The sequence below is a fragment of the Embleya sp. NPDC008237 genome (assembly GCF_042956465.1).
Classification (GTDB): Bacteria; Actinomycetota; Actinomycetes; order Streptomycetales; family Streptomycetaceae; genus Embleya.
This window is the reverse complement of the sequence record NZ_JBIBGL010000012.1, coordinates 56,393-96,878: the sequence shown is the minus strand read 5'-3', so window position 1 is coordinate 96,878 and position 40,486 is coordinate 56,393. Positions and strand designations below refer to the sequence as shown.

Here is a 40,486-nt window from a genome sequence, read left to right as displayed (position 1 = left end):
CAGGGGATCGTATGGAACTTCACGAGGCGCTGTACACCACGCGCGCAATGCGCCGGGTCGGGCCGGATCCGATCCCGCCCGACGTGCAGGCCCGGATCCTGGACGCGGCGGTACGCGCGCCCAGCGGCGGCAATTCCCAGGGCTGGCGCTTCCTGCTGGTGGACGACCCGGGCGTCAAGGGCCGGCTCGGCCCGCTGTACCGCGAAGCGATGGACAGCCTGTGGAAGACCGTGTACGCGTCGCGCGTGGCCGCCGCCGAGGCGGATCCGGACAGTGCGGAGAGCCGGTCCTTCGTCCGGGTGCGGCGCTCGTCGCAGTGGCTCGCGGACAACTTCGAGCAGGTGCCGCTGTTCATGTTCGGCTTCACCCGACACGATCCGACCGGCGGCTCGATCTTCCCGGCGGTGTGGAGCGCGATGCTGGCCGCGCGCGCCGAGGGAGTGGGCACCGCGTTGACCGCGGTGCTGGGCATCTCGCATCGGGACGCGGTGCTGGAGGTGCTCGGGGTGCCGGCCGGCGAAGGTTGGCACATGGCGTGCTGCGTGTCGTTCGGCTACCCGACAGGCACGTGGGGCGTGGCGCCCAGGACGCCGGTGCACGAGGTGGCGTATCGCAACACCTGGGGCGCGCCGATCGGGTTCGAGGTGCCGGCGCCGTTGTGGCCTGCCGAGGGTGCGGCGTACGTGCCCACCACGTTCGAAGGAGATGCCCGGTGACACGTGCCGACCTGCCGCTGCGGGACACGGTGGCCCTGGTGACCGGAGGAGGCAGCGGAATCGGGCTGGGTTGCGCCCGGCGGTTCGCCGCGGACGGTGCGCACGTGCTGATCGCGGGCCGCAGTGCGGACCGACTGCGCGGCGCGGTGGCCGAGTTGGAGAAGGACGCGGCGAACGGCGCGCGCATCGCGTACGCGGTGACCGACGTGACCGACGAGGACCAGGTCCGGGCGGCGGTGGCGCGTGCGGCCGAACTCGGGCCGCTGCGTGCGGTGGTCGCCTCGGCGGGTGGCAACTCCACTATGGGGCCGCTGACTTCGATCGACACCGCCAAGTGGCGCGAGACGGTCGAGCTGAACCTGACCGGCACGATGCTCGTGCTCAAGCACACGGCCCGGCTGATGGCGGCGGCCGGCGGCGGCTCGTTCGTGGCGATCTCCTCGATCGCCTCCTCGACGACGCATCGCTGGTTCGGCGCGTACGGCGTGAGCAAGGCCGGCATCGACCACCTGGTCCGGCTCGCCGCCGACGAACTCGGCGCGAGCGGTGTCCGGGTGAACAGCATCCTGCCCGGCCTGGTGGCCACCGAGATGGTCGACGCGGTCACCCGGGGCGGCCCGGTCCTGGACGACTACCTGGAGTGCACGCCACTCGGGCGGGTCGGCCGAGCCGACGACATCGCCGCCCTCGCGGCCTTCCTGGTCGGCCCGGAATCGACCTGGATCACCGGCCAGAACATCAACGTGGACGGCGGACACCACCTGCGCCGGGGTCCGGACTTCCGGGCCTTCCTGGAGCCGGTCTTCGGCGCCGACGGCCTGCGCGGCATCGTCGCGGAAGGGAACTGACAATGACCCAGCGGGTATTCAACCTGGCGGACCTGTTCGAGGTCGTGGTGGACGCCTGTCCGGATCGGCTCGCGCTGGTCGCGGGCGAGGTGCGACTGACCTACCGCGAACTGGACGAGCGGGCCAACCGGGTCGCGCACGCGTTCGTCTCGGCGGGGCTGGCGACCGGCGACCACGTGGGCATCTACTCGCGCAACCGGGCCGAGTGGCTGGAGGCGATGATCGGCGCGTTCAAGGCGCGGATGGTGCCGATCAACATCAACTACCGGTACGTCGAGGACGAGCTGCGCTACATCGTCGACAACGCGGACCTGGCCGGGCTGGTCGTCGAGAGCGGTTACCTGCCCAAGGTCGCGGCGGTGCGTTCCGGCGCGCCGGCACTCGCGCACGTGTTCGTGCTCGCGGACGAGTTCGACGAGAAGCTCGACGGGAGCATCGACTACGAAGCGGCGCTCGCGGCCGAGAGCGGTGCTCGCGACTTCGAGCAGCGCTCTCCCGAGGACCGGTACATGGTCTACACCGGCGGGACCACCGGCTTCCCCAAGGGCGTCGAGTGGCGCTCGCACGACATCTTCTGCTCGGCGATGGGCGGCGGGAACTTCGGCGGCGAACCGATCGCGGATCCCGAACTGCTCGCCGCCAAGGCCGAGGGCGCCCCGCTGGTCCAGATGTTGACCACACCGCTGATGCACGGCAACGGCCAGTGGGTGACCTGGATCACCCTGTTCAGCGCGGGCACCGCGGTGATGTGGACCGGCCTGCGCTACGACCCGGCCGAGATCCTGCGCATCGTCGAACGTGAGGGCTGCGTGACGATGATGCTGGTCGGCGACGCGATGGCGCGCCCGATCGCGGACGCGTTGGAGAGCGGCGAGCACCGCGTGGAAACGCTCAAGGTGATCGGTTCCGGCGGCGCGCTGCTCTCCCCGTCGGTCAAGGCCCAGCTCACCCGGCTGATCCCCGGCCTCTACATCGCCGACAGCTTCGGTGCCTCGGAGTTCGGCGCGGGCAGCTCACAGACCCCCGGCGGCCGTTTCCCGCTCAAGCCCAAGACCGCGGTGCTCGGCGAGGACCTGCGCCCGGTGGGCGCGGGCGAGAGCGGCCGGATCGCCCGGACCGGGTACATCCCGATCGGCTACTACAAGGACCCGGTCAAGACCGCGGAGACCTTCCACATCGACCCGGACGGTGTGCGCTGGGTCATCCCCGGCGACTTCGCCCGGGTCGAGGACGACGGCGACGTGACCCTGCTCGGCCGCGGCTCGGTGTGCATCAACACCGGCGGCGAGAAGGTTTTCCCGGAAGAGGTCGAGGGCGTACTCAAGGCGCACCCGGCGGTATACGACGCGGTCGTGGTCGGCGTCCCGGACCCCCGCTTCGGCGAGCGGGTGGCCGCGGTCGTCTCGCTGCGCCCGGGCCACACGCTCTCCACGGAGGACGTGGCCGAGCATGCCCGGGAGCAATTGGCCGGGTACAAGATCCCGCGTGACCTGGTCACGGTCGCCGAGGTACCCCGAACCCCGGCGGGGAAGCCCGACTACCGGTGGGCGAAGGAGACGGCGGTGGGAGCGTCGGTCGCGGGCGGGAAGTGAGGGGCGGGCGTCGGTTGCGCGCGGGAAGTGAGGGGCGGGCCGGGTCGAGGGCGCCGACGCGGCTGGGGTGACTGCCGGGGTGGCGCCGGGTCGGGGGGCGACGCGCTCGGGGGTGCTCGGGGGCGCCGACGCGCTCGGGGGTGCCGACACGCTCCCGGGCGCTCGGGCGTGCCGACGCGCTCGGGGGCGGGCGGGGCGTGGGGGTGGGGTCGCTTATCGTGGGCGTATGACCGTGCCTCATCAGCGAATCGGGCTGCTTGCCACCGGGATCCGTTGGCGTGAGGGTCGGCCGCATCTGGTGTCGATCGATGCGGCCGATGAGGAGTCGCTCCAGGTGCTCACTCCCGGTACCACCGCGGGGTGGCGGCTGTCCGGGCCGCGTACGTGTGTCGGGATTCGGCGCAAGGGCGGGCGGCGGGTGCCGTGTCCCGTGCTTGCGCCGCTGCCGGCGACGGCTCCGCGGGCGCAGTGCGATGCGTGTGCGCTGGCCGATCCGGGACGCAAACTCGCGCGTGACCAGGCGATGGACGATCCGCGGCCGTTCTCGCTCTACCTCGCGTGGTTCGGGCCCGGACTGGTCAAGGTCGGCCTCACCGCCACCGAGCGCCGCGCGGCCCGACTCGCCGATCAGGGTGCGCCGATGTTCACCTGGCTCGCGCACGGCCCGCTGGTGCCCATCCGCAACACCGAGCGCGCGTGCTCGGCCACCGGCACGGTCCGGGAGCGCATACCGCACAAGGCCAAGGCGGCGGCCTGGTGGCGCACCCGCGTACCCGGGCCGCCGGCCGAACTCGCCGACGCGCACGCGCGGTTGACCCGACTTCTGCCCGACACGCTGACCCCGGCGCCGTGCGACATCCAGGACCTGACCCGGTTCTACGGCCTGACCGACCCGCCGCCACCGACCCGGGATCAGGTTGCCGGGCTCGCCCAGGATGCGCTGCTGCACGGCGAGTTCACGTGCGTCGCGGGGCACGACGCACTGATCACCACGGACACGGGGCCGCTGTTCGTCGACCTGCGGCTGCTCACCGGCTGGCAGTTGACCCCGGCCCGGGGCAGCATCCGAGGCATCACCGTCAAGCCCTTGGAAACGGGCCGGGCGCCGGACGGATCGGTGCAGGAAGGGCTGTTCTGAGGCCGGCCGACGGATGGAAGGTGCATCCCCCGCCGGTTCGAGGTGTCAGATGCGGGATACGACCGGACAGGTGCCCGGCGCCGCTCCCTCGTCGATGGGCCTACTGCGGTTGTACGGGTCCACCGTTGCCGGGGCGGTGGGCGCGCCGGTGGTGGGCGGGCCGGTGGATATGCGGTCCGCCGGGAACTGTGGACGCACGAAGCCGTCCATCCGGGTGCACGAACTGTTCGAGATCTCGTAGTCGAACCTCGCCATGGCGATCCGGCCGCGCGCGGTCGACCGATAGCGAGGCCCTCGGTAGACCTTGGTGTCCACTACCCGGCGAACCACCGAGCGGGTGACGCTCGCACCGGCTCCGCTGCCGGTCTTGGCCACCGGGTAGACGAACGAGTAGTCGGTGTGCACCGTCAGCATGCCCTCGCGGTCGGTGTCGTAGCTCGTGATCCCGTTGACCTTGACCACCGAGCCGACCGGCTCGACGTCCGTGGGGTCGAACCTGGTCATCCACGCCTTCGGGTTGTCCCCGTCCGCATCCCACCGGGTCGCGGTCACCGAATTCTCGATCCGGGCGACGAGCTCGTCGGACGGATCCAGCAGGGCGAGCACGCCGGCCGGGCGGGCACCCGCGAGCACGTCGCGGTCCAGGTTGCCCGCGATCAGCAACCGGCGGGTCAGGTCCAGGGCCTCGGCGACCTCGGCGACGGAATACCCGGGCACGGCCTTGGCCTCGGGCATGGACAGGCCCGCCTCGTTGTCCGCGTAGTTGATCGCCGGCGACCCGGCGAACGGGTTCTTCCGGGTCGGCGTGTCCGGGCCCACGCCCCGCTGTTCCGCCGCCACCGACGGCACGGAGGTGGCGACTCCGGCCACCGGCGGCTGCACCATCGGGTCGTCCGCGGTGGCCGTGTTCGATGCGGTGAACCAGCCGAACACCCGGTTCGGAGCGGCGGCGAAGGCCACCAGAGCCAGCACCGCAACGGTCACCACGACCGTCTTGAGTCGAGGCCGCCGGCGGCGCACCCCGGGCCCATCGGACCGCCAAGGCTGCTGCTGCGGCGGCTCGTTCGCCCACCGACGGGCCAACATCCGTGCCCGCGCGGAACCTTCCGTTCGGGTCGCGCCCTTGACGAACTCCTCGTCGAACACGTACCCGGCAAACGGATCGTTCGCATCGGCCCCACCCGACGGACCACCCGACTGTTCATCCATCCGGTCGCGGCCATCGCCAGCGTCCCGGTCCCCCCGATTCTTGGACACCCGGGAAGGGTATCCACCCCAACCGACAGTCCGGTCGCCGCGGCGGCACATCACGTTCCCGGACGCAACCCGTCGGCCCGACGGCCGGATCGTTTCCGTCCTGGACACCCCCTTTAACGGACACGGGGTCGTTCCCCGACGGGAGGTGGGTGTCACCTGCGGGAAGACGTCGGCGATGGCGGTGGGTTGGCTGGTGGTTGGTTGGTGGTGGGTGGGTGGGTGCTTTCGTCAGGTCCGCCGGTTGACCTTCCTGGATGGGCGGGGTGCTCTCGGCGTGCGGTGCACCTTGGTCGGGTCGGGCGCGGGTGGCTCTGTGCTAACCGGTCGGCGTGGTCGGGCGGAGATCGGCCCGGTCCCAGGGTCACCGGCGGTCAGGAGCCCCGGGTTCTCCGGCGAGACACGGGTGTTGCCTGCGGAGAAAGGCGCTGGCAACGGCGGAGCGGGAGGGCGGCCCGGTGAGGTTCGCCGGGGAGCCTTCCCGAGTGGGCCGGGCGCTCGCGGTATGCGGTGGGTGTTCGGTGGCGAGAGCCGTGGAGAGTGGGGCGGGGAGTGGGCGGTTTCGGTCGCCGGAGTGCGAAACCCCGCCCGCGACAGGCACTTTCGCCGTGCTGCCTCGCAAAACCGCAGGTCAGCGGAAATCGGTGCGCCCGGAGCGGTTCCGCGATTCGGATCGAGACCCTGCCAGCCCCAGGGGAGTGTTCTCCACCCCGCCGACCTCCCGAAAGGTTCGCCGGGGACCCTCCCGGGTGGGTCGGGTCGGCCGGGAGGAGACTCCTTCGGGGGCCTGACGGATCCCGATCCGGATCCCGAGACGCATTCGAGCCCGCGACCTTCCGCCGACCTGCGGTTTTGCATCACCGACCGGTGAAAGCACCTGTCGAGGGCGGGGTTTCGCACTCCGGCGACCGAAACTGCCCACTCCCCAACCCACTCCCCCTCGCCACCGAATGCCCACCGCACGCCGAAAACACCCGACCCACTCGGGAAGGCTCCCCGGCGGACCCCACCGGGCTGCCCTCCCGCTCCGCCGTTGCCAGCGCCTTTCCCGCAGGCGAGGCCTGTGTCTCGCCGGGGATCCCAGGGCTCCTGACCGCCGGTGACCGTGGGACCGGGCCCATCTCCACCAGGCCACGCCGACCGGTTAGCACAGAGCCACCCGCGCCCGACCCGACCAAGTCGCGACCGCATGCCAAGAGCGACCCGACCCACTCGGGAAGGTCCCCCGGCGAACCCCACCGGGCCGCCCTCCCGCTCCGCCGTTGCCAGCGCCTTTCCCGCAGGCAACACCCGCATCTCGCCGGGAAACCCAAGGCTCCTGACCGCCGGTGACCCCGGGACCGGGCCCATCTCCACCAGGCCACGCCGACCGGTTAGCACAAAGCCACCCGCGCCCAAGCCCACCAAACCCCCACCGCCGCCGGAAACACGAACGCGCCCCGAAACGCACCCCGACTCGAGACGCACCGCGCGCCGCGCACCGCGCGCCGCGCACCGCACCGCCCACCGCACCACGCAGCACGCACCGCACCGCACCGCACAGCACCACGCAGCACGCACCGCACCACGCACCACCCACCGCCGCGTCGCCGTGCCGCCGCACCGCGGCACGGCTTGGTGTCCTTGACTTCGAGTTCACTCCAACTCGTAGGGTCCCGGTCATGAACAACGCACTCGACACCGCCACCATCGCCCAGGACGACCGCTACGAGCGCGGCCTTGCCGTACTGCGGCAGGTTGCCGGTACCGATCGGCCCGCCGTGCTCGAAAGCCTCGCCGACATCGCTCCCGATCTGGCCCGGTACACCGTCGAGTTCGGTTACGGCGACATCTACTCGCGCCCCGGACTCACGCTCCGGCAGCGGCAGTTGGCCAACGTCGCGGCCCTGGCCGCGATCGGTCACGCAGCGCCGCAGCTGCGTTTCCATCTGGCCGGCGCGCTCAACGTCGGCTGTACTCGGCGCGAGATCGTGGAGACCCTGATCCACGTCTGCGTGTACGCCGGTTTCCCGGCCGCGCTCAACGGCCTGACCGCGGCGCGCGAGGTCTTCGAGGCCCATCCGGCGGCGGCCGAGGCCACGCCGGACGAGGTTCCCGCGCCGGCACCGGCGGAGACCACCGCCGAGCGTTACCGCCGCGGTCTGGCCGCGCTCACCGAGATCGACGGCCACGCCGGCGAACAGGTCATCGCATCGCTTCGGGACATCGCCCCGGACCTGGGCCGCTACGTGCTCGAATTCGCGTTCGGCGACGTGTACTCGCGCACCGGCCTGGACCTGAAGACCCGCGAACTCGCCACGGTCGCGCTGTGCACCGCGCTCGGGACGGCCGCGCCGCAGCTCGCGGTGCACATCCACGCCCTGCTCAACGTCGGCGGCACCGAGGAGGAGGTGGTCGAGACGATCACCCAGATGGTCGGCTACGCGGGCTTCCCCGCCGCGCTGAACGGCATCACGGTCGCCCGCGCCGTGTTCGCCGAGCGGGCCGCCGCCGAGCGGACCGCCGCCGACTCGGCGGCCTAGTCCGTGTCCGCCGCGCGGTCCTGCGGCAGCATGTACACGTCGCGGCCCTCGCGGTCCACGAACGCGTCGCTTGCCCGGAAACCGACCCGGCGGGCCAGGGTCAGGGACGGCACGTTGGCGGCGTCGATCACCGCGACGATCGGCATCGTCGGGAGCGTCCGGCGGGCCAGGTCGACGGTGGCGTCGACCGCCTCGCGGGCCAGGCCCCGGCCCCACGCGATCGGCGCGAAACGGTAGTAGAGGTTGAACACCGGTATGCCGTCCGGTCGCAGCCGCCGGGTCAACTGCGTCCCGGCGAAGCCGAACACCCCGGCCGGATCCGCACGCGGTGCGACCGCGCAGTAGCCGATCCCGTCCCGTTCCCAGTCCTCGATCATCGAGTCGAGGAACGCGACCCCCTCCTCGGCCGACCGCATCGGTCCGTGCGGGTTGTACCGGTTGGTCTCCGGATCCCCGTGCACCGCGAACACCGCCGCCGCGTCCTCGGGGTGGGGCCGAGTCAGAACCAGTCGTGCGGTCTCGACGACCGTGATACGAGGTGCAGGTGCCACGCGCATGCCGTTCGGATCGGTTCGGATTGCTTGCGATCGATTCGGGTTCGATTCACTTCGCCGATGTCGGTCTCCGAGCCTACTGAACACCCGAACACGCCCGCCCCGGGCCGGCGGTCGGGCGGCGATCGGCCGACGAGCGAGCGATCGGCGAGCGAGCCGACGAGCAAGCGGACCAGCGACCCGGCGCCCCACCCGACGAGCGAGCAAGCGGCCCAGCGAACCCGCGCCCCACCCGACGAATGAGCGAGCGACCGGCGACCCGGCGCCCTTGCCGCCACGCGTACACCTCGACCCACCAGTCACCCGCAGACCGCCCGACACCACGCCGCCGACATGTGCTTCCGGGCCCGGTTCAGACCTGGTAGCGGTTCGGGGCGAAGGAGTCGGGGTTGGCCTCGATCCAGGCGGAGGTGCGGCGCAGGCCCTCGGAGAGGTCGACGCGGGGCTTCCAGCCGGCGAGTTCGCGGGCCTTGGTGTTGTCGGAGAGCAGGCGTTCGACCTCGCTGCCGGTCGGGCGCAGGCGGGTGGGGTCGACCACGATCTCCGCGTCCCGGCCGGAGGCCACGATCAGCGCCCGGGCCAGTTCGCCGATCGAGACCTCGGTGCCGGTACCCAGGTTGATCACCTCGCCCAGCGTGGCGTCGGCGAGCGCGACCGCCAGGAAACCCTCGGCGGTGTCGGTCGCGTAGGTGAAGTCCCGGGTCGGGGTGAGCGAGCCGAGCCGGACCTCGCGAGCGCCCGCGTGCAACTGGGCCAGGATGGTCGGGATCACCGCGCGTGCCGACTGGCGCGGGCCGTAGGTGTTGAACGGCCGTACCACCGACACCGGCAGTTCGAACGCGTGCCGGTAGGAGAGCGCCATCATGTCCGCGCCGATCTTCGAGGCGGAGTAGGGCGATTGCGGCTGGAGCGGGTGGCTCTCGGTGATGGGTGCGGTGATCGCGGTGCCGTACACCTCGCTCGTGGAGGTGTGCACGAGCCGGGCGCCGTGCCGTACACAGGCAGCGGCCACGTTCTGCGTGCCGACCACGTTGGTCTGCACGTACGCCTCCGGCGCCTGATAGCTGTACGGGATCCCGATCAGCGCGGCCAGGTGGAAGACCGTGTCGCAGCCCGCGACCGCGTCCAGCACCCGGTGTGCGTCACGGACGTCGCCGGCGAGCATCTCGACCCGGTCGTCGGCGAGATGCTCGGCGAGATGCCCGCGTTCGGCGTACGGCTTGTAGTGCACCAGCGCGCGCACCCGGGCGCCGCGCTCGAGCAGCAGGTCGACGAGCGTGCTGCCGATGAAGCCCTCCGCGCCGGTGACCAGCACGGTTCGGCCGGTCCAGTCGGCCGGGGAGCTGCCCGAGGTGTTCGGGGCGAGGGTGGTGGTCATGGTGGTCATGCGATCCTCCGGGATTCGTCGGTGGGTTCGGCGACCGCACGCGCGGTGCGGCCGATCGTGCGCAGCACCTTGGCGGCGAGCCGGTCCGCGGCGTGCGCGTGTGCGCCCGGCTCGCTCGCGCGGGCCATCACGGCGAGCCGCAACGGGTCGGCGAGCAGCGGTTCGAGCAGCGTGGCCAGGTGGTCGCCGGTGCAGGCGGCATCCGGTACGAGCAGCCCCGCGCCGGTGTCGGAGAGCACCCGGGCGTTGTGCGTCTGGTGGTCGTGCGGCGCGTGCGGGTAGGGCACCAGTACGGCGGGCACCCCGATCGTGGCCAGTTCGGCGACGGTGGCCGAACCCGCCCGGCAGATCACCAGGTCGGCGGCGGCGTAGGCGAGGTCCATCCGGTCCAGGTAGGCGACCGCCTCGGCCACCGGGCTGCCCGCCAGCTCGGCCCGGACCGCCTCGAACGCGGCCGGACCGGTCTTGATCAGCAGTCGGACGTCGTCGCGCCCGCGCCAGCGGCCGGCCAGCGCGACCGCGGCCTCGGTCAGCCGGGTCGCACCCAGGCTGCCGCCGTTGACCAGGACCAGCCGTGCCCCGCGCGGCACCCCGAGCCGGGCCCGCGCCTGCGGGCGCAGCGCGGCCCGGTCCAGCCCGGCCAACGCGCCGACCAGTGGCATGCCGACGGTCTCGGCCCGCACCCCGGCCGGCAGGTGCTCGCGGGTGCGGTCGAAGGCGAGGGCGACGTGTGGCGTCAGCCGGGCGGCGAACCGGTTGGCCCGCCCCGGCACCGCGTTGGACTCGTGCACCACGCTCGGCAGACCGGCGAGACGGGCGCCGACGATCGCCGGCGCGCTGGGATAGCCGCCCATCCCGACCGCGATCTGCGCGCCCTGTGCCCGCAGGATCTCCCGGCACCGCACCCCGGACCGCAGCAGCGCCGCCGGCAGCAGATAGCGGCGCGCACCCAGCGCGGCGTCGAAGGGGATCATGTCCACGGTGTGCAGCCGGTAGCCCGCCGCCGGGATCAGCCGGGTCTCCAGACCGCGATCGGTGCCCACGAACGAGATCACCGCTCTCGGGTCGGCGCGCCGCAACGCGTCCGCCAAGGCCAGTCCCGGGTAGATGTGACCGCCGGTGCCGCCGGCCCCGATCAGCACCGAGAGCGGCCGGTCGCCGAGCACGTCGTCGAGGTGTTCCGCATGTCCTGAGCGCATGACACCGAAGCCTCGGGGCCCGGGATAAGAGAGTTCTAAGCGTCCCTTTTGAGAACCTTGGCCCCATGAGCAACGGGCCGAAGGTGCTGGTCGTGGACGACGACCCGGAAGTGCGGGCCGCCGTCGAGGACGGCCTCGCCGTCGAGGGCTACCGCGTGCGCGGCGCCGCCGACGGCCCGGCGGCCCTGAGCGAGGTGGCCGGCTGGCAGCCCGACGCGATCGTGCTCGACATCCTGATGCCGGTCCTGGACGGCCTCGCGGTATGCCGCCGGCTGCGCGCGCTCGGCGACCGCACGCCGATCCTGGTGCTCACCGCGCGCGATTCGGTCAGCGACCGGGTGGACGGGCTGGACGCGGGCGCCGACGACTACCTGGTCAAGCCGTTCGCGCTGGACGAGCTGACCGCCCGGCTGCGTGCACTGCTGCGCCGGGCCGCGCCCGAACCCGCCGAGGACCGCACCTACACCTACGGCGACCTGACCGTGGACCCGCTCACCCGCACCGGCCGCCGGGGCGGTCGTTCACTGGAGTTCTCCCGTACCGAGTTCGCGCTCCTGGAACTGCTGCTCCGGCACCGGGGCCAGGTGCTGCCGCGCGAGGTGATCATGGACCGGGTGTGGGGTGCGGACTTCGGTCCCGACTCCAACTCGCTCGCGGTCTACATCGGCTACCTGCGCCGCAAGCTCGACGCGGGCGGCGAACCGCGGCTGGTGCACACCGTGCACGGTGTCGGCTACCGGCTCGACCGCGATCCGGACCGGGCATGAGGGCGCACGCGCGGTGGCGCCGGCGCCGCCCGCTGCGCACCCGCCTCGCGCTCGCCTGCACCGGCGCGGTGGCCCTGGTCGCCCTCGGGGTGTGCGCGGCGGCGTACACGATCATCCGGTACGAACTGGTCCACCAGCTCGAACTGAACCTGACCCAGCAGGCCACCCAGGTGCAGCTCCGGAATCGAAGCGACCCGCCCGGGGTGCTCCAGGGCGAATGCGCCTACCTGTCCGCACCGCCGTGCACCCAGATCGTGCCGGCCGACCCCGGGGCGGACCCCGCGGCGCCGTACCTGCTGCCGGTGAAGCCGGCCACGCGCGAGGTGGCGGCCCGCGAGCGCCGGGCGTTCTATACCGAGATCACCGTCGGCGGCCGACCGGCCCGGATGTTGACCACCCAGGGCCGCCCGGGCAGAGCGGTCCAGGTGGCGCTGCGCTCGGACGTCGTGGACAAGGGCGTGCGACAGGCCGGCGAGCTGATGGCGACGGTCGCGGCGGCGGGCGTGCTGCTCGCAGCCGGGCTGGGCTATGCGGTGGCCCGGACCGGTCTGGCCCCGGTCGCCCGGCTGACCACGACCGCGAAGCAGATCGCGGCGACCCGGGACGCGAGCCTGCGGATCGACGTGCCGCCGGGCCGCCGGGAGGACGAACTGACCAGTCTGGCCGGGAGTTTCAACGCGATGCTCGGCGAGCTGGAGGAGTCGGTGAGCGCCCAGCGCCGACTGGTCGCGGACGCCTCGCACGAGCTGCGCACCCCGCTGACCGCACTCCGCACCAATGCCGAACTGCTCGGCCGCGCCGACCGGTTGACCGCGGAGCAGCGCGACCGCGCGAGCGCCGGACTGCAACGGCAGCTGCGCGAGGTGACCGGCCTGGTGAACGACCTGATCGAACTGGCCCGGGACGAGGAGCCGCAGCCGCTGGTCGAGCAGGTTCGCCCCGGCGCCCTGGTCGGGCACTGCGTCGCGGCGGCGCGGGGTCATTGGCCCGCGGTGGCCTTCGAGTTCGCCGACCTCGCGGGCGAACGGACCGTCCCGGGGGTGCCCGCCCGGCTGGCCCGCCTGGTGTCGAACCTGCTCGACAACGCGGCCAAGTTCAGCCCGCCCGGCGGCCCGGTCGAGGTGCGGCTCGCGGCCGACCTCGAACTCACCGTGCGCGACCACGGCCCCGGCATCGCGGCCGAGGACCTGCCGTACGTCTTCGACCGCTTCTACCGCGCCTCCGCGGCGCGTTCGTTGCCCGGCTCCGGGCTCGGGTTGGCGATGGCCCGGCAGATCGCCAAGGCACACGGCGCCACGCTCACCGCGGAGCCGGCGCCCGGCGGCGGCGCCCTGTTCCGGCTGCGGTTCGCCGACGCCCCCTTGGGCGGGAGTTCGCCGAACACCGGATAGCCGCCGCACCCGCACGCGTGGGACCGGAGCGCGCGCGCCCCGGCTCACCGAGCGCGAGGCGGACGCCCGGCGCGGCCCACCCGAGCGCTCAGACGCGGTCCGCGATCAGGTGCCGCGAGCCGTCGATGCCCACACCTTCGCGCCGCAGCGCCCGGGCCCGGTGTTCGCGCGGGCTCAGCCCCCGGACCCGCTTGAAGGCCGTGCTGAGCGCGAACGCGTCGCCGTAGCCCACCTTCTCCGCGACCCCGCCGACCGTGGCGTTCGGGTCGCACAGCAGGTCCGCGGCCAGTGCGAGGCGCCAGCCGGTGAGGAAGGTCATCGGCGGTTCGCCGATCAACTCGGCGAACCGGCGGGCCAGCGAGGCCCGGGAGACCCCCGCCTCGGCGGCCAGCGACGCGACCGTCCACGGTTGTTCGGGGTTGTTGTAGATCAGGCTCAGCACGTGCCCGACCACGGGATCGCGGTAACCGCGGTACCAGCCCGGCGCATCCGTGCCCGACCGGGCGAACCACGTGCGCAGCATGGCGATCAGCAGCAGGTCCAGCAACCGGTCCAGGACCGCGTCCTGCCCGGGGTCGTCCTTGACGATCTCGTCGGCCAGCAGCGGGATCACCGGGAAGTCGCCCTCGCTGTGGCGCACCACCGCGAGCGTGGGCAGCGCCTCCAGCAGCGAGCGGCTGACCTCGCCGGCCATCTGGTACGTCCCGGTCAACATGATCGTCTCGGCGTCCGCGCTGTTGCCCCAGGTGCGCACGCCCAGCGCCATCTCCTTGGCCAGGTCCCGCCCGTCCGGGGTCGAGCAGCGCTGGCCCGGATGGATGATGATCTGCGGCTGCGAGCCCGGGTCGTCGGAGATCCGGTAGTGGTCGGGACCGCGCACGATCGCCACGTCGCCGGCGGTCAGTCGCAGGGCCTCGCCCCGGTCCGGCGCGATCCACGCATGGCCGCGCACCATCGACACGATCGTCAGCGGCGCCTCGTCGTGGATGCGCATGGACCACGGCGGACTCAGCATCGAACGGAGCAGGAAGGCGCCTTGCGCCCGAGGTCCGTTGAGCAGACTCGCGAGAGCATCCATGCCGGGAACTTTAGACGATCAAACATGTAATTGGGCGTTTGAGCGATGTTCAGTCTCACCGCGTGGGCATTGAATAGAGCCATGACAACGAACGAGCAGAACCCCGCGAACACCACCGGCAACACCGGCACCACCACGCTGGTCCTGGGCGGGACCGGGAAGACCGGCCGGCGGATCGCCGAGAAGCTCACCGGGCTGGGCCGTGCGGTTCGGCTCGGCTCCCGGTCGGCACCCGTCCCGTTCGACTGGGCGGACCGCACCACCTGGGCCCCGGCGCTGCGCGGCATCGACAGCGTGTACGTCTCCTTCCAGCCCGACATCGCCGCGCCCGGCGGTGCGGACACGGTCGGCGCGTTCGCCGACCTCGCCGTCGAGAGCGGCGTGCGGCACCTGGTCCTGCTGTCCGGCCGCGGCGAGCCCGAGGCACAGGACGCCGAGGCCCGGGTGCGCGCCTCCGGCGCCGAGTGGACGATCGTCCGGGCCTCCTTCTTCGCGCAGAACTTCGACGAGGGCGAGTTCCTCGGCCCGATCCTGGGCGGCGAGGTCGCTCTTCCGGTCGGCGACGTGGGCGAACCCTTCGTCGACGTGGACGACATCGCCGACGTCGCGGTCGCCGCGCTCACCGAGGACGGGCACTTCGGCCAGGTATACGAGGTGACCGGTCCGCGGCTGCTCACCTTCGCCGACGCGGTCGCCGAGATCGCCCGTGCGTCGGGCCGGAAAATCACGTTCGTGCAGGTCCCGTTGGAGGCATACTCGGCGGTCCTGGCCGATCACGGGGTGCCCGCCGAGGTCATCGACCTGCTGGCCTTCCTGTTCGGCGAGGTCCTCGACGGGCGCAACGCACACGTCTGCGACGGTGTGCAGCGCGCGCTCGGTCGGGCACCCCGCGACTTCTCCGACTACGCACGCGACGCCGCCGCCCGCGGCGTCTGGAAGGTGTGACCATGAGCGGCCCCCTGTTCATCCTGACGCTTGTCGCGGCCCTGGGCTGCGCATCCATGGGCGGAGTCTTCTTCGGCTTCTCCTCCTTCGTCATGGCAGGCCTCGGTCGGCTGCCGGCGGCTCAGGGGGCCGCGGCCATGCGTTCGATAAACGTCACGGCCGTGACCGCCCCCTTCATGGCCGGCCTGTTCGGCACCGCCCTGCTGTGCGTGGGCCTGGGCATCGCGGCGGTCGTCTCGTGGGGCGAGGCGTACGCGGTGTACCTGCTCGTCGGCGCCGTGCTCTACCTGGTCGGCACGATCGTGCTCACCGGCGGCTACCACGTGCCCCGCAACAACGCGCTCGCCGCGGTCGAGCCGAACTCCGCCGCGGAGGAACGCCTCTGGGCCGGCTACCTCGCCGACTGGACCAGGGCGAACCACGTCCGCGCACTCTCCGGCATCGCGGCGGCGGCCTGCCTCGTCATGGCCCTGACCCGCTGACGACGCGCCACCACCGCCACCCGAGCACCCGAAACTCCGCACCCGCACCCGGCAACCAGCACTCGAAAACGGGGATCCAGGCATGACCGAGCAGTCCATCATTTCGCGCCCCACACCACGTCCCACCCGCACCGCCGCCGTACTGCTCGGCGCCACCCTGCTCACCACGGGCCTGGTCGCCGGTGTCTACTTCTGCTTCGCCGTCGCGATCATGCCGGGTCTGGCGGACGTCGACGACCGCACCTTCATCGACTTCCTCCAGCACGTCAACAAGCGGATCGAGAACCCGGTCTTCTTCGCGTGCTTCTTCGGCGCCCCGATCCTCGGCGTGATCTCGATCGTCCGGACCCGCAAGCTCGGCCTCACCGAGGCGAACCGCTGGATCATCGCCGGCGTGGCCCTCGCCTTCCTCGGCATGCTGATCACCATGGGCGGCAACATCCCGCTGAACAACAGGATCGAGGACGCCGGCAACCCCGCCGAGATCGCCGACCCCGCCAAGCTCCGCGACGACGTCGAAAACGCCTGGATAGCCTGGAACATCGCCCGCACCCTCGCCGCCACCGCCGCCCTGGCCACCCTCACCCGAGCCGTCCACATCCTCGCCCGCACCACCCGCACCCCCTGAAGAACCACTCCGACGAACCCCCGGAAACACCGAAGTCCCGCCCTCCGGCGAGCAGTTGCTCGCGGAGGGCGGGACTTCGACCGATCCGGCGTCGGACCTCAACCCTTGACGCAGATCACCTGGCGCAGTTCGGCGACGACCTCGACCAGGTCCTGCTGCTGACGCATGACCTGCTCGATCTTCTTGTAGGCGCCCGGGATCTCGTCCACGACGCCCGAGTCCTTGCGGCACTCCACACCCTCGGTCTGCTTGGCGAGGTCCTCGACCGTGAACCGCTTCTTGGCGGCGTTCCGGCTCATCCTGCGGCCGGCACCGTGCGAGGCGGAGTTGAACGCGGCCTCGTTGCCCAGGCCCCGGACGATGTACGACCGCGTGCCCATCGAGCCCGGGATGATGCCGAGGTCGCCACGGCCCGCCCGAATCGCGCCCTTGCGGGTCACGAGCAGGTCCACACCGTCGTAGGTCTCCTCCGAGACGTAGTTGTGGTGACAGCTGATCGGCTCCTCGAAGCCCACCCGGGCCTTGCGGAACTCGCGCCGGATCACTTCCTGGAACAGGGCCATCATGATCGCCCGGTTCTTCGCCGCGTACTCCTGCGCCCAGTACAGGTCGGAGCGGTACGCGTCCATCTGCGGAGTGCCGCTGATGAAGACCGCGAGGTCCCGGTCGACGATGCCCCGGTTGTGCGGCAGCGACTGGGCCACCGACATGTGGTGGTCCGCCAGTTCCTTGCCGATGTTGCGCGAGCCCGAGTGCAGCATGAGCCATACCGCATCGGATGTATCTACACAAAGCTCGACGAAATGGTTCCCGGATCCGAGCGACCCCAGCTGCTTCATCGCCCGCTCGCGCCGGAACTTCACCGCGTCCGCGACGTCGTCGAAGCGCGACCAGAACTCCGCCCACCCGGCCGTCGAGAGCCCGTACAGCTTGCTCGGGTCGACCGCCTCGCCGTGCATGCCCATCCCGACCGGGATCGCCTGCTCGATCTTGGACCGCACCCGGGACAGGTCGTCGGGCAGGTCGGCCGCGGTGAGCGTGGTCTTGACCGCGCTCATCCCACAACCGATGTCCACGCCCACCGCCGCCGGGCAGACCGCGTCGCGCATGGCGATGACGGAGCCGACCGTGGCGCCGCGGCCGAAGTGCACGTCGGGCATCACGGCGAGGCCGTGCAGCCACGGGAGGGTGGTGATGTTGCGGAGCTGCTGCATGGCCTGACCCTCGACCGCGGCGGGGTCGGTCCACATGCGAATCGGGACCCGGGCGCCCGGGACCTCGGTGTACGACATAACTGGTCACTCTCCTGAGTGGGTACGACGAAACATGAGCACATCGGCTCGAAGTCCGGGTGGGCCGTCCCGGCGCACTCCGGGTGGTGAATCCGGGTGCGGCACGGGGCGGCCGGTGGCGGGACCGCAGGGTTTGGCGACTGCGGGTCCCGCGGAGCGGAAGCGAAGCAGGGGTTACACGCGGCGGGCCGAGGCACCCTTGACGGGGTATCGGCTGTTGTCACGGAACCGCACCGGCTCGCTCCTCTCCCTACAAGGACAGGTCACACGGAAGGACCCGTCTCGGCTCGGCCTCCATCAAGCCACGGCAACCGCCCACCCGGCAAAGGGTTTTCCGGTCGGCGCGGAACGACCGGCGTGCGCCCCGGCGTGCACCCCGTGCGCCGCGGTGACAGTGCACCGGGTCGGGCGTACATTCCCGAGGCATGTTCGTCGTCGGGGTAGCCGCCTGGATCACCGCCGTGGCCTGCGTCGTGTTCGGCCGCGATCGGCATCGCTCCCGGATGCGACCCGTGGTCCGCGACTTCGACGGGGACGGCCCTCGGGAGCGCACCGAGTTCCCGCGCGCCGCCCGGGCCGGCCGGCTCGCCGGGGCGGCGGCAGCCCTGGTCGGCGTGGCGGCGTTCGTGCTGAGTGTGCGATGAAGTGGCGGATGCGCCGGGCCGGCGCCGGTCGTGCGCTCGACCGAAGAGGACGGAGCGGGCGCCCGCGAGCAGCACGCGCCGGCCGTGCGCTCAGGTGAAGACGACGGTGCGGGTCCCGTTGAGCAGCACGCGCCGCTCGGAGTGCCACTTGACCGCGCGCGAGAGCGCCTGGCACTCGACGTCGCGGCCGACCGCGACCAGGCCCGCGGGGGTGACCGCGTGGTCCACCCGCTCGACCTCCTGCTCGATGATCGGGCCCTCGTCCAGGTCGCCCGTGACGTAGTGGGCGGTCGCGCCGATCAGCTTGACCCCGCGCGCGTGTGCCTGGTGGTAGGGCTTGGCGCCCTTGAAGCTCGGCAGGAACGAGTGGTGGATGTTGATCGCGCGGCCTTCGAGCTGCTTGCACAGGTCGTTCGACAGGACCTGCATGTACCGGGCCAGCACCACCAGTTCCACGTCGTTCTCGCGCACCAGGGCGAGCAGTCGCGCCTCGGCCTCCGGCTTGGTCTCCCGGGTGACCGGGATGTGGTGGAACGGTACGCCGTACGAGCGGGACAACTCCTCGAAGTCGCGGTGGTTGGACACCACACCCACGATCTCGATCGGCAGCGCGCCGATGCTGCTGCGGAAGAGCAGGTCGTTCAGACAGTGGCCGAACTTGCTGACCATCACGAACACGCGCATCCGCGCGTCGCCGTCGTGGATCTGCCAGTCCATGTGGAAGGACGCACCGACCGCGGTGAAGCCGGCCCGCAGCGCGTCCAGCTCGACGCCCTGCTCGGCGGTGAAGTGCACGCGCATGAAGAACAGGCCGGTGTCGCGGTCGCCGAACTGCTGGCTGTCCACGATGTTGCAGCCGGTCATCATCAGGAAGCTGGCGACCGCGTGCACGATGCCGCGCTTGTCCGGGCAGGACAGCGTCAGGACGTACTGGCCGCCGGTCGACCCGGCACCGGTGCCGTCGACAGGCTGGGTCTGCTCGGTCATGGACGCGCCCTTCTTCTCCAACTGCGGCATTCGTACGGCCTTCCGGATGTCCGGTCCGCCGGCTCGGCTGCGGAGCCCGATCCGCCTGCCCGCGGGCCGGCCCCGCCGGTCGTACAGGATCCCACGTCCCGCGCGGGCTCAGCGCCCGCCGGTACGGATGCGCAGCACGTCGAGCGAGTCGGGCGGCGCGTCCGGGTCGTCCTCGTCCGTCTTCGCGAGCGCCACGTGTGCGGCCCGTGAGGTGGCCACGACCTGCGGCCAGCGCGGGTGGGTGAGGTAGGCGGGCGCGGGCGCGTCCTCGCCGATGTCGTGCAGGACGGCGAGGATCTCCAGCACCGCGGCGTCCACCAGTGCGGCCTCGTCCGCGTCCGCGACCAGGCAGCCGACGTAGGTGCTCGCGGACCAGCGGTCCAGCCACGAGTCGCCGACGAGGCGATAGACGGCATCGGTGATCGAGCCGTACTCCGGGCGGCCGGCCAGCCAGGACTCGCGCTGGAACGTCGGGTCGCCGAACATGTGCAGCGCGGAACGGACCTGGGCCCGCCAACGCCACCACGGAACGGTGCTCTGGCGCATACGTGCCATCGTGGCGCCTCCTCCCCTGTCTCCGCTTCCGTTTCGCCGATCCGCTCCCGTTCCGTTCCCGATCGGTTTCGGGCGGGATGCTTTCGATCACCTCGGATTCCCACCGATCATGCCGCAGACCGGACCGATCCCGGCAACCGGGCGGTCCGCAGCGCGGGCGACGGCCGGTCGGCCCGGTCCACGCGGTCGACTCGGGTCGACTCAGTCGACCACCTTTATCGTGATCAGTCCGCGTTCGACGTCGTATACGCGCAGGGCGGCCACCTCGAAACCCGGGTGGTCGCGGATCCAGTTCTGCGCCTCGCGCAGGATCCGGGCCGCGGTGTTGAACGCCTGCGCGGCCTCGGTCGTGTAGTCCCCCGCCAGGTGCGAGGACAGGTCGGTGTCGATCGCCACCTCGTACTTGCCCTTGTGGTCCAGGGTGAGCCGCACCTGCTGCAGCCGGGTCCCCTCCGCGGTGGTGTGCAGCGCGGCCAGCATCGCGGCGCCGTAGTCGTCCGCGGCCGGCTTGCGGTCGTCCCGCTCGGCGCCGAGCCGGAAGTCGATCGCGTCGCGGTCCGAGTCGAGGATCTCGATCCCGCCGACCCATAGCGCCGGGTGGTCCTCGGCCCACTGCGCGGTCTCGGTGAGCAGCTTGCCCGCCCGGTCGCGGACGATCTCCTCGGCCCGCACGTTCGAGCCGTCGCCGCGCACCAGGTCGGTTTCGAGCGTGACCTTGTAGACCTTGTACGAGCTGACCACCCGGACCCTGGTCACGTGTCCCCCGTGCGGGGTGGTCCGCAGGTGGGTCAGCAACTCGCTGCCGTAGACCCCCGATTCGGCGGTGTCACCGGCGGCGGCGGGCGGAACCACCGGCGGCACGCTGCCGCTCGGGCGGTCCGCCGGGGCCGGCTTGGAGCCGGTGGAGGACAGTCGCGCCGAACTCGGCCCGGCGCTGGCCACCGTGTCGGCGATCCGGCCGGTGTCGGAGGATCCGGAGCACGCGGCGGCACCGGCCATGGTCGTGGCGAACAGCACGACCGCCGACAGTCGTGTGCGTTTCCGTATGCGTATCAAGGTTCGTGTTCACCCCCTGTCACCCAGCCATGGTGCGGGTTGGCCCTCGGCTCCTACCAGGCGGGGGGTGGCGGGCGCTGGAAATATACCGCTTTGCTCGCGGCGCCGCGGCCGGCGGCTCACGGGTCCACGGCCAGCCGGTATCCGCGCTTGGTGACCGTGCGGACCAGGCCGGCGTACGGTCCCAGCGCCGTGCGCAGCCGGGCCACCGCCGCCTCCACGGCGTGTTCGTCGGTGCGCGTGTCGGCCCACACCCGACGCAGCAGTTCGGCTCGGCTGAGCACCCAGCCCGGCTTCTCGGCGAGCGCGCGCAACACCGCGCCCGGTACCGGCGGCAGCCAGATGGTCCGGCCGTCGACCAGCAGCGCGTTGCCCTGCAGGACCAGGCGCTCGGTATCGGTGTGCAGCTCGCGGCGGGCCCGGGCGGGCAGCGCCTCGGTGATCGTGCGCACCAGCGAGCCGAGCCGGCCGCGCTCGGGCCACACGGATTCGACGCCCTGCTCGGCCAGCGGCCGGGCGCACACCGGCCCGATGCACACCGGCAGCACGTCGGCGCGCAGCGCGGCCAACACCTCGGCCCTGCGGCCCTGTTCCTCGGCGGCCTCCAGGAACGCGCCGATCGCGGGCGCACTGGTGAAGGTGAGCGCGTGCAGCTCGCGGCGCACGGTCTGCTCCACCAGGCGGCGGACCGCACCCGGATCGTCCGGCGGACCCCAGCGGTAGACCGGGATCCGAACCACGTCGGCGCCGCGTGCCCGCAGCGCGTCGACGAAGCCCTCCGGCGGTGCGCCGTGTTCCTGCACCGCGATCCGCCGCCCCCGCAGGTCGCGGGCGAGCAGCCAGGCCAGCACCTCGTCGCCGGCGTCGGACCCGGCCGAGTACACCTCGCGCAGGCCGCACGCCCGCACCGCGGTGCCGGCCTTGGGCCCGCGGCAGACCAGTACGGCGGCCCGGCACGCCGCGGTCAATCGCGCGGCGCGCCCCCAACTCTCGGCGGCGGCGAACCAGCCGCGCCAGCCCACCCCGGTCGTGGCCACGACGTAGTCGAGTCGGTGCTCCAGGGCGCGGTCGGTGGCTCGGCGCAGGATCGGGTCGTCGGCCGGCGACACGATCCGCACGGTGGGCGCGTCGACCACCTTGGCGCCCAGATCCCGGAGCAGCGCGACGAGTTCCTCGCGGCGCCGGGCCGCGGTGACGCCGATGGTGAACCCGATCAGCGGTTCGGCCCTCGTGCCTGTCTCCATGGGGTGAGACTCGCCGACGTGTGTTACGGCGCTGTTGCCGGACGGTCACGCGGGAGTTAGCGCATGGGTCGAAAAGGCGTCCGCCCGGCGGCGGGCCGGCGGGGCGCGCGGGTCAGAACTCGCCGGCGGTGCGCTTCTTGAGGTTGTAGGTCGTCGCGATCGGGTTCCACAACCCGACGACCTTGTTCTTCGCGGTGGTGGCCCGGCCGCTCGCGCGGTCGGCGGCGCGCTTGTGGTCGGTGTTCTCCGCGTGGTGACCCTTGCAGCCGCCCTGGGCCATCTCGGTCCCCCAGGCCGCGAGTTCGCGGTCCGACTCGGCGGAGGCGGCCCACGCGTCGCGCAGGCCCGCGACCAGTTCGGTGCCGCCGCTGAGCTTGTCGGTGGTCAGCTTGCCCAGGCCGGCGATCTGCTGGTCGCGCTGTCGGGCGGCCTCGGTCAACGATTGCGCGCCGGCCGCGGGGTCCTCGCACTTTTGGATCTGTTGCACGGCCCGGGACACGGTCTGCCGGGATCCGGCGCCGTCCTGGAGCAGTCGGTCGACGGCGGTCGCCTGCCCGGCGGCGCCGTCGTCGGCCTTGGCGGGCGGTGCGGTGGTCCCGGGCGTGGCGCCGGCCGAGGCACCCGGCTGGGCGGGCGCGCCGGTCGTGGCGGCCGCGGCGCCCTTGTCCGCGGTGTCGCTCTTCTCGTCGTCGCCGAACGCACCACTGGCGAACACGCCGATCGCGGCGACCACCACGAGCGCCCCGACACCGGCGGCGATCAGCGGGGTCCGCGAGCGGCCGGCCGGACCCGGGTCGGCGTGGTTACCGGGGCCGGGGCCGTGCGGCGGGCCGGCCGGCGGCGCGTAGTGCGGGGTGTAGGGCTGCGGCGCGGCATACCCGGCGGACGGCGACGCGTGGCCGGGCGGCGCGTAGGGCGCGGGCGTCGGCTGCCCGGGTGCGTCCACCGCTCCCGTTCCGGCCGGCGGTCCGGCGGCCTCGTCCCGGAACAGGTTGGCCGGGAACACCTGGGTGGCGTCGGCCGGTCCGGCTGCGGGCGACGGGCTCGGCCGGAACAGGTCGGGCCCGGCCGGCGGGGCTCCCGTCGGCGCGGACGCGGGCGCCCCCGGCGGTGCGTGCGACGGGCGCGGCGGCACCTGGCCAGGTCCGGCCGGCGGCGCGAACGCGGGCTGCGGGCCGAGCCGGGTCGCGCCGGGCTGATCGGCCGGGGCACCCGGCGGGCTCGGGTGGGCCGGGTTCGGCCGGTACGCACTGTCGGCGTCGTAGGGCGGTTGCGGTGCGCCGTAGGGCTGTTGCCGCGCGGGGTATGGCTGCTGCCCGGGGTATGGCTGCGGCGCGCCGTAGCCCTGCGGGGGTCCCTGGTCCGCGTAGTCCTCGAACCTCGGCAGCACCTCGGTCTCGTCGCGCGGGAGTTCGAGCGGGCCGAAGGGCGAGGGCCCCGGCTGCTCGCCATTGGGGCCCCGTCCGCCCGATCCAGCCGATCCCATGCCATCCACCCGTTCGTCGCCCGAGGCCGTCGTGTCCGGCGGTCGTGCGACCGTCCGGGCCGCCCGGCGGCCGGTAATCCGTCCGCCCGACGGTAACTCAGACGTTCGAGTGACGAACAGCCGCGCACCTCGCGGCGACGCCGTCCGCGCCCTCGGCGGCGGGCCGTGTTGCCCGCCGCGCCGCAGGTCGGCGGCCCGGGCGGGGCTCAGACCGGAACGGCGTGCACGGCTTCGGCGAATTCCCGGACCACGTGCTCGTCCCGGTACGGTTCCAGCCGGCGCTGGAAGTCCTTGAGGTATTCCAGGCCGCGCGCCGAGTGCAGCCGCCCCACCAGGTCCAGTGCCTCGGCGCCGACCGCGCACGCCTCGTCGAGCCGGTTCTGCTGCAGGTGTGCGGTGGCGAGCAGGAGGGTGTCGACCGCACGCCGGCGCACCCGCGTGTCGGCGTGCCCGTCCAGGGCCGCGCGGGCCGCCGCCTCGGCCTGTCGGGGCCGGTCCAGGTCGCGGTAACAGTGCGCGAACTCGTCGGAGAGGTACGCCTGGGAGAAGTGCCCTATCCAGGACGGATCCTCGTCCGGTACGGCGACGTCCATCGCGGACTGGGCCCGCGCCAGCGAGGCCTCGCAGGCGCGCGCGTCGCCGAGCAGCGCGTGCCCGCGCGCCTCGGCGGCGTGGAACATCGCCTGGGTGGTCGGCGTCGCCTCGTTCTTGGCGCCCTCCTGGGCGGCGCGGGCGAGTTGGGTGATCTCGCGCGGGTTGCCCAGGCTGCCCGCGAGGTGGCTCATCCCGGCCGCCAGCACATAGCCGCCGTAGGCACGGTCGCCCGCGGCCTGGGTCAGCCGCAGGGCCTGGATGTAGTAACGCTGGGCGAGACCCGGCTGGCCGGTGTCCACGGCCATGTAACCGGCCAGCTCGGTGAGTCGGGCCACGGCCGCGAACAGCGCTCGGCCCGTCTCGTCGGAATAGGTCCCGTTGAGCAGCTGGGTGACCACGCTGCCCAGGTAGTGCACCACGACCGGACGGATGTGCCCGGCGCCGAACCGGTGGTCCAGCGCGGACAACATGTCCGTGGTCGCACACACCGCCTCGATGTCGGAGGCCCCCACCCGCGGCCCGCCGATCCTGGCCACCTGCGCGTCCGGCTCGGTGATCAGCCAGTCCCGACTGGGTGCGACCAGCGCGGCCACCGCCACCGAGGAGTTGAGCAGGAAGTCGCGCCGGTTCACGTCGCTGCGCCACAGCTCGGTGACCACCTCGACGGTGGCCGCCGGGGTGGCGGCGAACTGGAGGCCGACGTTGGTCGCCAGCGAGCGGCCGTCGGCCATGCCGATCTCCTCGACGGTGACCGGTCGGCCGAGCTTGCGGCCGATCGCCTCGGCGATCAGGTTCGGCACCGCGCCGCGCGGCTGCTGACCGCGCAGCCAACGGGCCACCGAGGTCTTGTCGTAGCGCAGATCCATGCCGTGCTCGGCCCCGCACATGTTGACCCGTCGGGCGAGCCCGGCATTCGAGCAGCCGGCCTCCTGGATCAGTGCCGTCAGCCTCTCGTTGGGCTGCCTCGTCGCCTGCGTTCGCGCGGCCATCGGCGTTCCCTCCCCGACCGTTGGTGCGGGATTGCGACATGCGGGATCGGCGCGACGGGGATCGTGCGGTCCCCTCGTGTCCGTGCCCTGATGCCTGATGAGTCCGTGATGCGTGTCCAGCGGACGTCATCCCCACGCCGAAAGATCCGGATCGGCAGGAATTGCCGATGTTGCCCGCAGTCGTATGAAATGTCATCCGCGTACGGAGCGTAGTGACCCGTATAGCGCAGCGGATAGGGCACCCTTCATTGCGCCCCCGGTTCTGCACCCATGCGCCCCCCTTGCGCCGGATGGCGACCGATGATCTCATCGCCCCTGATCATCCGGTTTCACCTGCCCGGAGTGCGGTCGCGCGGCGCGCGACCCGGCGCCGATCGGGGTGCACCGTACGGGTGGCCGCGAGCGGGGCGCCGCCCGGCCGTAACCATCGCGGGGCCGCGCAGTTGTGCAGCACGTGGAAGACACCCTGGGGGCCCGGCAACTCGCCCGCGACACGCTTGTAGAGACCGCAGTCCGCTACGCCGAGGACCGGCACTGGGACGTGGTTCCCGGCGCCTCGGTGGTCGAGAACAGTGCGGGGCGTCGTTGCAGTTGCGGTCATCCCGCGTGTGCCACCCCCGGCGCGCACCCGATCCTGCGCGACTGGGCGGTCCAGGCGGCCAGCTCGCCGGCGCTGGTCCGGCGCTGGTGGAACGAACATCCGGACGCGGCGATCCTGCTGCCCACCGGTCGCGGCTTCGACGTGATCGACGTCCCGGAGCAGGCCGGCTGCCTCGCGCTGGCCCGGCTCGAACGCATGGGCCTGCCGCTCGGGCCGGTGATCGCGACGCCGACCCGCCGGCTCCAGTTCCTCGTGTTGCCCGGCGCCCGGGACAAGATGGGCGAGATGTTGCGCCGCATCGGCTGGGGCACCAGCGCGATCGACCTGATCCCCAAGGGCGAGGGCGACTGGGTGGTCGCCCCGCCGTCCCGGATGGGCAGCTCCGGCAGCGCCTCGTGGGCCCGCGAACCCACCGAACTCAACCGCTGGCTCCCCGAGGCCCGCGAACTGGTCAGCCCGATCGCCTACGCCTGCGGCCGTTCCATGGTCGAGGCCAGGTAACTCCCCCACACACGGACCGCAGCCGCCCCCACCCGGCCCACCGACGCGCCCCCGCCGCCGGGCGCCACCGGGCGGCCGGTTGCCGGCAAGGCCGCAGCCGGCCCACCCGGCGGCACGCGTGCGCCGGGTGGGGGCACCATTCCGAGCCACCCGGAACGCAACGGGCCCTCGAAGCCGAACCAACCGGCAACGAGGGCCCGAAATCCCGCGGGTATACCCGCGACTACCGTGCGGCCACGAACACGTGCGACGCGACCTCCGGCGACAGCTCCGCGGCTTCGCCGCCGCTGCCCGCCATCACGCCACCCGCGGACTCGTGCACACTCACGACCGCCCCGGGACGAATCCCGGCCCGGCGCAACGTGTACATCAGTTGGGCGTCGGTCTGCAGCGGCTCACCGAGCCGTCGCACCACGACGTTCTTGCCTTCCGGCCCCGCCGACTCGAGCAGCGTGACCAGCCCGCCTTCCTTGAAGGAGTCGGCGTGCAGTTCCTGGTCCAGCTCCTCCAGGCCCGGGATCGGGTTGCCGTACGGCGATTCCTTCGGGTAGCGCAGCAGTTCGAGCAGGCGACGTTCCACCTGCTCACTGATCACGTGCTCCCAACGGCACGCCTCGGCGTGCACCTGTTCCCAGGGCAATCCGATGACGTCCACGAGCAGGCACTCGGCGAGTCGGTGCTTGCGCATGACCCGAGTCGCGATTCCCCGCCCTTCGGTCGTCAGTTCCAGATGACGGTCGCCCTCGACCGTCAACAACCCGTCCCGCTCCATACGTGCCACGGTCTGGCTCACGGTCGGCCCGCTCTGCTCGAGCCGTTCCGCGATCCGCGCCCGCAGCGGGACCACGCCCTCCTCCTCCAGCTCGAAAATCGTCCGGAGGTACATCTCCGTGGTGTCGATGAGTCCACTCACGACCAGCGGCTCCGTTCTTGGGTGGTCCTGCCGTGCAATTCTGACGCACCTGAACCGCCGATGCGGACGTCCGGCCGATCGGGTCCCCGCGGTTTGCCCCGCTCGCGCCGTCCGGCGCGTGCCCCCGCGTCATCCGTACGTGTGCCCCGCCCGTGTGGGCCCACGTCGTCGAGTGCGTACGGTCATAACGTTCCGGTATGCCATTGCCATCCCGGAAGACCTCGGACTCGTCCGGATCCCTCGATCGTGTACACGTGCTCTGGTTCCGGCGGGACCTGCGGCTGGCCGACCATCCGGCGCTGCACGCCGCGGCCGGCACCGGCTTCCCGGGCACCGGGGACGGCGAGCCCGCCCGGGTGCTGCCGCTGTTCGTGTTCGACCCGGTGTTGTGGGACGCCTCGGGGCCCGCACGCCGCGCGCACCTGGTCGACTCGCTGCGCGCCCTGGACGAGGACCTGCGCGAACTCGGCGGCCACCTGGTGCTCCGCGCGGGTGACCCGGCCCGCGAGGTGCCCGCGCTCGTGCGCGAGGTCGGCGCCGCCGAGGTGCACGTATCCGCCGACTTCGGGCCCTACGGGCGCACCCGCGACGCGGCCGTGGCGGCGGCGCTCGACGTGCCGTTCCGGGCCACCGGGTCGCCGTACGCGGTGGCTCCGGGGCGGGTGGTCAAGGCCGACGGGACGCCGTACCGGGTGTTCACGCCGTTCCTGCGCGCGTGGCTCGAACACGCCCGGCCCGACCCGCTGCCGCTGCCCGCCGACCTCGCGTGGGCGGACGCCGACGCGGTCGCGCCACCCGCCGCGCCCGCGCCCGCCGGGGTACGGCTGCCCGAGGCGGGCGAGCGCGTGGCCCGCGCGACCTGGGAGGCGTTCCGCGCGCACGGTCTGGATCGGTACCGCGAGTTGCGCGACCGGGCCGACCTGGCCGGCACCTCGCGGCTGTCGGTGCACCTGAAGTTCGGCGAGATCCACCCGCGCACGCTGCTCGCCGGCCGCGTCGACGAGACCTTCCGCGCCGAACTGGCCTGGCGCGAGTTCTACGCCGACGTGTTGTGGCACCACCCGGAGACCGCGCGGGAGTACCTGAACCGGGACATGGCCGGGATGCGCTACGACACCGGCCCGGACGCCGACGCGCTGTTCGACGCGTGGCGCGAGGGCCGGACCGGCTTCCCGTTCGTGGACGCCGGAATGCGGCAACTGCTCGCCGAGGGCTGGATGCACAATCGGGTACGGATGGTGGTCGCGTCCTTCCTGGTCAAGGACCTGCACCAGGAGTGGACCCGCGGCGCGGCACACTTCATGCGGCACCTGGTGGACGGCGACCCGGCCTCCAACAGCCACGGCTGGCAGTGGACGGCGGGCTGCGGCACCGACGCCTCGCCGTGGTTCCGGATCTTCAATCCGATCACCCAGGGCCGCCGGTTCGACCCCGACGGGGACTACGTTCGGCGCTACGTGCCCGAACTGCGTGCCGTCGCGGGCAAGGCGGTGCACGAGCCGTGGAGGATCGGCGTCCCGGGCTACCCCGATCCGATCGTCGAGCACGCCGAGGAAAGACGCGTCGCACTCGACCGCTACGAGGCGATCCGGCGGTAAGGTGCCGGATCCGCGTACGCACGGCGGATCCGAATACGAAGCTCCGAACGCACCGAAGGAAACGGGAGGACCGGGCATGGTCGAGCTGGGTGCGCGCTACCTCGACGCGGCGATCGGACTGCTGGAACGGCTGCGGGACGAAGAACTGCCCACCATCGACCGGGCCGCGGACCGCATCGCCGAGTCGCTGGCCGCCGGTGGCCGGCTCTTCGTGTTCGGCGGCGGCCACTCCGCGCTCGCCGCGCAGGACGTGGTCTACCGCGCGGGCGGCCTGATCCTGGCCAACCCGCTGATCGCCCCCGGCAACGAACTCTCCGTGCGCCCGATCACCGTCAGCACCGCGGTGGAAAAGCTCGCCGAGCTGGCCGGCCCGGTGCTGGACGGCGCGGGCCTGCGCAAGGGCGACGTGCTCGTGGTGATCTCGCTGTCCGGACGCAACGGGCTGCCCGTGGAGATGGCCCGGCGGGCGCGCGAGCGCGGCGCGCTCGTGGTCGGCGTCACATCGGTCGTGGCCAGCGAGGCCGAATCGCCCAGGCATCCGTCGGGTACCCGGGTCCTCGACAACTGCGACGTCGTGCTGGACACCGCCATCCCGCCGGGCGACGCCGCCCTCGAGGCGGATGGCGTACCGCAGCGGATCGGCCCGACCTCGGGCGTGGTGTGCTCCGCGGTGCTCCAGGCGCTCATGGTCGGCGTGATCGGCCACCTGGTCTCCCGGGGGATCGAACCCCCGGTGTTCATGTCCGCGAACGTCGAGGGCGGAGCCGCGTGGAACGAGCGGTTGCTGACCGAACACGCGGACCGGATCTTCTATCTGAGGTGAACCCGGCAGTGCATCCCAACGCACGGTCCCAATCTTCGGACCGGCAGGCCGCGGATCGGCGGACCCCGGACCGGCAGTCGTCGGCCGATCGGTCGTCCACGCCGACCGGGGCCGAGCAGGCGTCCGATCAGGCAGCCGACCCGGGGTCGGCCGAGTCGGCCGGCGTGCCCGACCCGCGCGCGGCCACGATCGTGGTCCCGGGCCGCTTCAACGGGCCGCCGGGCATCGGCAACGGCGGCTACCTGGCCGGTCTGCTGGCCGGCCGCGCGAGCGGCGGGACGGCCTCCGGGGTGACCGTGACGCTGCGCCGCGCGGTGCCGCTGGACCGACCGCTGGCGCTCGCGCACGACGCCGGCACGGGTGTGCTGACGCTGCACCAAGACGACGGGCCGATCGCCGAGGCGGTACCGGTCGACGCCGCGCTGCCGTTGCCCACGCCGATCGACCCGGTGACCCCCGCCGAGGCGGTCGAGGCGAGCCGGTCCTTCCCCGGGTTCGCGGCCTGGAACCCCTACACCGAGTGCTTCGTGTGCGGCACCGGACGGGCCGAGGGCGACGGCCTGCGGTTGTTCCCGGGCATGCTCACGGACCGGCCGGACACCAACGCATGCGTGTGGACCCCGCACGCCTCGCTGGTCGCGCCCGGAAGCGAGCAGGTCGGCCCCGAGTTCGTCTGGGCCGCGCTCGACTGCCCCGGCGGCTGGACCGGGATGGACCGGGACACCGCGCTGCTGCTCGGCCGGATGACCGCGCACGTGTACGCGCTGCCCTACCCGGACGAGCCGTGCGTCGTCCTCGGTCGCCGACTCGGCCGGGAGGGCCGCAAGGTGCGTACCGCGACGACGCTCTACGACGCCGAGGGCCGGGTGGCCGCACACGCCGAACAGGTGTGGATCGCCCCCCGCACCTGAGCCGCGTACCGCGCGCCGTTCGACCGGACCGCGCCGATCCGACCGGGTCGGCGCGGCCCGGTCGGGCCGACCCGTTCCGCAGCCCGGGCTGCTACGGCTGCGGGTCGCGGGCGTCGTAGCGCCAGAAGCCGCGCCACCGCAGCGACAGCGCGATCACCAGGATCACGCAGGCCAGTCCACCGCTGACCACGGAGATCCGCTCGGTGCTCAGCGCCGCCACCGACCCGGCCTCGAAGTCGCCGAGCCGGGGCCCGCCGGCGACCACCACGATGAACACGCCGGCCAGCCGCCCCCGCATCTCGTCCGGGGTCGCCACCTGCATGATCGTGTTGCGGAAGACCATGCCGATGGTGTCCGCGCAGCCGGCGAGGGCCAGCAGGATCAGGCCCAGCCACAGCGGGCCGCCCAGCCCGAACACCGCGATGCACGTGCCCCACGCGATCACCGCGAGCACGACCGCGCGCCCCTGCCGCTGCACCCGGCCCAGCCAGCCGGAGAACAACCCGCCCGCGAGCGAGCCCACCGCGGGCGCCGCGACCAGCAGGCCGACCGTGGTCGCCCCGCCGCCGTACAGCGTCGCGGCCATCGCCGGGAACAGCGCGCGCGGCATGCCGAACACCATCGCGACGATGTCGGTCAGGAACGTCATCCGGATGTTGGGCCTGCTCCGCAGAAAGCGCAGCCCCTCCAGCACCGAGGCCCGCCTGGGCCCGCCCTCGGTCCGGGTCGGCGGCATCGACGGCAGCCGCCACATCGCGTACAGCGCCGCGGAGAAGGCGATCGCATCGATCAGATAGGCGGCCTGGAAGCTCCACAGACCGATCACCAGGCCGCCGAGCATCGGCCCGATCGTCATCGCGAGCGCCATGGCTATCGAGTTCAGCGCGTTCGCGGCGGGCAGCCGCTCCACGGGCAGCAGCTTGGGGAGCATCGAGGTCCGCGCGGGGTTGTTCACCGCGAAGAACGCCGACTGCACCGCCACCGCCGCGTACAGCAGCCACACCTGGCCGAGATCGAGGAACGCCTGCGCGGCCAGCACGATCGACACCGCGGAGAGCCCGCTCGCGGTCACCAGGCCGACCAGTCGGCGATCCACGCTGTCCGCGATCGCACCGCCGAGCAGCCCGAACACGATCAGCGGCACCACCGAACACAGCCCCACCAGACCGACGGCGAAGTTGGACCCGGTCAGCGCGTACACCTGGATCGCCACGGCGACCGCGGTCATCTGCTGACCCAGCGAGGAGACCGAGTGGCCGAACCACAGACGACGGAAGTGGGGGAACTCGCGGAGCGGGGTCACGTCCGCGAGGACGGTCCGGGCGAGGTGCTTCGAGGCAGGGGGCACCCGCGCTATCCAATCCCAATGTCCCCTGCATCTATTCCTGATTTCGATGTGGGATCGGGCACCCCGAAAATGCGTTGCACCCGCCCTCGGGCCGATCTAACCTCACTGGCACACGGGAGAGGAGGTGGTCTGAAGTTGCATAGCATTCGGACGCGTGAGGTGGCTGCCCGCTAGCCGCCACTCCGGTTTACCGGCTCGGCAGGCCCCGTCGTGAGTGCACCGCGACGGACGCAGGCAGGCGGCCGGCAACACCAGGCAGACACCCGACCCGCAGGTCGCCGGGATCGTCCCCCGGCCTTCGTTCCACCTCACCGAGGTGGACGGAGAAGCGACCTGCGGGTCGCTGCTTTGCCGGGCGCCCACCCGCACGCCGAACCGGCCGCACGTGCTCACGGACTCAGTCGCTCGAACCGCCACCGGGTGCCCTCGCGGCCCTCGCGCAGGTAGCGCAGTCGGTCGTGCATCCGGTTCTCCCGCCCCTGCCAGAACTCCACGGCATCCGGCCGGACCCGATAGCCGCCCCAGAACTCCGGCACCGGGATGTCGTCGATGTCCGCGAACCCTGCCGCGGCCTCCGCGTAGCGCTTCTCCAACTGGTCCCGCCCGGACACCACGCTGGACTGCTCACTGGCCCAGGCCCCGATCCGCGAGCCGCGCGGCCGGGAGCGGAAGTACTCGGCGGTGGTCTCGCGCGACACCCGTTCGGCGGATCCGCTCACGATCACCTGGCGGGCGAGCGCGTGCCACGGGAAGAGCAGGCTCACCGCCGGGTTCGCGGTCAGTTCGGCGCCCTTGCGCGAGCCGTAGTTCGTATAGAAGACGAAGCCCTGCTCGTCGAACTCCTTGAGCAGCACCGTGCGCATGCTCGGCCGGCCGTCCGGCGTCGCGGTCGCGACCACCATCGCGTTCGGCTCGGGCAACTCGGCAGCGGCCACCTCGGCCAGCCACGCGGTGAACAACGGGAAGGGGGTCGGCGGCAGTGCGCAGACGTCGATGCCTTCGCCTCGGTACTGCCGGCGCATGGCGGCAAGCTCGGTGAACTCCACGGACAACGAGTACCACTCGGCGCCCGCCGCCGGCACGGTCACCCCCTACCGGATGATGCCGGGACGACCGAACCCGGCCGGTTTGTGCCGGACCTCACTCGCCCGGGCGTGTTCCGGCGTAGGTCGTCTCGATATCAAGAGATATCCTGACCGACGGACTTCGATCGGCCCATACCTTCAGGCGAGGCACCATCCCGGCCTCGCCCGGACCGAGCGGAACACCTCCCCGAACCACCGGCGGATCCCAGGTGCGGAGCATGATCGGCACCATGCGCCCCGGCCTCGTTCGGGGGAAGACACGGTGTGGTAGTGCGGGGTATGAAGGACCCGGCCACAAGTCAGTCGAGATCGCATGAGGAGCCGCCTGATGTCCGAGTTCGTACCCGGGCTCGAAGGAGTCATAGCGTTCGAGACGGAGATCGCCGAACCCGACAAGGAGGGTGGCGCGCTCCGGTACCGAGGTGTGGACATCGAGGACCTCGTCGGCCACGTCTCGTTCGGCAACGTCTGGGGCCTGCTGGTGGATGGGGCGTTCAACCCCGGCCTGCCACCGGCCGAACCGTTTCCGATCCCGATCCATTCGGGCGATGTCCGCGTGGACGTGCAGAGCGCGCTGGCCATGCTCGCTCCGGTGTGGGGTCTGAAACCGCTGCACGACATCGACGACGCCCAGGCGCGGGACGATCTCGCCCGGGCCGCCGTGATGGCGCTGTCGTACGTCGCCCAGTCGGCCCGCGGCCTGGAGAAGCCGATGGTGCCGCAGAGCGAGATCGACAAGGCGCAGACCATCGTCGAGCGCTTCATGATCCGCTGGCGCGGCGAGCCGGACCCGCAGCACGTCAAGGCGGTCGACGCCTACTGGACGTCTGCGGCCGAGCACGGCATGAACGCCTCGACGTTCACCGCGCGCGTGATCGCGGGCACCGGCGCCGACGTCGCGGCATGTCTGTCCGGCGCGGTCGGCGCGATGTCCGGCCCGCTGCACGGCGGTGCGCCCTCGCGCGTGCTGCACATGATCGAGGAGATCGAGCGCACCGGCGACGCCACGGCGTATGTCAAGGGCGTCCTCGACCGCGGCGAACGCCTGATGGGCTTCGGCCACCGGGTCTATCGTGCCGAGGACCCTCGCGCGCGCGTGCTGCGGCGCACGGCCAAGGAGCTCGGGGCGCCGCGCTACGAGGTGGCCGCGGCACTGGAGAAGGCGGCGTTGGAGGAGCTCCAGGCTCGACGTCCCGACCGGATCCTGGCCACCAACGTGGAGTTCTGGGCCGCGGTGATGCTGGACTTCGCCGAGGTGCCGGCCCACATGTTCACCTCGATGTTCACCTGCGCCCGGACCGCCGGGTGGAGTGCGCACATCCTGGAGCACAAGCGCACCTCGCGGCTGGTGCGCCCGGCCGCCCTGTATGTCGGCCCGGGCACCCGCCCGATCACCGAGGTCCCGGGCTACGACGACACGGTCCGCAACCTGAAGCACTGAGTTCTCGACGCTCGTCCGGAGCCCCGTTCCCCACAAGGGCGCGGGGTTCCGTCATGCCCGGCGCACGGTCGGGGTGGTCGGCGCACGGCCGTCGGTCTTTCGGGTCCGTCGGGTCCCGTTGCCGCGGGGTCGCTCAGGCACGGCCTTCCAGGATGGCCGCCTGCCGCTCGTCGTCGGCACGGGGGCAGGTGCCGCACAGGGCGTTCGGGTCGATGGTGTACCACAGGCAGCACACGCTCTGGGTGCGGTTGCGGTGGGTGCGGCCCTCGGTGCCGCGCAGGGTACGAAAGCCCGCTTCGCGCTTGAAGCGGCCGGTGTTCCCGGGGAGCAGTTCGCCCAGGTCGCGGACCGCGCGGTCGCCCTCGGCCGGGCCGAGCATGCGGCCGAGATACCAGACGGCGCTCACCAGCTCGTCCGCCACCATCCCCCACAACACCCGCTCGCCTCGGCGCAGGTGTGACCGGAACGCGCCGAGCAGTGGCTCCAGGTGCTCGGACACCGCGCGCAGCAGTTCGGCCCGCAGGGCGGCCTCGTCGGCCACCACGCGCGCGCCGGTCGCGCCCGCGTCCGGGTCGTCGGGCAGGCATGCGAAGGTGCCCGCGGTGACCGTGAAGGACCGGCCCGAGCGGTCGGAGTCGACGTCGATCCACACGTCGGCCAGGCCCACGAGCGGCACGCGGCGGTTCAGGAACCAGGGCCCGGCGAGCATCAGGCACGCGTACCAGGCGTAGCCGTGCAGGGCCCACATCGCGATCGCGTCGGCACGCGGTTCGACGTCGAGCGCCGCGGTGATCCGCCGGCGCTCGGCGGCCAGCAGGCCGGCGAGCACGTCGGGGTCGCTCGCCAGCCGCGCGGCGTGCAGCCGGTCCGCTCCCGGGCGTCCGGGCTCGACCGCGATCAGCGGGCACGCGGCACCGAGCGCACGGAAGGTCTCCGCGAACGCGGGGCACGGTACCGGTTGCCGAAGATCGAGCAACGTCATGATCCGAAGGTAAGGCTTGCCTAACCCGCTGTCCATATGGCGCACCCGAGAATGCGATCACACGCCCCGACCCCACTCCTGTGGGCGATGGCGCGACGGGGCGCGCGGTGTGGCCGCGCGCCCCTTACGGTTTCGGACTCGGGTTCGGATGTTGCGATATGCCCCGGGGCGCGGCCCGGGAGCCGGTTCAGGACCGGACCGACACCGGGACGTCGAGCACGTCGTCGTCGGGCCGTTCGCCGGCGTCCTCCAGGATGATGCGGCCCATCAGTTCGTAGCGTTCCGGGCTCCTCGCCTTCATGTACAGGGCCAGGGCGATGCCGCCGACGAAGACTCCGCCGACGATGTACGGCGTGAGCTTGAAGAGCAACGATCCGGACGCGGCGCCGGCGGCGGTCTCCATGTTCTGGAGCAGCAGGACCACCACCGCGATCATCGCGATGCCGCCCAGGAGCGGGGCCAGGAAGGTACGGAACCAGTGCGCCGTCTCCGGATGGTTCCCGCCCACGTGGAAGTAGCCGATGACGGCGAACGAGCACAGGGTCTGCACGATCAGGATCGCCATCGTGCCCAGGATCGCGAGCAGCGTGTAGAGGTGGATGTAGGGGTCCTGATCGGTGACCAGGAAGAGCAGCACGATGCCGGTGGCGATCACGCTCTGCACGAACGAGGCGAAGTACGGCGAGCCGTGCACCGGGTGGGTGTTGCCGAGCCTGCGCGAGATGAAGCCCTCGCGGCCGATCGCGTAGAGATAGCGCGAGGCGCACTGGTGGAAGGCCATGCCGCACGCGAACGAGCCGGTGATCAGCAGCCACTGGAACCAGTCGACCGCCCAGCCGCCGATGAACTCGCCGGTGGGGCCGAAGAAGACGTCCAGCGGGGTCGAACCGCTCGCGATCTCCTTCGACTTCTCCAGTCCGCTGCCGTCGATGGCCATCCAGGACACGAACACGTAGAACAGACCGACACCGATCACCGAGATCAGCGTGGCGCGCGGGATGACCTTCTTCGGATTGCGCGACTCCTCGCCGTACATGGCGGTGGACTCGAAGCCGACCCAGGACCAGAAGGCAAAGAACAGGCCGAGACCGGCAGCCCCCTCGAACGCGTTGGCCGGGTTGATCGGCGCGGTGGACAACCCGTCCGGGCCGCCGCCCTGGACCAGGACCGCGATCGCCATCGCGGCCAGCACCGCGATCTCCGCGACCAGCAGCACGCCGAGCAGGCGTGAGGTGAGGTGGATGTCGAAGTACGACAGCAGCGCGGTCACCGCGAGCATGCCCAACGCGTAGACGGCCCAGTTGAGGTCGACGCCGAACTGGGCGTTGACGGTGGTGTCCGCGAAGTAGGCGAAGATGCCGACGATGGAGGCCTCGAAGACCACGTACGCCAGCACCGCGAGCAGCCCGGAGGCCATCCCCACGACTCGGCCCAGGCCGTGCGAGATGTAGCCGTAGAAGGCGCCGGCCGAGGTGATGTGCTTGGCCATCGCGACGTAGCCGATGGAGAACACGCTCAGCACCAGGGTGGCGAAGAGGTAGCCGGCGGGTGCGCCGATGCCGTTGCCGAAGCCGACCGCGATCGGCAGGTTGCCGGTCATCGCGGTGATCGGCGCGGCGGTCGCGATCGCCATGAAGACGACCCCGACGAGCCCGACCGAATTCGCCTTAAGGCGCTGTACTTGGGGCTGGGCCTGGGGTTGGGCCTGCGATGTGGCCGTGGGGGTCTGCCCGTCACCGGAGTGGCTGGACATCCCACCTCCCTACCGTTCGTCGGGAAAGAACTGATGGCGAGTCAGCTTCGACCCACGGGCGACACCCCCACAATTGACAGGCTGTCATGGATCGGGCCGATTCGAGCCTTGCGCTGTCGGGACGGTGACGGGCGGTGCGGGACCATTCCCGCATCGCAACGTGCGCGGCCCGGATGCGCCACACGCGACCCGTGCCGAGCGCGTCGCGCCGGCGCCGCCCGCGCGCCGAACGCGCGGGTCTGCGAGTGGTGGGCGGGCGGACAACCCATAGGGTCGGGCGTCATGGATACCGCCACACCCGAACTGACCTACGGCGACATCAGGAACGCCGCCGAACGCATCGTGGGCCAGACCCAGCCGGTCACCATGATGCCGATCCACCCGTCACCGCACGTGTGGCTCGCGTTGGAGTACATCCAGCACACCGGGTCGTTCAAGGCACGCGGTGCCGCGAACTTCACCACCGCGCACATCGAGGCCGGCACCATGCCCGAGGCCGGCGTGGTGATCGCCTCCGGCGGCAACGCGGGCCTCGCCTGCGCCTGGGCGGCGCGCAGCGCGGGGGTGCGCTCGACGGTGTTCCTGCCGGAGACCGCGCCGCGGATCAAGGTCGAGCGGCTGCGGACGTACGGCGCGGACGTGCTGCTCGTCGGCCGCGAGTACGCCGACGCGCTGGAGGCGTCGCAGCGCTTCGCCCGGGAGACCGGCGCGCTGCTGTCGCACGCGTACGACAATCCGCTGATCGCGGCGGGCGCGGGCACGCTGGTGCCGGAGTTGCTCGCCGGTGTGCCCGGGAAACTGGACACGATCATCGTCTCGGTCGGCGGCGGCGGCCTGTTCGCGGGCGTGGCGACCGCCGCCGAGGAACACGGGATCCGCACGGTCGCGGTCGAACCGGAACACTGCCGGGCCCTGAACGCCGCGCTGGAGGCGGGCGAGGTCGTGGACGTACCGACCGACTCCGTCGCCGCCGACTCCCTGGGCGCGCGCCGGGTCTCCGCGACGGCCCTGGCCACGGCCCGACGCACCGGCGCCTTCTCGGTCCTGGTCTCCGACAAGGCCATCATCGAATCCCGCCAGGCGCTGTGGGACAACTTCCGCATCGTCGTCGAACACGCCGCCGCCACCGCCCTGGCCGCCCTCTCCACCGGCGCCTACACGCCCGCGGCCGGAGAGAAGGTCGCGGTCATACTGTGCGGCGCCAACACCGACCCGGGCGACCTGGTCTGACCGGGGAGTATCAAGCCCGGCGCCCCACGCCCGGCCCGTGCCACCCATGACGGGGGCATCCGCCGCCGGCCGGCCCCGATCCGCCGATCCCGACCGTCAGGGGCTCGCGGTTCCACGGCCGTTCTCGCGGTGGAGCCAACCCGAGATGTGCCAGCCGAGTTCGAGGAGAGCGGCGGCGACGAGCGCGATGCCGACCGCGGTGCCGTTGTTGCCCTGGTGTTGGGGGTAGAGGGCGAAGAAGTCGGCTACCGGGGGGACGTAGAGGGCGATCAGGAAGGTTGCCGCCATCGCCGCGATCAGGGCGATCTTCCACCACGTGTAGGGGCGGGCGACGATCGCCAGGATCCAGGTCGCGACCAGGAAGAGGGTGATGACGGCGGTGGTGCGGTCCTGGTCGAGGTTCGAGCCGTGGTTGAGGTGGGCCAACCAGTAGGACAGGAACGTGGCCAGTGCGGCGACCACGCCGCCGGGGATCGCGAAGCGCAGCACGCGCGGGACGAAGCCGGGCCGGGCGCGTTCGGCATTCGGGGCGAGGGCCAGGAAGAAGGCCGGTACGCCGATGGTGAGCGAGCCGATCAGGGTGAGGTGGCGGGGCAGGAACGGGAAGACCACGCCCGCGACGCCGGTGAGCAGTGACAGCAGCAGCGCGTACACGGTCTTGACCAGGAACAGGTTCGCGACCCGCTCGATGTTGCCGATCACCCTGCGGCCCTCGGCCACCACCGAGGGCAGCGTCGCGAAGCTGTTGTCCAGGAGCACGATCTGCGCGACCGCACGGCTGGCACCGCTGCCCGCGCCCATCGCGACGCCGATGTCGGCGTCCTTGAGCGCGAGCACGTCGTTGACGCCGTCGCCGGTCATCGCGACCGTGTGACCGCGGGCCTGGAGGGCCGCGACCATCGCGCGCTTCTGCTGCGGGGTGACCCGGCCGAAGACGGTGTTGTCCTCCAGCGCCTGGCCGAGTTCGGCTCGGTCCTCGGGCAACCGACGTGCGTCCACCGCGTGTTCGGCACCCGCGAGGCCCAGCTTGGCGGCCACCGCGCCGACCGAGAGCGCGTTGTCGCCGGAGATCACCTTGGTCGCCACGTCCTGACTCGCGAAGTAGCGCAGCGTCGCCGCGGCGTCCGGACGCAGCCGCTGTTGCAGCACCACCAGCGCGGCGGGATGGGCCCGACCGCCCGCCTCGTCCGTCAGCCCGTCGGCGGTCGCCAGCAGGAGCACCCGCAGGCCCCGGCCGCCCGGTTCGTCGACTCGGGCGAGTACCGGGTGACCCTCGGGCAGCAGCACGTCGGGCGCGCCGAGCAGCCATGTCCCGTGCCCGTCGAAGCTCGCGCCGCTCCACTTGCGGGCCGAGGAGAACGCGGCGACGTCGGTGACCGGCCAATCCGGCGGCGCAGGGTAGGCGTCCACGATCGCCTGGAGGCTCGCATTCGGCCGCGGGTCGGAGGTACCCAGTGCGCCCAGGGCCGCGTCGATCGGCAGCGTGTCGTCGAGCGGGCGCACCTCGGCCACGTCCATGCCGCCCTCGGTGAGCGTGCCGGTCTTGTCCAGGCAGACCACGTCGACCCGGGCCAGTCCCTCGATCGCGGGCAGTTCCTGGACCAGGCACTGCTTGCGGCCCAGCCGCACCACACCGACCGCGAAGGCGACCGAGGTGAGCAACATCAGGCCCTCGGGCACCATGGTGACCAGGCCCGCGACCATGCCGCGCAACGCGTTCGGCAGGCCGTCGTGGGTACGGAGCTGACTGATGATCAGCAGGATTCCCACCGGGATCATCAACCAGGTCACGTAGCTGAGGATCCGGTCCAGGCCCCGGCGCAGTTCCGAGTCGACCAGGGTGAAGCGGCCCGCCTCCTCGGCGAGTCGGGCGGCGTACGCGTCGCGGCCGACCTTGCCCGCGCGGAAGGCGCCGTTGCCGG

Annotated in this window: 35 protein-coding genes (1 of these 35 only partly in view); 17 read left to right on the top strand and 18 right to left on the bottom strand. The window is 72.1% G+C overall.

All coding sequences use genetic code 11. The features are described 5' to 3' along the window. The 4 genes from ACFZBU_RS29135 to ACFZBU_RS29120 form a co-directional block, all read left to right on the top strand. Window positions 1-716: nitroreductase family protein (locus ACFZBU_RS29135; protein ID WP_391586651.1), on the top strand; the 716-nt coding region annotated here is incomplete at its 5' end. Further along, on the top strand, window positions 713-1,564 hold the full coding sequence (locus tag ACFZBU_RS29130; protein WP_391586650.1) for an SDR family oxidoreductase: 852 nt from the start codon (window positions 713-715) through the stop codon (window positions 1,562-1,564). The genes ACFZBU_RS29135 and ACFZBU_RS29130, both read left to right, overlap by 4 nt. A gap of 2 nt (window positions 1,565-1,566) precedes the next feature. Then, on the top strand, window positions 1,567-3,156 hold the full coding sequence (locus ACFZBU_RS29125) for an acyl-CoA synthetase (protein ID WP_391586649.1): 1,590 nt from the start codon (window positions 1,567-1,569) through the stop codon (window positions 3,154-3,156). A 226-nt stretch (window positions 3,157-3,382) separates the two neighbouring features. After that, window positions 3,383-4,294, top strand: coding sequence for a DUF2797 domain-containing protein (locus ACFZBU_RS29120; protein WP_391586648.1), 912 nt, complete (start codon window positions 3,383-3,385; stop codon window positions 4,292-4,294). A gap of 45 nt (window positions 4,295-4,339) precedes the next feature. On the opposite strand, the gene ACFZBU_RS29115 is transcribed toward ACFZBU_RS29120, so the two are convergent. Then, on the bottom strand, window positions 4,340-5,278 hold the full coding sequence (locus ACFZBU_RS29115; protein WP_391586647.1) for a hypothetical protein: 939 nt from the start codon (window positions 5,276-5,278) through the stop codon (window positions 4,340-4,342). A gap of 1,931 nt (window positions 5,279-7,209) precedes the next feature. Between ACFZBU_RS29115 and ACFZBU_RS29110 the strand changes: the two genes are divergently transcribed. Next, window positions 7,210-8,070, top strand: coding sequence for a carboxymuconolactone decarboxylase family protein (locus ACFZBU_RS29110; RefSeq protein WP_391586646.1), 861 nt, complete (start codon window positions 7,210-7,212; stop codon window positions 8,068-8,070). Here ACFZBU_RS29110 and ACFZBU_RS29105 read toward each other — a convergent pair. The 3 genes from ACFZBU_RS29105 to ACFZBU_RS29095 all read right to left on the bottom strand — a co-directional run bounded on the left by ACFZBU_RS29105 (window position 8,067) and on the right by ACFZBU_RS29095 (window position 11,210). After that, window positions 8,067-8,621 carry a GNAT family N-acetyltransferase gene (locus tag ACFZBU_RS29105; protein WP_391586645.1) on the bottom strand — a complete coding sequence of 185 codons (555 nt, stop codon included), beginning with the start codon at window positions 8,619-8,621 and terminating at the stop codon, window positions 8,067-8,069. The two genes, ACFZBU_RS29110 and ACFZBU_RS29105, sit on opposite strands and share 4 nt — an antisense overlap. Window positions 8,622-8,976: 355 nt before the next feature. Further along, window positions 8,977-10,002 (bottom strand): SDR family NAD(P)-dependent oxidoreductase, encoded by a 1,026-nt coding sequence (locus ACFZBU_RS29100; protein WP_391586869.1) that lies wholly within the window; start codon window positions 10,000-10,002, stop codon window positions 8,977-8,979. Window positions 10,003-10,007: 5 nt separating this feature from the next. Beyond that, a complete protein-coding gene (locus ACFZBU_RS29095) occupies window positions 10,008-11,210 on the bottom strand; it encodes a glycosyltransferase (RefSeq protein WP_391586644.1) in 1,203 nt (400 codons plus the stop codon). Window positions 11,211-11,275: 65 nt separating this feature from the next. Here ACFZBU_RS29095 and ACFZBU_RS29090 point away from each other — a divergent pair, with 65 nt between their 5' ends. Continuing rightward, window positions 11,276-11,977 (top strand): response regulator transcription factor, encoded by a 702-nt coding sequence (locus ACFZBU_RS29090; RefSeq protein ID WP_391586643.1) that lies wholly within the window; start codon window positions 11,276-11,278, stop codon window positions 11,975-11,977. After that, a complete protein-coding gene (locus tag ACFZBU_RS29085) occupies window positions 11,974-13,368 on the top strand; it encodes an ATP-binding protein (RefSeq protein ID WP_391586642.1) in 1,395 nt (464 codons plus the stop codon). The genes ACFZBU_RS29090 and ACFZBU_RS29085 overlap by 4 nt, the downstream gene beginning before the upstream one ends. Window positions 13,369-13,456: 88 nt before the next feature. Here ACFZBU_RS29085 and ACFZBU_RS29080 read toward each other — a convergent pair whose 3' ends face one another. Continuing rightward, entirely contained in the window at window positions 13,457-14,446 is a 990-nt protein-coding gene (locus ACFZBU_RS29080; RefSeq protein ID WP_391586641.1) for an AraC family transcriptional regulator, read from the bottom strand. Between the two features lie 81 nt (window positions 14,447-14,527). Here ACFZBU_RS29080 and ACFZBU_RS29075 point away from each other — a divergent pair, with 81 nt between their 5' ends. The 3 genes from ACFZBU_RS29075 to ACFZBU_RS29065 all read left to right on the top strand — a co-directional run bounded on the left by ACFZBU_RS29075 (window position 14,528) and on the right by ACFZBU_RS29065 (window position 16,501). Continuing rightward, on the top strand, window positions 14,528-15,391 hold the full coding sequence (locus ACFZBU_RS29075) for an NAD(P)H-binding protein (protein WP_391586640.1): 864 nt from the start codon (window positions 14,528-14,530) through the stop codon (window positions 15,389-15,391). 2 nt (window positions 15,392-15,393) lie between these two features. Beyond that, entirely contained in the window at window positions 15,394-15,873 is a 480-nt protein-coding gene (locus ACFZBU_RS29070) for a DUF1772 domain-containing protein (protein ID WP_391586639.1), read from the top strand. 82 nt (window positions 15,874-15,955) lie between these two features. After that, entirely contained in the window at window positions 15,956-16,501 is a 546-nt protein-coding gene (locus ACFZBU_RS29065; protein ID WP_391586638.1) for a DUF1772 domain-containing protein, read from the top strand. Between the two features lie 98 nt (window positions 16,502-16,599). Here the strand turns inward: ACFZBU_RS29065 and ACFZBU_RS29060 are convergent, their stop codons facing one another. After that, window positions 16,600-17,793, bottom strand: a complete 1,194-nt coding sequence (locus ACFZBU_RS29060; RefSeq protein WP_391586637.1) for an RtcB family protein — start codon at window positions 17,791-17,793, stop codon at window positions 16,600-16,602. 425 nt (window positions 17,794-18,218) lie between these two features. Between ACFZBU_RS29060 and ACFZBU_RS29055 the strand changes: the two genes are divergently transcribed. Beyond that, window positions 18,219-18,437: a hypothetical protein gene (locus ACFZBU_RS29055; RefSeq protein WP_391586636.1), complete on the top strand. Its 219-nt coding sequence runs from the start codon at window positions 18,219-18,221 to the stop codon at window positions 18,435-18,437. A gap of 90 nt (window positions 18,438-18,527) precedes the next feature. On the opposite strand, the gene purU is transcribed toward ACFZBU_RS29055, so the two are convergent. The 6 genes from purU to ACFZBU_RS29025 form a co-directional block, all read right to left on the bottom strand. Further along, window positions 18,528-19,424 carry a formyltetrahydrofolate deformylase gene (gene purU, locus ACFZBU_RS29050; protein ID WP_391586635.1) on the bottom strand — a complete coding sequence of 299 codons (897 nt, stop codon included), beginning with the start codon at window positions 19,422-19,424 and terminating at the stop codon, window positions 18,528-18,530. Between the two features lie 138 nt (window positions 19,425-19,562). After that, a complete protein-coding gene (locus ACFZBU_RS29045; RefSeq protein ID WP_391586868.1) occupies window positions 19,563-20,000 on the bottom strand; it encodes a hypothetical protein in 438 nt (145 codons plus the stop codon). Window positions 20,001-20,210: 210 nt separating this feature from the next. Continuing rightward, on the bottom strand, window positions 20,211-21,026 hold the full coding sequence (locus ACFZBU_RS29040) for a hypothetical protein (protein WP_391586634.1): 816 nt from the start codon (window positions 21,024-21,026) through the stop codon (window positions 20,211-20,213). Window positions 21,027-21,184: 158 nt separating this feature from the next. After that, window positions 21,185-22,309: a uroporphyrinogen-III synthase gene (locus ACFZBU_RS29035; protein WP_391586633.1), complete on the bottom strand. Its 1,125-nt coding sequence runs from the start codon at window positions 22,307-22,309 to the stop codon at window positions 21,185-21,187. A 112-nt stretch (window positions 22,310-22,421) separates the two neighbouring features. Continuing rightward, window positions 22,422-23,795 (bottom strand): hypothetical protein, encoded by a 1,374-nt coding sequence (locus ACFZBU_RS29030; protein ID WP_391586632.1) that lies wholly within the window; start codon window positions 23,793-23,795, stop codon window positions 22,422-22,424. A gap of 206 nt (window positions 23,796-24,001) precedes the next feature. Continuing rightward, on the bottom strand, window positions 24,002-25,378 hold the full coding sequence (locus ACFZBU_RS29025) for a transcriptional regulator (RefSeq protein ID WP_391586631.1): 1,377 nt from the start codon (window positions 25,376-25,378) through the stop codon (window positions 24,002-24,004). A gap of 445 nt (window positions 25,379-25,823) precedes the next feature. Between ACFZBU_RS29025 and ACFZBU_RS29020 the strand changes: the two genes are divergently transcribed. Further along, complete coding sequence (locus ACFZBU_RS29020) at window positions 25,824-26,480, top strand: bifunctional DNA primase/polymerase (protein WP_391586630.1); 657 nt, start codon at window positions 25,824-25,826, stop codon at window positions 26,478-26,480. A gap of 223 nt (window positions 26,481-26,703) precedes the next feature. On the opposite strand, the gene ACFZBU_RS29015 is transcribed toward ACFZBU_RS29020, so the two are convergent. Then, window positions 26,704-27,393, bottom strand: a complete 690-nt coding sequence (locus ACFZBU_RS29015; protein WP_391586629.1) for an iron dependent repressor, metal binding and dimerization domain protein — start codon at window positions 27,391-27,393, stop codon at window positions 26,704-26,706. A 254-nt stretch (window positions 27,394-27,647) separates the two neighbouring features. Here ACFZBU_RS29015 and ACFZBU_RS29010 point away from each other — a divergent pair, with 254 nt between their 5' ends. From ACFZBU_RS29010 to ACFZBU_RS29000, 3 genes are all read left to right on the top strand, one after another. Next, entirely contained in the window at window positions 27,648-28,991 is a 1,344-nt protein-coding gene (locus tag ACFZBU_RS29010) for a cryptochrome/photolyase family protein (RefSeq protein WP_391586628.1), read from the top strand. A gap of 76 nt (window positions 28,992-29,067) precedes the next feature. Beyond that, a complete protein-coding gene (locus ACFZBU_RS29005; RefSeq protein ID WP_391586627.1) occupies window positions 29,068-29,814 on the top strand; it encodes a sugar isomerase domain-containing protein in 747 nt (248 codons plus the stop codon). A gap of 164 nt (window positions 29,815-29,978) precedes the next feature. After that, entirely contained in the window at window positions 29,979-30,725 is a 747-nt protein-coding gene (locus ACFZBU_RS29000) for a hypothetical protein (protein WP_391586626.1), read from the top strand. Window positions 30,726-30,816: 91 nt separating this feature from the next. Here ACFZBU_RS29000 and ACFZBU_RS28995 read toward each other — a convergent pair whose 3' ends face one another. Further along, entirely contained in the window at window positions 30,817-32,073 is a 1,257-nt protein-coding gene (locus ACFZBU_RS28995; RefSeq protein ID WP_391586625.1) for an MFS transporter, read from the bottom strand. A gap of 389 nt (window positions 32,074-32,462) precedes the next feature. After that, on the bottom strand, window positions 32,463-33,155 hold the full coding sequence (pdxH, locus tag ACFZBU_RS28990; protein ID WP_391586867.1) for a pyridoxamine 5'-phosphate oxidase: 693 nt from the start codon (window positions 33,153-33,155) through the stop codon (window positions 32,463-32,465). 331 nt (window positions 33,156-33,486) lie between these two features. Here pdxH and ACFZBU_RS28985 point away from each other — a divergent pair, with 331 nt between their 5' ends. Continuing rightward, window positions 33,487-34,599: a citrate synthase 2 gene (locus ACFZBU_RS28985; protein ID WP_391586624.1), complete on the top strand. Its 1,113-nt coding sequence runs from the start codon at window positions 33,487-33,489 to the stop codon at window positions 34,597-34,599. A 133-nt stretch (window positions 34,600-34,732) separates the two neighbouring features. Here the strand turns inward: ACFZBU_RS28985 and ACFZBU_RS28980 are convergent, their stop codons facing one another. Together ACFZBU_RS28980 and ACFZBU_RS28975 are read right to left on the bottom strand one after the other, a co-directional pair. Beyond that, window positions 34,733-35,581, bottom strand: coding sequence for a (2Fe-2S)-binding protein (locus tag ACFZBU_RS28980; protein ID WP_391586623.1), 849 nt, complete (start codon window positions 35,579-35,581; stop codon window positions 34,733-34,735). A 187-nt stretch (window positions 35,582-35,768) separates the two neighbouring features. After that, window positions 35,769-37,334 (bottom strand): APC family permease, encoded by a 1,566-nt coding sequence (locus ACFZBU_RS28975; protein ID WP_391586622.1) that lies wholly within the window; start codon window positions 37,332-37,334, stop codon window positions 35,769-35,771. 282 nt (window positions 37,335-37,616) lie between these two features. Between ACFZBU_RS28975 and ACFZBU_RS28970 the strand changes: the two genes are divergently transcribed. Next, complete coding sequence (locus tag ACFZBU_RS28970; protein ID WP_391586621.1) at window positions 37,617-38,564, top strand: threonine/serine dehydratase; 948 nt, start codon at window positions 37,617-37,619, stop codon at window positions 38,562-38,564. Window positions 38,565-38,660: 96 nt separating this feature from the next. Here ACFZBU_RS28970 and ACFZBU_RS28965 read toward each other — a convergent pair whose 3' ends face one another. Continuing rightward, window positions 38,661-40,486, bottom strand: the 3' portion of a protein-coding gene (locus ACFZBU_RS28965) for a cation-translocating P-type ATPase (protein WP_391586620.1). It continues 523 nt past the right edge of the window; the window shows 1,826 of its 2,349 coding nt (coding positions 524-2,349); its start codon lies off the right edge, out of view; its stop codon occupies window positions 38,661-38,663.

Coding starts and splice junctions, on each gene's coding strand:
- ACFZBU_RS29085 (WP_391586642.1), top strand. CDS start 11,974: ATGAGGGCGCACGCGCGGTGGCGCCGGCGCCGCCCGCTGCGCACCCGC.
- ACFZBU_RS29005 (WP_391586627.1), top strand. CDS start 29,068: ATGGTCGAGCTGGGTGCGCGCTACCTCGACGCGGCGATCGGACTGCTG.
- ACFZBU_RS29025 (WP_391586631.1), bottom strand. CDS start 25,378: ATGGCCGCGCGAACGCAGGCGACGAGGCAGCCCAACGAGAGGCTGACG.
- ACFZBU_RS29080 (WP_391586641.1), bottom strand. CDS start 14,446: ATGGATGCTCTCGCGAGTCTGCTCAACGGACCTCGGGCGCAAGGCGCC.
- ACFZBU_RS29055 (WP_391586636.1), top strand. CDS start 18,219: ATGTTCGTCGTCGGGGTAGCCGCCTGGATCACCGCCGTGGCCTGCGTC.
- ACFZBU_RS29075 (WP_391586640.1), top strand. CDS start 14,528: ATGACAACGAACGAGCAGAACCCCGCGAACACCACCGGCAACACCGGC.
- ACFZBU_RS29045 (WP_391586868.1), bottom strand. CDS start 20,000: ATGCGCCAGAGCACCGTTCCGTGGTGGCGTTGGCGGGCCCAGGTCCGT.
- ACFZBU_RS28980 (WP_391586623.1), bottom strand. CDS start 35,581: ATGACGTTGCTCGATCTTCGGCAACCGGTACCGTGCCCCGCGTTCGCG.
- ACFZBU_RS29090 (WP_391586643.1), top strand. CDS start 11,276: ATGAGCAACGGGCCGAAGGTGCTGGTCGTGGACGACGACCCGGAAGTG.
- ACFZBU_RS29065 (WP_391586638.1), top strand. CDS start 15,956: ATGACCGAGCAGTCCATCATTTCGCGCCCCACACCACGTCCCACCCGC.
- ACFZBU_RS29060 (WP_391586637.1), bottom strand. CDS start 17,793: ATGTCGTACACCGAGGTCCCGGGCGCCCGGGTCCCGATTCGCATGTGG.
- ACFZBU_RS29035 (WP_391586633.1), bottom strand. CDS start 22,309: ATGGAGACAGGCACGAGGGCCGAACCGCTGATCGGGTTCACCATCGGC.
- ACFZBU_RS28970 (WP_391586621.1), top strand. CDS start 37,617: ATGGATACCGCCACACCCGAACTGACCTACGGCGACATCAGGAACGCC.
- ACFZBU_RS29070 (WP_391586639.1), top strand. CDS start 15,394: ATGAGCGGCCCCCTGTTCATCCTGACGCTTGTCGCGGCCCTGGGCTGC.
- ACFZBU_RS29100 (WP_391586869.1), bottom strand. CDS start 10,002: ATGACCACCACCCTCGCCCCGAACACCTCGGGCAGCTCCCCGGCCGAC.
- ACFZBU_RS29110 (WP_391586646.1), top strand. CDS start 7,210: ATGAACAACGCACTCGACACCGCCACCATCGCCCAGGACGACCGCTAC.
- ACFZBU_RS28975 (WP_391586622.1), bottom strand. CDS start 37,334: ATGTCCAGCCACTCCGGTGACGGGCAGACCCCCACGGCCACATCGCAG.
- ACFZBU_RS28985 (WP_391586624.1), top strand. CDS start 33,487: ATGTCCGAGTTCGTACCCGGGCTCGAAGGAGTCATAGCGTTCGAGACG.
- ACFZBU_RS29095 (WP_391586644.1), bottom strand. CDS start 11,210: ATGCGCTCAGGACATGCGGAACACCTCGACGACGTGCTCGGCGACCGG.
- ACFZBU_RS29125 (WP_391586649.1), top strand. CDS start 1,567: ATGACCCAGCGGGTATTCAACCTGGCGGACCTGTTCGAGGTCGTGGTG.
- ACFZBU_RS29030 (WP_391586632.1), bottom strand. CDS start 23,795: ATGGGATCGGCTGGATCGGGCGGACGGGGCCCCAATGGCGAGCAGCCG.
- purU (WP_391586635.1), bottom strand. CDS start 19,424: ATGACCGAGCAGACCCAGCCTGTCGACGGCACCGGTGCCGGGTCGACC.
- ACFZBU_RS29120 (WP_391586648.1), top strand. CDS start 3,383: ATGACCGTGCCTCATCAGCGAATCGGGCTGCTTGCCACCGGGATCCGT.